Consider the following 55,581-nt stretch of genomic DNA (forward strand, 5'->3'; position numbering starts at 1 on the left):
CCTTGTTGTGCTTGAGGTTGTGCAGCAAGGCGTTGGGCACCACGTCGGCCTCGGCGGTCAGGAACACCGCCACACCGGCCACCCGCACGGGCGGCTCGACGAACACGGCGTCCAGAAAACCCCGCAGCTCCAGCGCGTCGGCGTGCTGCGCCTCGGACATCAGGCCGCGACCCCGCTTCCAGGTGATCATGAGCATGAACACGGCACCGCCAATGGCCAGCGGGAACCAGCCGCCCTCGAACAGCTTGAGCATGTTCGAGCTGAAGAAGGCCAGGTCGACCACGAAGAACAGGCCGGTGGCGCCGATGCACAGCCACAGCGGGTACTTCCAGCCAAAGCGGATGACGAAGAAGGTCAGCGTGGTGGTGATGAGCATGTCCAGCGTGACGGCGATGCCGTACGCCGAGGCCAGGTTGCTCGACGACTTGAACATCACCACCGCCAGCACGATGGCGGTGAACAGGGCCCAGTTCACGAACGGGATGTAGATCTGGCCGGTGTCACGCACGCTGGTGTGGCGCAGGTTCAGGCGCGGCAGGTAGCCCAGCTGGATGGCCTGCTTGGTGACGCTGAACGCGCCCGAGATCAGCGCCTGCGACGCGATCACCGTGGCCATGGTGGCCAGCGCCACCAGCGGCACCAACGCCCAGGTGGGCGCCATGCGAAAGAACGGGTTGCTCACCGCAGTAGGGTCGGCCAGCAGCAAGGCGCCTTGACCGAAGTAATTCAGCGTGAGGCAGGGCATGACGACCGAGAACCAGGCCAGGCGGATCGGCTTCTTGCCGAAATGGCCCATGTCGGCGTACAGCGCCTCGGCGCCGGTCACGCACAGCACCACCGCGCCCAGGATGATGAAAGTGGTGCCCGGTTGCTGCCACATGAAACGCAGCGCATGGTGCGGGCTGAGCGCCGCCAGGATTTCGGGGTGGGTCACGATGTGCGAGACGCCCAGCACCGCCACCGAGACAAACCACACCAGCGTGATGGGCCCGAAGAAGCGACCGATGCCACCGGTGCCGCGCTTTTGCACGGCGAACAGCACCAGCAGCACCACCAGCGTCAGCGGGATCACGTACCTGTGCAGCGCGGGCGAGATCACCGTCAGACCCTCGACCGCCGACAGCACCGAAATGGCCGGTGTGATGACGCCGTCGCCATAGAACAGCGAGGTGCCGAAGATGCCGATCACCATGAGCGCGCGCCGCACCCGGGGCTTGTCGTTGACCGCATTGGCCGCCAGCGCCAGCATGGCGATCAGCCCGCCCTCGCCCGCGTTGTCGGCGCGCAGCACCAGCACCACGTACTTGAGCGAGACGATGGTCGTCAGCGTCCAGAAGATGATCGACAGGACGCCATAGACGTTGGCGTGCGTGAAGGGAACGTGGCCGGATCCAAAGATCTCTTTGACGGCGTACAGCACGCTGGTGCCGATGTCGCCGTAGACCACACCGATGGCGCCCAGCGTGAGGGCGGCCAGCGAAGAGGGAGCTCGGGAGTTCAAAACCGATGCCCCGCCATCCGATTCAGATCGACCCGGCGCAGGGCGTGTATTCAGGAACGCGCGATTCTGCGCCGGGGCGTCGCGACGCACCACCGGGCAAGGTCTCTAGGCCGTGCATTGCCCTCGGGAATCGTGAATTTTGTTGCGCCGCAGCAACCACAACCCCGCGTCAATCGAGGTTTTCGGCTTCGGGGTCGGTCGCTTCGAGCTCGTAGCTGGCCGCGAGCATGGCCAGTCGGCCGATGACGCCGTACATGTAGAAGCGGTTGGGCACGCTGGCCCCCGGTTTGGCGCCGGGCTGGGGCAGTTGCGCGCTCTGCTCGAACGCCAGCGGCACGAAGCTGGAGCCCGGTGCGTTGAGGTTCTCGTCGACGCTGCGGTCGGCGTGCACGCGGTAGAAGCCGCCCACCACATAGCGGTCCATCATGTAGACCACCGGCTCGGCCACGGCGCTGTTGATGCGCTCGTTGGTGAGCACGCCCTCCTGGATGATCACCTCCGACACCGCCTGCCCTGCCTGCACCGTCGCCATGTGGGCCTTGGCCTTGGGTGTGAGTTTGTCCAGGTCCTTGACGTCGCGCACGGTCATGATGCCCATGCCGCCCGTGCCGTTGTCGGCCTTGATGACCACGAACGGCTTTTCGTTGATGCCGTATTCCTTGTACTTGCGCCGCACTTTGGTCAGCAGCGCGTCGGTGTTGCTGCGCAGGCATTCCATGCCTTCGTCGGCGTTGAAGTCGACATGGCCGCACTGGCTGAACATGGGGTTGATCAGCCACGGGTCCATGCCCAGCAGCTTGCCGAAGCGTTTGGACACCTCCTCGTAGGCCTTGAAGTGCGTGCTCTTGCGCCGCGTGGGCCAGCCGGCGTGCAGCGGCGGCAGCAGGTACTGCTCGTGCAGGTCTTCGAGAATGCCCGGCACACCGGCCGAGAGGTCGTTGTTGAGCAGGATGGTGCAGGGGTCGAAGTTCTTGAGACCGAGCCGGCGGCGGCTGCGCTGCAGCGGCTCCAGCACCACGTGGCTGCCATCGGGCAGGTCGATGGTGGTGGGCTCGGTCACCTCGTTGGACAGCGAGCCCAGACGCACGTTGAGACCGGCCATGTAGAAGATCTTCTGCAGCGTGGCCAGGTTGCTCAGGTAGAACGTGTCGCGCACGTTCTCGGGCACCAGCAGCAGGTTCTTGGCCTCGGGGCAGATCTTCTCGATCGCCGCCATGGCCGCCTGCACCGCCAGCGGCATCATCTCGGGCGTAAGGTGGTTCCAGCCGCCGGGGTAGAGGTTGGTGTCCACCGGCGCCAGCTTGAAGCCGGCGTTGCGCACATCCACCGAGCTGTAGAACGGCGGCGTGTGCTCCATCCACTCCAGGCGGAACCAGCGCTCGATCACCGGCGTGGATTCGAGGATGCGCTGCTCGAGCTCGTTGATCGGGCCGGTCAGGGCGGTGACGAGGTGGGGGACCATGGCGAAGCGGTGGCGGTGTCGCGGAGGACGGCCAGTGTAATTGGGGCGGATGTCAGCGGTTGCAAGCCCCCATCCGGCAGATCAATCGGCGCTGCGGGCAACCCGGGTTGACAGCGCCGCGCCCAACCGGGCGAAGGCACGCCGATACGCGCCTCGGCGGCGTTCGCCAACCTGCGCCACCGCCAGCGTCAGCAGCAGCGTGCCGGCCAGCACGCCCGCATTGCCCAGCCAGCCGGCCCGGTGCACACCCAGGGCCTGCGCAAAGACCAGCGCCGGGAAATGCATCAGGTAGAAGCTGAAGCTGTGGTCCGCCAGCCAGCGGATGACCCGCGTCAGCCCCTCAGGCCAGGTCCAGCGCAGGTGGGCGCAGCCGGTGAGCACCATGGCGAACAGCAGCGCCACCGCGTAGTCCGGGAACACGTGCACCGTGGAGCCGCCATCGAACGGCCACCCGCTGGCCTCACTGACCCAGGCATAGGCTGCGCGCGAGAGTCCATCCAACGCGTTGCGCCATCCGGTCACCAGCAGCAGCGCGTAGCCGCCCGCGCCCGCCAGCACCCACCCCGCTGCGGCAACGGGGCCGATCCGCCAGGTGGTCACCCGACGGCTGAGCAGCACCCCCAGCCACCACAGCGGCAGCAACATGAGCATCCAGGGCCCCATGGCCACCAGCAGCACGGCCACGCCCAGCCAGCGCCAGGCGCCACGGGCAAACATGCACACGCCAAAGAGCAGGTAGTACCAGACCTCGTAGGCCAGCGACCAGTAGGGCAGCACGGTGAAAGGCTGGGTCACACCGAGCCAGCCCTCGCCCAGGAACAGCCAGTGCCGTACGAACTGGCGCCATGCCCCGTCGTATTTCCAGAGGTAGTCCGCGTAGGGCGCCGCCGACAGCTGCTGGCCCAGCAGGTCCAGCGCGAGGGCCACCACCAGGGCGGGCAGCGCAACCGAGTAAACGCGCGACAGACGCGCCAGGGCGTAGTCGCCCGCGCTGGCGTGGCGATCACGGGTGGTGGCAGCAATCACGAAGCCGGACAACACGAAGAAGGCAATCACCGCGTCGTCGGCCGACCGCCACCAGGTCAGCGACAGCGCCGATGGCGTCACCTCCAGCAGCACGGCGTGCCCCACGTACACCATGAAAGCAGCGATCACGCGCGCCAGGTCGAGCCAGGTCGACAGACCCGGCGCAATTGCGGCCGTGCGCGGGGCCACAGCGACTCCCGCGCGTGCGTCTGCGCGATGGGCGTCGTTCATCCGAGCGCCTCCGTCGTCTGACCCCGGCACACGGCCGCCAGCTTGTGCCCGTCCGGGTCGCGCACATAGGCGGCGTAAAAGTCGGGGTTGTATTGCAGGCGCAGCCCAGGCTCGCCCTCGCTGCTTCCGCCATGGGTCAGGGCCGCGGCGTGGAAGTCGCGCACCTGCTGCCAGCTGCCGGCCTTGAATGCCACCATGCTGCCGTTGGCGACGCCAGCGGGCTGACCATCGAACGGCTGGCACAACCACAGCGCCACCTCGACGCGGCCTTCATCTCGGTACGCGCCCCAGCCGATCCAGCCCTCGTCTTCTTCGCCCGGCGTGTGGCAGCGCTGGTGACCCAGCGCGCCCATCACCGCATCGTAGAAGCGCGCCGCGCGAGCAAGATCGTGGGTGCCGAGCGTGACGTAGGTGAACACCCGCTGCTCCGCCGTCAGTGCGCGCCCTTGAGGGCCGTCACCTCGATCTCGATGCGCATGCGCGGGTCGGCCAGGCCGGCAGAGATCATCATCGCGGCGGGACGCACCTCGCCAAAGTAGCGCTTGAGCACCGGCCAGGTCTTGGGGAATTCGCCGCCGTCGGGCAGCACGTAGGTCACCCGCACCACGTCGCGCAGGCTGGCCCCGGCCTGCGCCAGCGCGGCGGTAATGTTGCGAAAGCACTGGTCGGTCTGCGTTTCGATGTCGGGCGCGATGCTCATGTCGCTGTAATCGAAGCCGGTGGTGCCCGAGACGAACACCCAGTCGCCCTGCACCACGGCGCGCGAGTAGCCCATCTCTGCCTCGAAGGTCGAACCCGAGCTGATCAAGGTGCGCGCCATCTCAAACCCCCAGGTACAGCAACACCAGGCCCAGCAAGGCCGGCACCGTCTGGATGAACAGGATGCGCCGGTTGGCGGTGGCGGCGCCGTACAGGCCGGCCACCAGCACGCACAGCAGGAAGAACACCTTGAAGGCGCCACCGGCGGCGTCGCCCTGGATCAGCCCCCAGAACAGGCCCGCGGCCAGGAAGCCGTTGTACAGGCCCTGATTGGCCGCAAGCACCTTGGTCTGCGCCGCCTGCTCGGGTGTGAGATTGAAGGCCTTCATGCCCTTGGGCGTGTCCCACAGGAACATCTCGAGCACCAGGATGTAGACGTGCAGCAAGGCGATCAGCAGCACAACGAGGTTGGCAAAGGACAGGGTCACGAGAGTCTCCATCGGGCAAGGAGCCCGATCATCACATCACCGACTGCCCCAGCGCCAGCCCGACGCCAAGCAGCCCCACAGCCGCCGCGCCGAGCGCGGTGCGCACGTGGTTCCAGCGCAGCCAGTCGCGCACATAGGCGGGCCAGGCCTCGGCGGCCTCGGCGGGCGAGCGGCGCGCCAGCTGGTTGTTCAAGGGCACGTTGAAGACGATGGTCACGCCCCAGGGCCCGACGAGGTAGACGATGGCGCCGGCCAGCAGCCAAGCCGAATCGGCGCCCACCCCATGCCAGACCGCCAGCAGCGCCAGGGCCAGGCACAGCAGCGCAGTGCCCAGAAAGGGCAGCATGAAGAGCGGGCGGATGATCAGCACGTTGATGCGCTGCATGACCGCCATGCCGGCGGCCGGCGGCAGCTCCTGCAGGGCGCGCATCACCACCAACGAGAACGCAAACAGCAGGCCCGTGACCAGGCCCGCGCCCACCAGGGTGAGCACCACAACGGCATCGAGCAGCGACAACATGGGCCGATCATGCCGCGAGGAGCGGCATGGGCCAGTTACTCAGGTGACGTGCGCGAGTGCCGCGCGAACCCGTTGCTGCAGAACGGGCACCAGATCGGCCTCGAACCAGGGATGGCGTGCCAGCCAGCGGTTGTTGGTGGGGCTGGGATGGGGCAACACCAGGGTGCTGTCGATGCCGATGGCCTGTTGGCGCACGGCGTCCGTCAGCCGGGTCTCGCCCGGCAGGTGCCAGGCCAGCGCGTAGCGCCCGATGACCAGCGTCAGGCGCAGCTTGGTCAGGCCGCCCAGCAAGGCCTGGCGCCAGCGCGGCGCGCACTCGGGGCGGGGCGGGGCATCGCCCGAACGCGCAGCGCCGGGGTAACAGAAGCCCATGGGCAGGATGGCCACCTGCGCCGGGTCGTAGAAGGTGGGGTCGGACAACCCCAGCCAGCGCCGCAGGCGATCGCCACTGGCGTCGTCGAACGGCACGCCAGTGTCATGAACCCGCCGCCCCGGCGCCTGCGCTGCGATCAGCAGTCGCGCCGAGGGGTGCCACTGCAGCACCGGGCGCGGACCCAGTGGCAAGTGCGCAGCGCACAAGGTGCAGGCCCGCACCTCGGTGAGCAGTTGATGCACGCCAGCCGTCACGGCGCCAGCCGGGCACCCGCGGCCACCAGCAGCTCGCGCAGTACCGAGCGGTGGCAATGCGATTCGTCTTCGCAATAGCAGCCCACCGAAAAATCGCTCTGGTGCGACAAGGCCGCCAGCAGACCGATGCTGTGGCTGGCCTCGGGCCGTGCCATCTCGGCGCGGTAATGCCGCACGAACGCGGCCCAGTCGGCGGGCGTGGCGGCCTGCTGGCCCAGCTTCATGGTCTCCAGGCTCGGCGCCAGATTGGGAAACCACACGTCGTACCAGTTCTGGCGCGCGAATTCGCTTTTGGGCACGCCGCGGGGTGGGCGGCGAACGGTGCCGATGCGCAAGCCTTCGTTGGCGAGTCGGTCGGTGCCCAGACGAACCACGCGAACCACCATGGCCAATCTCCTTGTTGAATCAGGACGACAGCGCGCGCCGCTGCTCGCGGCCGATCACCTGCGGTGCCACCAGCGGCGCCAGCGTGCCCGGCCGAAAGAACGGGCTCTCGCGGTAGCGCCCACTCAGCCGCTCGGGCACCACGTTGCGCAGGATCTTGAACATGGCGCGCGCCAGGGCGAGCGGCGAGCGCGGTACCGGCCCGCGGGCGCCCTGGGTGTTGACCGCCACCACGTCGGCGCCGAAGCTGGCCGCCATCGCTGCGTCATCACCGGGCAGGCAGCGGCGCAACAAACCGACATAGGGCAGGCGCGGGTCGCGCGGTGTGTTGCCGATGGGTGTGTGGCAGCAGGCGGTGTACCAGCGCAGCAGGCCGCGCTCGCTCAAGGACATGCAGCGCAGCTGATCAAGGCCAGCGGTGAACACCACATATCGCGGGCGCGTGGCCACCACTTCGGTGCCGCCCAGCGCGTCCAGTGTGTCGGCCGGATCACCCAGAAAGCGGGCGAAGGCCTGGCAGTCGCGGCAGTAGCACACGGCGCGGCCCGCGCTGCGCGTGGCCTCCACCCGGCCTTGCACCGCCCCACACGCGCAGCGCAGCGGGTGGTTCATGGCGGTGTCAGCCGCGCACCTCGCCCTCGCCCAGCACCACGTACTTGAGCGAGGTCAGGCCTTCGACGCCCACCGGGCCGCGGGCGTGGAACTTGTCGGTGCTGATGCCGATTTCAGCGCCCAGCCCGTACTCGAAGCCATCGGCGAAACGCGTGCTGGTGTTGACCATCACGCTGGCCGAGTCGACCTCGCGCAGAAAGCGCTGGGCGTGCACGTGGTTGGTGGTGAGGATGGCGTCGGTGTGGTGGCTGCTGTAGCGGTTGATGTGGGCGATGGCTTCGTCCACCCCGTTCACCAGCCGCACGCTGACGATGGGCGCGAGGTATTCCTCGTACCAGTCCTGTTCGCTGGCATCGACCAGCTTCGCACCGGCCACACTGCTCAGCAGCGCCTTGCTCTCGCCGCACACGCGCATCTCGACGCCCTTGGCCGCGAACACGGCACCGATTTTCGGCAGGAAGTCGGCCGCCACACCGCGCGCCACCAGCAGGCTCTCGGTGGCGTTGCAGGGGCTGTACTTCTGGGTCTTGGCGTTGTCGGTCACCTTGACCGCCAGCGCGATGTCGCAGGGGTCGTCCACATAGGTGTGGCAGTTGCCGTCCAGGTGCTTGATGACGGGCACCTTGGCCTCGGCGCTGATGCGTTCGATCAGGCCCTTGCCGCCACGCGGAATGATGACGTCCACGTACTGGGGCATGGCGATGAGCTGGCCCACGGCGGCGCGGTCGGTGGTGGGCACCAGCTGCACCGCGTCGGCGGGCAGGCCGGCGTCGGTGAGGGCGCGCTGCACCAGCGCCGCCAGCGCGCGGTTGGATTCGATGGCCTCGGAGCCGCCGCGCAGGATGGCGGCGTTGCCGCTCTTGATGGCCAGCGACGCGGCCTCGATGGTCACGTTGGGTCGGCTCTCGTAGATCATGCCGAACACGCCGATGGGCACACGCATCTGCCCCACGCGGATGCCGCTGGGCATCTGCTTCATGCCCGAGATCTCGCCAATGATGTCGGCCATGGCGGCCAGCTGCTCGCAGCCCTGGGCGCAGGTCTCGATCACTTTGGGCGTGAGCTTGAGGCGATCCACCATGGGCTCGGCCAGGCCGTTGGTGCGCGCACGCTCAAGGTCTTTGGCGTTCTCCACCTGCAACGGCTGCACCTGCTCGCGCAACAGCGCTGCCAGGCGGCGCAGCGCCTGTTGCTTGGTCGCCGCCGAGGCCTTGGCCATCAGCCGCGACGCCGCCAGGGCCTGCTGCCCCAGGGTGTGCATGAGTTCGGTGGTGTTGGTCGCGTTCATGGGGCGGGATTGTCTCACCGGGGGTGGTTTTGCGCGCTGGCGCGGCCCGGTACCCTGGGTCGCCAGGCGGGCGGATCAGGGCGCCACGCCGAGGTGGCGGCGCATGAACGCCACCACCTTCTGCCGAACCTCGGCCACGGCGCGCGGCCGGTCAAAGCCGGGCGGGTCGCCGATGAGGGCCTTGAGTTCGTCCGAGGGCAGCGGGGGCAAGGGGTCCAGCAGCGCGCCATGCCCACCCTTGGGCAGATCCAGCAGCAGCTCGCAGCGCGGCGCGCAGGCCGCCAGCACGGCATCGCCGTGGTAGCGCGGCACCAGCCAGCGGTCGCGCCCGGCGGTGATGATGCCCAGCGCGGTGCGCGGCTGCGCCAGCGAGGCGGGGTCGAAATCCACCGCGAAGGGCACGCCGGCCACCACCGCGGTGATGCGCTTGTCTTCGTGCTGGTACCAGCTCGTGTCGTCGAGCTTGAAGCGGTTGACGGTTTGCACCACCCACATCTTGATGCCGTCGAAACTGCCGCCGCTCAGCGACGTGGCCGGGCCCGCGCAGGCGTGGTAGTCGGCCTGCAGGTGCTGCAGGCAGTGTTCTTTCAGCCGCGCAGGTGACCAGCGGCCGCCGGCCAGCGTGAGCGCGGTGTGACCGCCCGCCGACATGCCGAACATGCCCACGCGGTTGACGTCGAAACGGCCCCGGAAGCGGGGCTCGGCCTGCAACCGGTCGATGGCGGCCGAGACCTCGGCGGGTCGGCGACGCCAGCTCGGCGGCCCGGGGTCGCTGCTGTCGTTGGCGTTGTCGCGCAGGTGCTCGGGCACGGCGACCACGAACCCCGCCGCCACCAGTGCCCGGGCCAGGCCGGTGTGCACCCAGGGCGAGGCCGGCGAGCCGTGCGAGATCACCACCAGGCGGCCCACGCCCGGTGCCGGCGCGGCGTCCATCGCCGCCTCGAAGCGAAAGCTGCCGCGCTCGATCGTGGCCTCGGTGGCCGCCGCCGGGTAGAACACCACGACCGGGCCGGAGGTCGCATCGGCCGGCAGTTCGGCCATGCCCATCGCGGCCTGTGCGCCGAGCGAGATCGCCCAGGCCGCCAGCGCCACCGTGATTCGCCAAATCCAAGCCATCGCAACCTCCGCAAGACCCTGCTGGGAAGGCCGTCATTGTGGGCCGATGTGTGGGTCGGAAGGGGCTCGCGTGATTTAATGCCTGGTCAATAGTTGCCTAGGCAGTTAAATTAGCACCCATGAAATCCCCCCCCTCTGCGACCCCGGACCGCGCCGGACCGCCGCCCAGTTTCTACCGACCCGATGACTATCGCCCCGAGAACTCGATCGGGCGCCTGGTGCGCAGCCTGCTCGTGCTGATGTCCACCGAGGTCGAGCGCGGCATGGCCCCGCTGGGCCTGACCGACGCCCAGTGGCTGCCGCTGTTCAAGCTGCACCGCGCTCAGGCCTCGACCTCCAGCGAAGTGGCGCGTGAGTGCCGCATCGACGCCGGCGCCACGACCCGCCTGCTCGACCGGCTGGCCGAGAAGGGCTTTGTGCAGCGCAACCGCTCGGCCGAGGACCGCCGCGTCGTGAACCTCGAACTCACCCCCGAAGGCGCCGCCACGGCCGAGCAGATTCCCGCCGTGCTGTGCCAGGTCCAGAACGAACTGCTGCGCGGCTTCACGCAAGACGAGGTCGACACCTTGAAGGCCTTGCTGGAGCGCATGCTGGACAACGGCCAGGCCCTGCAGGACGCAGCGCAGGCCATTCCCCAAGATTTGAAGGAGGGCGCATGAGCCCATCACCCACCCCCCGTCGCGGTCTGCTCGCACCGCTGGCCGCTGCAATGCTGCTCGCCGGCTGCGCCAGCATGCAAGGCGTCGCCCCGTCCACCGCGCAGCTGCGCGATGCCCCCTCGCTCGGCCTGAACGCCGCCGACCCCGCCCAACGCGCTGCCGAGGTGGCGCCGCTGGCCCCGAACTGGTGGCACGCGCTGGGCGATCAACAGCTCGACCGCCTGGTTGAGCAAGCGCTGGCCGGCAACCCCAACCTGCGCATCGCCCAGGCCCGCGTGGCCAAGGCCATGGCCGCGGTGGATGGCGTGGACAGCAGCAGCGGCCCGCAGCTCAATGGCGCCTTCGACGCCACGCACCAGCGCTTCACCGCCAAGGGCATGATCCCCGCCCCGCTGGCCGGCAGCGTGCAGGACACCGCCACGCTGCAGCTCAACGGCTCGTGGGAGATCGATTTCTTCGGCCGCCACCGCGCGGCCCTCGACGCCGCCCTGGGCACCGCGCAAGCCGCGCAGGCCGAGGTCGCGGCAGCGCGCACCCTGTTGTCGACCAACGTGGTGCGCACCTACCTGCAGATTGCACGCCTGAACGAGCAGGCCGCCCTGGCCCGGCGTGCATTGACGCAGCGAGAAGCCATGCTTGACCTGGTGCAGCAGCGCGTGCGCGCCGGTCTCGACGGCAACCTCGAACTGCGCCAGAGCGAAGGCGCCGTGCCCGATGCGCGCCAGCAGATCGAAGCGGTCAACGAGCAGCTGCAGCTGGCGCGCAACGCCATGGCCGCACTGATCGGCCAGCCCGCCAAGGACCCGCTGACGCAAGCCCCGCAACTGGCAACGCTGCAGCCGCTGCGCGCGGCCGAGGCCATCCCCGTCGATCTGCTCGGGCGCCGCGCCGACATTGCCGCCGCGCGCTGGCGCGTCGAGGCCGCGCAGGGCGACGTGGCCAATGCGCGCGCGCAGTTCTATCCCAACATCAACCTCGTGGCCTACGTCGGCCTGTCCAGCATAGGGCTCGACGAGCTGTTCACCAGCGGTGCACGCCAATGGGGCGTGGGCCCGGCGGTGCGCCTGCCGATCTTCGACGGCGGCCGCCTGCGCGCCAACCTGCGCGGCAGGAACGCCGACCTCGACGCCGCCATCGACAGCTACAACGCGGCGGTGATCGAAGCCGTGCACGAGGTGGCCGACCAGCTCACCTCGTCGCGTTCGGTGGCCCTGCAGCGCACGCAACAGCAAGACAGCCTGCGCTCGGCCGAAGCCGCCTACGACATCGCCGAGCAGCGCTACCGCGCCGGCCTGTCCAGCCACCTGCAATTGCTGTCGGCCGAATCGGCCGTGCTCGCGCAGCGTCGCCTCGACGTGGACCTGCGCACCCGCGCCCTGCTGACCCAGGTCAACCTGGCGCAGGCCCTGGGCGGCGGCTGGCAGCCAGAAGCGAAGGTCGCGCTGAGCAGCCCGAACACCCACGCGCCCAGCGCACGCCCCTGAACCGCGCCCCTGTATCGAATACCCCGAAAGACGCACCATGAGCTCCACCGAACAAGCCACCCCCAACGCCCCCGCCGGCAACCCCCGCCGCAAAAAGGCCCTGCTCACCATCGCCAGCGTGGTGGTGATCGGCGCTGTCGCCGCGGGCGCCTACGAATGGTTCGTTGCCAGCCACTACGAAAGCACCGACAACGCCTACGTGCAGGGCAACATCGTGCAGATCACGCCGCAGATCGGCGGCACGGTGCAGGCCATCCTGGCCGACGAGACCGACTTCGTGAAAGCCGGCCAGCCGCTGGTCAGGCTCGACCCGGCCGACGCGCAGCTCGCGCTCGAGCAGGCCAAGGCCCAGCTCGCGCAGACCGTGCGCCAGGTGCGCAAGCTCTACGCCGACAACGGCACCTTCAACGCCCAGATCGCCGCCCGCCAGGCCGACGTGACCAAGGCCCGCAACGAAGTGGCCCGCACCAGCGACGACCTGGCGCGCCGCCAGTCCCTCTCGGGCGGCGCCGTGTCCAAAGAGGAGCTGCAGCACGCCGAGGCACAGGCCACCGCCGCGCGCAGTGTGCTGAGCGCCGCGGACGCGGCACTGGCCGCCGCCCGCGAGCAGGCCGCCAGCAACCGCGCCATGACCGAAGGCACCTCGGTGGAAGACCACCCGCTGGTGCTGACCGCCGCCGCCAAGGTGCGCGAGGCCTGGCTGGCCACCCAGCGCCTGACGCTGCCCGCCCCCGTCGACGGCCACGTGGCCAAGCGCACGGTGCAGCTGGGCCAGCGCGTGGCCGCGGGCACGCCGCTGATGGCCATCGTGCCGCTGCAACAGGTGTGGGTGGACGCAAACTTCAAGGAAGTCCAGTTGCGCAACATCCGTCTGGGCCAGCCCGCCGAACTCACGGCCGACGCCTACGGCAAGAAAGTGCGCTACACCGGCCAGGTGGTGGGCATGGGCGTGGGCACGGGCGCGTCATTTGCGTTGCTGCCGGCGCAAAACGCCACCGGCAACTGGATCAAGGTGGTGCAACGCGTGCCCGTGCGCATCGCGCTCGACCCCGGCCAGCTGGAAGCGCACCCGCTGCGCGTGGGCCTGTCGATGGAAGCCATCGTCGACGTGAGCCACCAGGACGGCAAGTCGCTTGCCGACGCACCCGCCTCGGTAGCCGCCAGCACCGACGCCTTCGACACCGCGGGCTCGGACGCCGAGGCCGTCGTCGATCGCATCATCGAAGCCAACCTGGGCCGCCCGGTGCTGGCCCACGTCGCCCGCAAGCCCAACTGACCATGTCGCAAGCCAACACGCCGGCCGGCGTGCACGCTCCCATTGAAGGCTCGGCGCGCCTGTGGGGCACGCTGGCCATCTCCGCCGCGACGTTCATGAACGTGCTCGACACGTCCATTGCCAACGTCTCGCTGCCCGCCATCGCGGGCGACCTGGGCGTCAGCCCCAACCAGGGCACCTGGGTCATCACCAGCTTCGCGGTGGCCAACGCCATCGCGGTGCCGCTCACCGGCTGGCTCACGCAACGCCTGGGGCAGGTGCGCCTGTTCGTCACCAGCGTGCTGCTGTTCGTGCTGGCCTCGCTGCTGTGCGGCCTGGCGCCCAACATGCCCACGCTGATCGGCTTTCGGGTGCTGCAGGGCTTTGTGGCCGGGCCAATGATTCCGCTGTCGCAGGCCCTGCTGCTGCAGAGCTATCCGCGCGAGCAGGCCGGGCGCGCCATGGCCGCCTGGGCCATGACCACGCTGGTGGCGCCGGTGATGGGCCCGCTGCTGGGCGGCTGGATCACCGACAACATCTCGTGGCCGTGGATCTTCTACATCAACGTTCCGGTGGGCCTGCTGGCGGCCTTCTTCATCTGGCGCATCTACCACCGACGCGAAAGCGTGGTGCGCAAGCTGCCGATCGATCGCATCGGTCTGGCGCTGCTCATCATCTGGATCGCGGCGCTGCAGGTGATGCTCGACCTTGGCAAGGAGTACGGCTGGTTCGAGTCGCCACTGATCGTGGGCCTGGCCCTGACCGCGGTGATCGGCTTCGCCTTCTTCATCGCCTGGGAGCTGACCGACGATCACCCGGTGGTGGACCTTCGGCTGTTCAAAGGGCGCAACTTCTGGGCCGGCACGCTGGCGGTGTCGGTGGCCTACGGCCTGTTCTTCGGCAACGTGGTGCTGCTGCCGCTGTGGCTGCAGCAGTTCATGGGCTACACCGCCACCGACGCCGGCATGGTGACGGCGCCCGTGGGGCTGCTGGCCATCGTGCTCTCTCCCTACGTGGGCCGCACCATCGCCAACGTTGACGCGCGGCGCTACGTGACCTTCTCGTTCGGCGTGTTCGCGGTGGTGATGCTGATGCGCTCGCACTTCTCGACGCAGGCGGACTTCACCACCATCCTCATCCCGACCATCATCCAGGGCGTGGCGGTGGCCTTCTTCTTCGTGCCGCTCAACACCATCACGCTCTCGGGCCTCACGCCCGACCGCATCCCCGCCGCGGCCGGCCTGTCCAACTTCATGCGCATCTCGTTCGGTGCGGTGGGCACCTCGGTGGCCACCACCGTCTGGGAGAACCGCGCCACCATGCACCACGCCCACCTGGCCGAGGCCGTGAACGCCGGCAGCCCGGCGGCGCAAGCCACGATCAACGCCATGGTGCAAGGCGGCATGAGTCAACAGCAGGCGCTGGGCGCAATCGACCGCATGCTGCAGCAGCAGGCGTTCACGCTCGCGGTCAACGACATCTTCTGGCTGTCGTCGGTGCTGTTCATCGCGCTGATTCCGCTGGTGTGGCTCACGCGTGTGCCCAAACGCACCGGCCCCACGTCGGCGGCCGCGGCCGAGGCGGCGGCAGGCGCGCACTGAGCGCAGGGCCAGTCCGACTCAGGGAGCCATCAGCGTGGGCGCAGGCCTGGGGTGGCGCTTGCCATTGAGCATTTGCCCGACCCAGCCATGCCGCACGAACAGTGCGTAACTGCCAAGGCAAACCACCGTGGTGAGCGCAATGTTGCTGGCGATCTTGAGCAGGGGCGGCAGGGGCATGTGGTACAGCCACGCACCCAGCAGGATCGTGACCGGGTAGTGCACCAGGTAGACCCAGTAGGCGCTGTCGGCCAGGTAGCCCAACACCGGGCGTCGCACAGCGCCGAATCGCAGCGCCACGCCCATGGCCGCAAAACTCCACAGCCAGGCGATGCAGGTGTAGAGGTACGAGGCCAACAGCGGTGCGCCACCGCTGGATGTCACGGCAATCGTGGCGATGAGGCACCCCAGCCCTCCCACAGCAAAGTGCACCCATCGGCGATGGAACAGCGCAAAGAAGTGCGTCTGCTGCCCATGAAGCACGAGCCCGAACACGAAGAAGCAACCGTAAAAGAGCCACTCGTTCCAAGGCGGCAAAAAGGCATTGGAAGGCTGCAGCATGGCGCGCGGGTAGCCTGCACTGGCGAGCAGCAAAGGCAGTGCAAGCACCAGAAACCCCCACGGCTGACGCGCCAGCCAGGTCAGCAGATCAGCAAACGGGCTCACCCATCGCCGAGGCACGCGCCACACGGCCGCCGTGAGCAGGCACAGCCACAGCAGCATCCAGAGAAACCACAAATGCACCGTGCTCGGCATCGCGAGCAATGAGCGCGTGCCGGCCATCGACGCGTCGAGCACCCAGGCGTCCGTCTGCATGCGGTTGAGAAACAACACCGATGCCCAACCGGACAGAGGCCAGAGCACCGGCCAGAACACCACGAAAGGCAGGCCCAGGCGCAGCAGGCGATGGCGGGTCAGCCCGGCCGGCCCCCGCGAGCGCGCCAGCAGCGCCGCGAAGAAGCCGCCCACGATGAAGAACGCCGGCATCCGGAACGCATGGATGGCGCCGACGACCAGGTCGGCCGTGACCGTGCTTCGGTCGTCGTGCCAGGCGTTCGGCATGGGTTGCGTAGCGTAGAGCGCGGCCACATGCAGCACGATGCCCAGCCACATCATTACCGCGCGCAGGTTGTCCATGGCATGCAGGCGCACGCCACCGTCGGCGGATGTCGGTTGTTGCCCCATGAGCGCGGCACCTTAGCAGCGCCGGCGCCGTGGCGCCAGCCCCGGGCAGGCACGGGCGGGCGGGCGCGGGCCGGGGCGATGGTGCGTCAGCGCAAGGGAATGGCGGTGGCGCGGTCCACCGCGACGGCGGTCACCGCGTTCTGCGGCGAGCCTTCGATCAGCCGGTCCGAGTAGGTGAGGTAGACCAGCGCGTGGCGCTGGGTGTCGACCATGCGCACGATGCGCAGCCGCTTGAACACCAGGCTGATGCGCTCGCTGAAGATCTCCTCCTGCGCCTTGATGGGCTTCGCAAACCCGATCGGCCCGACCTGGCGGCAGGCAATCGAGGCTTCGGCCTTGTCCTCGGCCAGCCCCAGCGCACCCGAGATGCCGCCGGTGCGCGCACGCGACAGGAAGCAGGTGACGCCGCTCACCCCCGGGTCGTCGTAAGCCTCGACCACGATCTTGTGGTTGGGGCCGATGAGCTTGAACACGGTGCTGACCTCGCCGATCTCTTCGGCGTGCAGGTGGCCGGCCAGCAACAGGGACAGCGCGACGGGAAGCAAGCGGATGGTGGGCATGGTCAAGGGTCTCGTGAAGGAATGCAGCGCCACACCATACGCGCTGCGATCAACGCGGGCATGACATCGGTCAATCAACCACCGCCGCACCACTGCTGCTCGCACGGCACCCCGTCGCCATCGCCGTCCATCTGCGCTCCGGGACAGCGCCGCAGAAAGTAGGTCGCCTCGGCGCACGACGTCATCTGGTTGCATTGCGTGCGTCCGTCGCACTGAAACCGTTCGGTGGGCACGGGCGAGGTTTGAACGCTGTCCGATGTGGGCAGCGGCGCAGCCCGCAATGCCTGCGCCTGTTGCCAGGCCCGAACCTGCGCCAGCCCGAACGCCACGGCGAGCAGCAACACCACCCAGCCCATCCAGCGGGAGAGCCAGGATTGGCGTGGTGGCACACGGCGCAGCGGGCGCGGCGGAGAGCGCCGCGCTCGGGGCTCAGCGTCGGGCGTGGCCTGCCCCGGTCGACGCACCCGCACAGCGCGCGGGCGGCCGTCCTTGCCGGACTCGATCTCGAACAGCAGCGCCTCGCCCACCAGCGGGCGAGGGCCCTCGCGCGGCATGGCGCGCACGTGCACGAACACATCAGGCGAGCCGTCGCCCGGCCGGATGAAACCGAACCCACGGTCGTCGTGCCAGACCTTCAAGGTGCCGGATTGCGGCATGAGAACCCCCTGCGTGCGCCGCCCGCGGCCAACCGCCGGTCAAGCGTCATGTTTTCTTGAGTGCGCCAGGCCCGATGTCGCCGCGTGGGGCGACAGACTGCGCGCCGCCGGATCGTCGGCGGCTTTCATTCCTGCGTCAACGCGCCATCACCACCCGCATGTACTTCCACACCGTCCTCGTTCTGCCCGGCGCGCGCCAGCGCTACATGTGCAACCTCTCCGAAGAGGAGGCACACGCCCAGGTCATCCTGCCCTTTCTCAACGACGGTATCGTCAAGTACCGCCGGGCCGGCAAGACCACACCGCACCAGGTGGTCGACCTGCGCATCTACAAGACCAAGGAGCAGTGGAACCATCGCCAGGCCAGGTTCGAAGAGTTCGTCGCCAAGAAGAACAACGTGGCCAAGGCGGTGCTCGCACGCGCCGCCAAGCGCGCACCCAAGGTGCAACACCGCGTGTTCGTGGTCATGCCCATTCAGGGCGAGCGCTACGGCACCATGAACGAGCAGCGCATCCACGACGAGTTCAACCGCCGCTTCGTGGCGCTGGAGAACACCCTCGGCAAGCACCAATGCGTCGCCATCCGCATCGACAAGGAAGTACCGCTGGACGATCTGGTGCGGCGCATCAAGACCGAGATCGCCCGCGCGCAGTTCGTGGTCGCCGATCTCACCGACGAGCGCCCGTCGTGCTACTTCGAGGCGGGTTACGCCGAGGCGCTGGGCAAGCCCATCGTCTACTTCGCCAGCAAAGAGAGCGTGGTCACGCCGGGGCAGAAGACCCGCATCCACTTCGACGTGCACATGAACGTCAACCTCTTCTCCAACCACAAGGAGCTGCAGGAGAAGCTGGACCTGGCCATCGGCAAGAACCGGGGCCTGTTGTTCGCCCCGCGCGAAGGCAACGCGGCGGCCACGGCCACGGCCAAGGCCTGACGCACCCCGGGACGGCGGGCGTGCCAGGACGGTGCTCGGGCCCGCCCGATGCGGCTACCCTCGGCAGGGCCGACCGCCCGCTTCGTCTGTCCATGCCGCTCCCACCTTTCGCGCCCCTGGCGCTCACCTTGATCTGTCTGGCCTGCGTCGTCGCCCAGATCGCCTTCGACCGCAGCACATGGGCCTTTGCGCCTGCTGCGCGCGGCGTGGCCAAGCTGGGCGCCAGCAGCGCCTTCGTGGCGGTGGCCGTTGTACTGGGCGCAGCGCACTCGCCCTACGGCCGGCTGGTGCTGGCGGCGCTGGCCCTGGGCTGGGTGGGTGATGCCTTGCTGCTGTCGCGGCGCAAGCCGGTGTTTCTGGCCGGCCTGGTGGCCTTCCTCATCGCGCACGGGCTCTATGCCGCCGCTTTTGCCAGTGGCCCGCTGGACGAGACGGCCCTGGCGGTGGCGAGCTTGCTGTCGGTGGCAGCCGGTGCGGGGTTTTTGCGCTGGGTGCGGCCGCACCTGCCGCGCGCCCTCACCTGGCCGGTGCGTGCCTATGTGGCGGTGATCCTGCTGATGTGCGTTGCCGCGGCAGGCCACACGGTCGCCACCGGCCGAGGTGTGGTGCTGCTGGGCGCGCTGCTGTTTGCCGTCTCCGACGTGGCGGTGGCGCGCGACCGCTTCGTCGAACGCACACACGCCAACCACCTCTGGGGCTGGCCGACCTACTTTGCCGCGCAACTGCTGCTGGCCTGGTCGGTGGTTGGCATGGGGTAGTCGCGCAGGCCCGCGTCGCCGATGATGCGCGGGTCCCAACACCCACGCACCCCATGCCGACGCCATCGCCATCGCCATCGCCATCGCCATCGAAACGACCCGCACCGCTGCGCCGCGCCGCGCGCGCCCTTTGGCTGATGGTGATGACAGCTTGCGGCGCGGGCACCGCACTGGCCGAGCAGATCGTCGGCGCGCGCTATGCCGAACCCACCCCCCGCTACGGTCACTTCGCGCTCGGACCGCCCCACGAGTACGCCAGCCTGGTGGCCCGCACCAACACCGGTCGCGAACTGTCGCTGACGCTGCCACCCGAGGCCGTGTTTGAAGACCTCGCGCCGCGCCTCGTGCAATTGAGCGCTGGCACGGCAACGGTGCTGCTCACCATCGTCAGCACGCAAGGCAAGGGCTCGTCGCTGGCCGTGATCGGGCTGAACGACACAGGCACCCCTGATGCGCGCCCAGTTGAGCTCAAGCTGCTCGCGGCGTCTGCGCCCATCGGCACGCCCAACCGCTGGCTCAACCCGGTGGGCGTGGCCGACCTCGATGGCGACGGCCAGGCTGAGATCGCCGCCGTCACCACACCCCACATCGGCGGCGTGCTGCGGGTGTACCGGCGGAACGGCGCGCAGCTGGTCGAGATTGCCTCGCTGCCCGGCTTCTCCAACCACGTCTATGGCTCGCCGGAACTGGGCCTGTCGGGTGTGGCCCGCATTGGCGAACGCAACGTGCTGCTGGTGCCCGATGCGCGCCGCGCCAGCGTGCGCGCCATGGCCTTGCGCGACGGCCAGTTGATCGAAACAGGCAGCTGCCCATTGCCGACACCCATCAGCGGGCCGGATGCGTTGCGTTGGTGCGAGGATCGACTGGGCGCTGGCGAGAAGAAATAGCCGCTCGCTCTCACGGCCACACACGCACAACGCCTGCGTGGCAACGTGCCGGCGGGCACACCAAGCATTCGAGGAGAGACCCCCCGATGGACAAACTGGCATTCATGCGGGCGTACTGCCGGATCGTGGAACGCGGCAGCTTTGCCAAGGCCGCGGAAGACCTGCAGGTGTCGCCCGGCCTGTTGAGCCGTGACCTGAAGCAGTTCGAAGACGCGCTCGGTTGCATGCTGCTGGCCCGCACCACACGCAGCATGTCCCTGACCACGCAGGGTCGTGTGTACTACGAGGAAGCGCGGCGCATCCTCGCCGACGTCGAGCGCTCTGAAGACGCCGTGCGCATGGCCGCGGGCCAGGTGCGTGGGCGGCTGACCATCAATGCGCCGCATTCGTTTGGCGTGACGGTGCTGGCCCCGCTGCTGCCGGCGTTCATCGACAAGCACCCCGAGGTCGAACTCACGCTGAGCTTTGACGACCGGGTGGTCGACATGATCGAGGGCGGCTACGACCTGAGCATCCGCATCCGGTCCGCTCTGCCCGACTCGGGGCTGGTTGCCCGCCACATTGCCTCGTTGGGGCAGGCCCTGTTCGCGGCACCGGCCTACCTGGCGCAACACGGCACACCACACACCCCGGCGGATCTCGCGGCCCATCGCGCCGTGGGCTATCTGCACGCGGACGACACCACGGCCTGGGCATTGCAGAGCCCGCAGGAAACGGTGACCGCGCCGCACCACGCGCGGCTGCAGGTGGGCAGCAGCCTGGTGCTGCGCGACCTGTTGATCGCCGGCCACGGCATTGGCGCACTGCCGGCGTTTCTCTCGGACCCCGCCGAACGCGATGGACGCCTGGTGCGGGTGCTGGCCGACCACCCGCTGCCGAGCCGCCATGTGTATGCGGTCACCGCCTCGCGCCGCGGCACCGACGCGAAGACGCTGGCCTTCATCGACCACTTGCAGACCACGCTGGCGGGCGACCACGGCGATTCTTGAGCGCGCGTAAAGACTGACTGCACGCCGGGCGTCTGTTTCCCGGCGGCCTGCGTCGGCATTCTCGGTGGCCTTCCTGTCGCAAGACTTCAACGAAAGGCCCCCATGACCCGCGTTCTTGTTCTTTATTACTCCAGCTACGGCCATGTGCGCACGATGGCCCAGGCCGTAGCCGACGGCGCCAGCCGCGTGCCCGGCGTGCAGGTTGATGTTCGCCGCGTGCCCGAGACGGTGCCCCTGTCGGTGCGCGAGCGCGCCGGCTTTGTGCCCGACGACACGGCAGAAATGGCGGTGCAGGACCTGCCGCAATACGACGCCATCATCCTGGGCACGCCCACCCACTTCGGCACCATGGCCGGCGCGGTCAAGCAGTTCATCGACCAGGCCGGCGGGCTGTGGGCGCGCAACGCACTGGCGGGCAAGGTGGGCGCGGTGTTCACCTCCACCGGCAGCCAGCATGGTGGCCATGAGATGACGGTGTTGTCCACCCACATCCCGCTGCTGCACTTCGGCATGGTGATCGTGGGCATGCCCTACACCTTCAGCGGCCAGACGCGCCACGACGAGATCGCGGGCGGCTCGCCCTATGGCGCCGGCACCATTGCCGGTGCGGACGGTTCGCGCCGCCCCACGGCCAACGACCTGGCCGGTGCGCGGTTTCAGGGTGAGCACGTGGCGCGGGTGGCGGCCGCGCTGGTTGCAGCGCCGCATGAAACGCCGAATGAAGCGCCGCAAGAGTCACAGCAAGCGGAGCTGGTGTGATGACCCACATGCCCCCCCTCACGCTGGACTTCTTTCACGACGTGGTCTGCGGCTGGTGCTTCAACCTGTCGCCGCGTTTGCGTCAGCTGGCCGATGAATTCGGCCTCGACGTGCGCCACCACACCTTCGTGCTGCAAGACAGCCCCGAACGCATGGTCGACGCGTGCGGTTCGCACGCCATGGCCAGAGACACCATCCTCTCGCACTGGGCGGCCTGCGCCGCGGCCAGCGACACGCCGCAAGGTTTCAACATCGAGGCGATGCGGGCGGCCCCCTTCAACTACCCCCACGGCCTGCCCGCCGCGCTGGCCTGCCAGGCGGCCCAGCAACTGGGCGGGCAAGCGGGCGGGCAACTTGGCCATTGGCGTTTGTTCGACGCACTGCAGACCGCGCATCTTTCGCAGGCCCGCAACGTGGCCGACCCCGAGGTGCTGCTGGACGTGGCCGCCGCGGCCGGCTTCGATCGTGCCGACTTCGCGCAAACCATGCGCAGCGACCAAACGCTGCGCGCCGTGCAAGCCGACCGCGCCCTGGCACAGGGTCTGGGCATCCGGTCGGTGCCGACCGTGATCGTGCGCGAGACGGGTGCGCGCCTGCACAACGGCCCCCTGGCCCACCTGCGCCAGCAGTTGCAGGCACAGGTCGCTGAGGCGAAAGCAGCGGAGGCACAGCCATGAAGCGGACCACCGACCTGTTGCTGACCGCGCTGGCGCCCGCCGTGTGGGGCAGCACCTACTTTGTGGCCACCGAGTGGTTGCCACATAGGCACCCGATGACGCTGGCCCTTCTGCGCGCGCTGCCTGCGGGCTTGTTGCTGCTGCTGATCGTGCGGCAACTGCCCGCACGCGAACGCCTGGTGCAGGTGCTCGCCCTGGGCGCGCTCAACTTCGCCGTGTTCTGGACGCTGCTGTTCGTGGCCGCCCAACGCCTGCCGGGCGGTGTGGCGGCCACGCTCGGCTCGGCACAGGCGCTGCTCGTCATCTTTCTGGCGCGCGGCCTGCTGGGCACCCCCGTGCGCGCTGCATCCGTGGCGGCGGCCATCGCCGGGGCACTGGGCGTGGCCTTGCTGGTGCTGGGCCCCACCGCCCGGCTCGACCCCCTGGGGCTGCTCGCCGGCATTGGCAGCGCGGCGGCCATGGCGGCCGGCACGGTGCTGAGCCGCAAGTGGCAGGCCGGGGTGGCCCCACTGACCTTCACCGCCTGGCAACTGACCGCGGGCGGCCTGCTGCTGCTGCCAATGGCGCTGCTGTCGGAGCCGCCACTGCCGCCCCTGCAGGCCGCGCATGTCGGCGGCCTGGTCTACCTGGGCCTGGTGGGCGCCGCGCTGACCTACTTTCTGTGGTTCCGCGGCCTGGCGCGCCTCGGGCCCGCCACCGTGTCACTGCTGGCGCTGCTGAGCCCCGTCACCGCGGTGGGCATTGGGTGGCTGGCGCTGGGGCAGACCTTGTCGCCCGTTCAACAGGTGGGGGTGCTGGTGGTGCTGGGGTCGGTGGCCTGGGGGCAAAGCGTGGCGGCGCGGCCGACGGGCCCGACCCTGCACCGCCTCACCGGTGCACGTGGCGCTTAGATCGTGCAGTGATTGAGCAACGCGGATCGGGGCGAAACGGGGAGGAGAGGGGCGGCGCCGTTGATCAAGGCCGCCCACACCCCGGGTTCCCCCGATGCAACGCGCCACCGCAACCACCCAAGATGCGCGCATGCGAACCCGAGCCCTGACCGCACTGCTGGTGTTCGTCACCCTGGGCGGCGCATCCGCGTCAACGCCCTGGGAAGTGCCCGCCTGCACCGCACCCACCCTCATTGCCCACGGCGGTGGACTCAACGCCTGCGGCTGCCACTTCAACCGCAAGACGGGGGAATGCCATTGCCACCAGGGGCGGGGGTGTGGGTGCGCTTGTCAGCCGGCGGGGTGTGGGTGACGGGTTTGCAGCGGTTGCTGCTGGTCGATCTGCGACCCTGAATGTGCGCCCTGCGCCACGTTGTGTCGTTCGTCCACCTGGCGACTAGATCGACTGCTTGCCGGTGCCTCGGTCAAGGCTAGACTGCCGCAATCGGCCAGCAGCAGACGTTCGCCATGTAACGCCATGACGCAAGGATCAGCGTTGCATACCAGCCTAATAGCCAGTTGGTCAGGACGAAGAATGCGAAACATCGAGAAGGCGGCGATATGAACGATCAATACACGAAGCATCGATGGAAGTTCCTTTTGTTCGGATCGATAACTGGCGTGCTGATGGGAATATCCTCGCCAACTGGAGCCGAGCCCAGCAACCTGGTTTTCGACCTCATCGGTGGTTTGATCCTTTGGTACATCCTTTGGCGGCTATGGGCTTGGAGCAAGAGACGTGCAGACCGGAGTGAAAACGGCAGCAGGAAAAATGCATCGTGAATCAAAAGAAAAAATCTCGTCGGTATCGCTTCGCTCTCATCGGTCTCTTCTTCCCAGCTTTGGGCATGGCTCAAGAGGGGCCGTGTGCGCCCGCGCTGCAGGAGGCCTGTCGCACTGCTCAAAAGCTTGCCGTCGCGATTCAGAAGCAGCTGCCTATGAAAGCGAGCCCCCAGGCCTCACTTGAAATGGCGGTCGCTGAGAAACATGTCCTCGTGGTGTCCGGAAGGTTTTCCTTCGATGCTGAAGCCGCAAAGAAGTACTTCATGCAGAGCGGAGTCACCCTTGATCAGTTCCAAGATCGCTACTCGCAATCAGTGAAGCCAAGCTTGTGCCGACCAGGCTCCGAAACCTACCAGTTCGTTCGGATGGGCGGTGTTGTGGAGTACCGCTACGCCTACAGCAACAACGATCCGTTCATGAAATTCGGCGTCGTTCGATGTGATTGACAGGCGAGTTGCAGGTTCAAGAGCTATCGTTTCTGTACCCGTCGCGCCTGCGCCTTGACCGTCTGCTAGTCGCAGGCTCGGCTACTTCCGCTTCGGGCCCGGTCCAGCCTCAGCTAGCATGACGCTTTCGGCCAGGAGCGCACAGCTGCTGGTGCTCGACCCACTCCAATGTCAAACGAGTTTCTCGTCGCCCGTATCGAGTTTGCCGCGTCACAATGCCGCGCCCAGAAGCTAGCAGCGAGAGAGCTGGCGGAGACGCTGAGGGGAAATGGACGCGCACTTGAAGCTATGCCATACGCCTTGATTAAGGAGATGGAGTGCATCGCGCTGGACCTCGACATTGCCGCATGGACTGATGAAGACGGCTTCCTCCTGCCTGATCTCACGGTAGTACTCGAGAAATTGGAAGCCTGGCTTAAGCAGGTACCCAGGACTGCTTAGTTGCTCAACCCGATGCCCGCTTCGGGCCCGAAGCAGTCGTCAGTCAGCCGCTGGCGATCTGAGCTTGGCGATGGTCGGGTCAGACCTACCTGCTTGGACCGAAATCACTGCTCCCGCACTTGGCGCACACGCTGTGTCGGGTCGCCAAGCGCATGTTTGAGTAGATTGCTGACGGGGCGGCCAACAAAAGAAAGGCGAACGCAAATACGCCCAACGTTCCAACAAGCAAAATGCCCAAAATGCCGCCCAGACCTGCGATAGCCCATAGAACCAGCTCGACAAGCAAAGAGCCCTGGGTGTGCAGCACAGTCTTCCCATCGTGCCCGCACGAGTTGCAACGCTTGCGACGAGGCAGAAGCGACTTGCCCTGATGTGAATTTGTCAGCGCCTTTATGAGCAACAGGGAAAAAACAACCGCAGAGACGAGTGGCCAGATGGCTCGAAGAAACTCACCCATGAGTTGGACTTCCCGTCGTTGGCCTCGACAGAGTCCAGTCGCTCAACGTATCCCTCGCTCCCGATTTCATTGAACCTCCCCTTGCTTATGTCCGCTTCTGGCCGCTAACGGCCCACAACAATCAAACCCGCGCGGTGCAGCTCCCAAGTCTCCGGACCGTCCCCGGCCCTCACTTGGATGCTCACACCAGACTCAAAGCGCAGGTTGAGTTCGTTCTCTGGGAGGTCCGTTGCCGCAGTTGCGCGCTGGCCTATAAGGCCCACGAGGCGGTCGCAGAAGCCCGAACTTGCTCGTTCAAGCTGTTCGTCTTTCGAGACGACGCTAATGGTCCCATAAAGGGAGAGAGTCAGACCGTGAAAGACCAGCTGGATGTAGTCGTGAACGAAGACTACCTGAGTCAAAGCTTCACTTGGTTCGAGTTCAATCATGAGTTCGTCAAGTTCTGCATCTGGCCGAATACCGACGCTATTGAAAATACAACCGTGTGGCAACTGCGACGAGGACGAGTGCCCAGAAGTACTTCCAGCGTTTCACATAGCCAAGCGGGAATGAAAAGAGACGACCAAATTTGCCGAGGGGCCTGCCAACTTCTATGTCGCCCACGAGTCCGACAAACACTCCAAAGGCAGCAAGAAGTACAGCAATAATTTGGTTGGCAGTCATACGCTTGATGTCCGCTTCTGGCCGATGACCGCCATGCTAGCTGAGGTCGAACTAGGCCCTTGACGGACATCAAGAACTTCAGACTGGTACGGCTGGTGAGCGTCAGCTCTTGCCTGCGGCTAGCCATCGACTTGAAGCTGACTTGGCTTGCCGTTCTCAAAGGTGCAGGTGAACAGGTGGCCACCACGGTCCTTGAGGCATTCGAACGAAAGATCCCAAGGGAGCAGTTCGTTGCCTTCGAGTGGCACTGTCATGCTCGTAAACGCGAAACCTTCGCGCCAGTTCGCTGGGAATGGCTCGCGCACCCACTTCTCGTACTCGGGAACAAGGAGCCCGCATGCTCTTTGAAACGCCAGATCTTGGTTCTCTGCATACTTCTTGAAGAACTCGGCTTGTACATGGCTCGGTTCTTGTTCGTCCGTTGTCTCGATTGCAACCGTGAATGGCTTGCCATGAACTTCAGTCTCGACCTCCCAGTACGAGCGATGCTTGGCCGCCATAAGCAGGGCTTCGCCGAACACCGGATGTTCAATTCGACGAGGGGGTTTTCCAAACAGCACCCGAGACAACAAGCCCATGCTCTGACGCCTAACGTTTGAGCTGAGGCGAGAGCACCGGAGTGGCGCTTGGCACGCTGGACGGATGATGGACCGGACCGGGAAGCGGGCCAAGTGCCATGTAGGTGCGAGTCGGCTCCAGCGTAGGGTTAGGCCGCATTGGGTTTGCACGGGACCGCGAAGTCCACGTGGTAGTGCTCATCGTGACGAACCCAAGGCTTGCCCTTCATGAAGGGCAGATTCTCCTTGAGGTAAGCACCGCGCTTCGTGTCAAGCAAGCGGGGAAGATACTGGGAGTCGAAGATCACCAGCGCCAACTTGGAGCCCAAGGCCTTGGCAGCGACATCGAGTTGATAGAGGTGTTCAGCCAGTGCCTCAAAGTCAATTTTGTATTCGCCGTACTTGGCGTCCTGGTCGAATTCCACGTCGTACCCCAGCTTGTCCGTGAGGTTTGTGGGCAAAGGAACGGACTGACCTCTGCCATTCCGCACAGGGACAAAGAAGTCAACCGACAGACCGTTCTGATGGGTTCGGTGAGGTCTGAACCGACCGCCAGAGGGCCAGCCGGTTTCGCCGTACACATAGCGAGTGTTCGGGCTGGCAGTAGCAAGCGCCCTGTAGCTCACCTCCATGATGGCAGCGACCTTGGAGTGAACGTGAGTACGCCCGGCAGTGGCAGCGAGCGTGCTGTAAGTGGAGAAGTTGGGGCCATCGAGAGGAAGCTTGACGCTGCCTTCGATGCGCCCGCTACTCACTGTGCCGTAGCACTGACTCTCTGCGGCCGCGGCTTGGAGCGGCAACAGGATTGCAGCGAAGGCGAGGATGCGGCGGTTCAAATGCGGTCTAACGTTTGAGCTGAGGGGTCGGTGCCGGCGGGTCGCCTTGGCCGCATGGCGGATGATAGACAGCGAGCGCCTCGCGGCCAAGGCGCCCCGCCGGGGACAGTACCTCTCGATCGAAGGGATAGGCCGCACTCGCGGTGCAAGCACGAGACGACGGGCACAGATAGCATGACCAGTTCGTGGCTGATGCCCTGCGGGGGAGAACATCAGTAGACGACGCTGTGGTAGCGCGGACGTTAGCGCAGCGGCTGGACTCGCTTGGCGCCGCAGAGCCCGCGTTGCCTGTCACTTTAGATGCTTGTAGACGAAGGGAGACACGGCGAATGCTGTTGCCGCCATGGCGACTGTCCCAGTATGAGTGAACCACCAGTCCAAGAAACCGAATCCGAGAAGCGGCATGGTTAGCACGGCGGCAAGCACGAAAAGCGCGAATGCAACCGCATAGCTTGCAAACAGCCACTTGGCGTGCCACAGCAGCCACTTGGTTCGTTGAAGCACCGGCGGCAAGCGACCGAGGGACGCGGGGATAGGTGGTGGCGGCATGTGCGGCCTGCGAGAGGCATTGGGTTAGCGGCATTCGCATTCGCTGAAGGAGTCATAGAGCGGATTGCGGTCCTTTGACGACGGCGGACCCTTGTAGAGAAGCATTCCGGCCTTGCCTGCAATGGTGCACTTCTGTTCGCATTCTTGTGCCTGGGTTGGGCGAAGGCTAACCAAGTAGACCACCAGCAGCGACACCGCCATGAAAGCCGCGAAGCCAATCGTCACAGCAACGAGGCGCCGAACATTGATGGACAGTTTCATGTGCGGCCTAACCGACCTGCCCCCTGTAGACGTACCAATGAGCAGCGGAAGTCCGCGGCGAAGGTTAATCGATGGTGTTGGGGGCCGATGGGAATTGAGCTGCATCGCCATGCCCGGCGATGCAGTTCCGGCGAAGGTGCTGGTGGCATGCGACCCAGGCTGCCGGCCTGACCTCGCAGTCCGTGCGCCAGCAGCCACGGCCACTCTGGCCCCTGGGTGCAGGGCCTGGAACCAGCACTCGTTCAAGTGCGCTCGTCGCGGAACTTGCCATTGAAGCTCTCGATGTAGCCACGTTCTGCATGGACCGTGCGATGAGATGGCGGATACCGTGTGCCTGCGCCCGCGCGCCATGAACGCTCGGCTGGTGAACCTGGCCCGTTGCTCGGTGCCAACGATCCTGTGGATACCCACGAAACAGCGCAGCGCGGTCCAGCACGCGCGTGACGTACTACCCGAGATGCCGAAGTCCACCGCGATCTCCACGCTCTCGTGGCTGAAGTCATCCGCCCACCGTGAAAATTAACCGTCGCCCGCCCGCGAGGCTGTGCCGCTCGCGTCCGGCGTGCCCACACCTGCTGGACCGTGCGTGCCGTTGCAGCGGCACGCGCTCATTGACGGGCCGCTTGTTTTTCTTGCGTCGGCGCACGGCCGTTGGCTTGCCGGTACAGGGCGGTACACGCGCTTGTGATTGACGCCAGAAACTGCGGACGCAACAGGTCATGGATGCGCCGATAGCCAAAGCGGCGGCGCACGTGCGCGACCCCACGATCTTCTCGCAGATCCAGCGTGGCCTGGTCGGGCTGCGGTGGATGGCGGTAGTTGTCGCGGGAGAGCCCCACAAGACGGCACGCGCGGCGCTCGGACAAATGGTGTTCGCTCACCATGCCGCACCGCTCGCGCCGCTCCTGTGGGGCTAGCGCTTACCCCCCAGAACGCGCCCTCTGAGCGCGTGCATGTCCGTGTGTGCTCGGCCAGCAGCCGCTTGAGCTGGCGTTCTCCGATTCGAGCTCGCGCAGCGCTGCGCTTCAGAGACCTGCATGCCGCCGAACCTTGGCGCGCCACTCTGTAGAAGGTGGCATCGCTGAAGCCGCCGTTGCGGCACAGCTCCTGATCGGCATGCCGGCCTCGGCCTGCCGCAGGAACCCGATGATCTGTTCCTCGCTGAATCTGCTCTTCTTCATGTCCGTCATTCTCCTGGTGGTTGACGCAATCTCACGAACTTCAGAATGGTACGGCTGGCGGGGCAGGTCATAACGTTTGACGTGAGCCGGCTCTTAGAGCGATAGCTCTTGGACGTCCCCGATGGAAGGCGCCGCACCTTGCACTTGTGACTGTAAACACAGAGCTCACTTTGATTCCTTTTTTGCGACCGCTTCCCTTAGGAGGCGAGGGGGCTTCAACGCGTGCTTTGAGCGTTTTGAGAGAGGTCACCTCACGAACCTTGTTCACACCCGGTTAGCATGACGCATTCGGCCAGAGGTGACGTCAATGCGGAGGGAGCATGCGAATCATCGCGCCAGGTTCTAGGCGCGGTTGCGTGCGTGCAGCCGCTGGTCCTTCTGGCTCTCGATGTTGCCGGTCGTGTTGGGAGGTGGTCCACTAGGCGGGATTGGGAGAGTGGTGGCGTAGTAGTGGGTCAGCTTGACGGTCGTCATCCCAGAGCCATTACCCGCCTCTACGCGCTTGAAAAACGGGCGAACTGCTCAACTGTTGGGGGACTGGAGCAATGCTTGGTGCCGCGCCTATCGGGTTCTTCTGGCCTAGAAACTTTCGCCCGCTATTCCGCCGGCAACAACTGGCATGGAACCTATGTGAACACCTACGAAGACGGCATTCCCACTCAGTATGCGTGGTCTACTACTTTGAGAGCTTGGGCGTATTTGCCCTTCACGGCCTTGTGGGCGCTGGCGTTCTACCTAATTTGGCGTAGTTCAGCCTCCGCCACTGATGCCGCTACGGGACCATCACTGCCTCAGTTAGCATGGCGCCATCGGCCAGATGCGGACGTTGGAGATAAGACCTGAAGACGGCGCTGCCTAGCAAGAAACTTTGCTCTTTCTCCTCCCTGTCCTGCCGCTAGCATTTCTTGGCGCAAGAGAAACTCTTCTACCAATTATTTTTCCCGGCGACTGGGTGTTTCTAAGAAATGATCGCCAATGCTCCATATCGTTGATGTCTCAGCACGATGGGAGGAGCGTGCCAGGAGAGACGGGATTAAAAAGCCTCTGGTTCATTACAGAGACAACACCTCCATGATGTTGATCGCTCGAACCGTATATGGTGGCGCTTTCACTTCTCTATTGGACGGTTGTCCGTGCGAGACGAATCTGACCGAGCCATTCCACGAGAATGCCTGCTTGCTGAAAGTCTTCTCGCCGCACGCTTATTTACTCGGTCAACGAGCAAGGTGAACTTCAATCGTCGCCTCCCAGTGTGTGAGCCTGCGCGCTGACCGGCTTCCCGTCAGCCTCGGGGATGGGCGTCGCGCCCCGCTTGTCCTGACTGAAAAAGAACCTTAGCGAACTTCCGCTTTGGGCCCTGAGCGGACAGTCAGTGGCCCTGCAGAAAAACCGATGACGGGCTATCCCATGCGCTGAATCAAGTCAGCGATAGCTACCTGACCGCGTTCCTCCGCAAACGCCTTGGCGTCCGCGCTGCAATGAACCGCCTGTATGTTGCAGAGTGTCTATGCCTTGCTGCAGGAGGAACTCCACAACAGACGCGCTGCCCACCGAAAACGCTCAAACAACGGATTTTCTGGCTCGCTAACGTCGCGCACAGAGCCGCACGCCAAGTGAATCCTGACCGCTCTAAGTGCCCCGCCGAAGTTGCCAACTTCAAGGCGGTGCCCTCTCGAATGTTCCTCCTCGTTGATTGACATCGAGGCCAGCTCTACGAGGTACTTAGTACGTCAACGTGCCCGTAGTTTGCGGCAACATGAAGCCAGTCATCCCAACGGCGTCATTTGCTGTATGACTTCCGGATTGGCACTAACGAGGTCCAACGAAGCAGCTTCACGTTCCTGCTTGATTGCATCTCGAACTGCGCACTTGGGTTTTTTGGATGCACGTCACCGTGTTTGAGAAGGTCCGCTCCTGGCCGATTGCGGAAGTCTAGCCATGGCGTCGATACGAGCAATAGGCCGACGTTGGAAGCCACGTGCTGAACGACAGGTACGTGGCACAGATCGCACATTCGAGTCGCCAACCCACGCGACCGCCCCCAGTCTGAAGTCGCCATTCCCCACACCGCTTTCCCCACACGTCAAAACCAAAGGCCCTGGAAGCGCACACCTCCAGGGCCTTCGTCCTCCCCTCCCCCTCACCCCCTCCAGGGCTCTCCTCAGAACGGATAGTGCCGCGGCGTGGTCTGCACGGTGATCCAGCGCAGCTCGGTGAACTCCGCGATGCCGGCCTTGCCGCCAAAGCGGCCGATGCCCGAACCCTTCACGCCACCAAACGGCATTTGCGCTTCGTCGTGTACGGTGGGTCCGTTGACGTGGCAGATGCCGCTGTCGATCTTGCGGGCGACGTTGAAGGCGCGGGCGATGTCCTTGCCGAAGACGGATGAGCTCAGGCCGTATTCGTTGTCGTTGGCGCAAGCGATGGCTTCTTCGACGTTCTTCACGCGCACGATGCACTTGACGGGGCCGAAGGTCTCTTCGCGGTAGATGCGCATCTCGGGCGTGACGTGGTCGAGCACGGTGGCAGGCATCAGGGTGTCGGTGCTCTTGCCGCCGCAGACCAGCTTGGCGCCTTTGGCCAGCGCGTCGTCGATCAGCTCGTTGCAGAAGTTGACGGTGTTCATGCCGATGACGGAGCCGAGCACCACGGGCTCGGGTTTGCGCGGGTCGCCCACGGGCAGGTTCTTCGCCTTGTCGCCGAACTTCTTCACAAACTCGTCGGCCACCTTGTTGTCGACGATGAGGCGTTCGGTGCTCATGCAGATCTGGCCGCTGTTGGCAAAGCAGCCAAAGGCGGCGCCGTTGACGGCGTCGTCGATATCGGCGTCGTCGAGGATGACCATGGGCGCCTTGCCACCCAGCTCCAGCACAACGGGCTTGAGGTACCTGGCGCAGGTCATGGCGATGATCTTGCCGACCTTGGTGCTGCCGGTGAAGTTGACGCGCCGCACCGCCGGGTGGGCCACCACGGCCTCGACCACGGCGCCGGCGTCGGCCGGGGCGTTGGTGATGTAGTTCACCACGCCGGCAGGGAAGCCCGCGTCCTGAAACGATTCGACGATGAGCTGGTGGGTGCGCGGGCAGTTCTCGCTGCCTTTGAACACCACGGTGTTGCCGCAGGCCAGCGGCACGCAGATGGCGCGCACGCCCAGGATGATGGGCGCGTTCCACGGCGCAATGCCCAGCACCACGCCTGCGGGCTGGCGCACGCCCATGGCCAGGCTGCCTGGGATGTCAGACGGGATCACCTCGCCCGAGATCTGCGTGGTGAGCGCTGCGGCCTCGCGGATCATGCCGGCGGCCAGGAAGCAGTTGAAGCCGGCCCACATCGCCGTGCCGCCGGTTTCGGCGGCCACGGCTTCGATGAACTGCGGCGTCTTGGCTTCGAGCGCGTCGGCGGCTTTGAGCAACAGCGCGCGGCGTTCGCCGGGGCCGGTTTCGCTCCAGGTCTTGAAGGCTTCGGCCGCGGCTTCAACGGCCATCACGGCGTCGGCCGGGCTGGCGGCGGGCGCACGCGTGGCGACGCTGCCGTCCAGCGGGTTGCGGCGCTCGAAGGTAGCGCCCTTCTCGGCCGTCACCTTGAGGCCGTTGATGAGCATGGACATGTCGGACATGGGGGTCTCCTTGGTCTGTCTGAATTCAGGCGGTGGCCACGGCCTTGCGCCGCTGCACCGCGTCGGGGGCGTTGGTGGTGCCGGTGGCCGGGTCCTTGTCGGCACCGAGGTAGGCCTCGCGGATGACGGTGGAGCGCGCCAGCAACTTCGCGGGCCCGCTGGCCACGATCACGCCGCGCTCGAGCACGTAGCCGCGGTCGGCCACGGCGAGCGCCTTCTTCACGTTCTGCTCCACCATCAGCACGGTGGTGCCTTCGTCGGCGATGCGGCGCGCGATGCCGAGCAGTTCGTCCACCATCTTGGGCGCCAGGCCGAGCGAGGGTTCGTCGAGCATGAGCAGGCGCGGCGCGCACATCATGGCGCGGGCCACGGCCACCATCTGCTGCTCGCCACCGCTCATGGTGCCGGCCAGCTGGGTGGCGCGCTCGCGCAGTTTGGGAAAGTGCTCGAAGGCCTGTTCGATGCGGCGCGCACGCTCGGCCTTGGGCACCAGCCAGCCGCCCAGCTCCAGGTTCTCGGTCACCGTCATCTGCGGGAACAGCTGGCGCCCTTCGGCCACCAGCGCCACGCCGTTCTGCACGATCTCGTGGGTCTTCTCGGGCAGCTCTTCGCCGTTGAGCAGCACCGTGCCCTGGCGAGCAATGAGGCCGTTGAGTGCCTTGAGCAGCGTGGTCTTGCCGGCGCCGTTGGGGCCCAGCACCACGGTGAGGCCGGGGCGCGCTTCGAGCGTGAGGTCGCGCAGCACCAGGAAGGCGCCGTAGCCGGCGCTCAGGCCCTGCACCTTGAGGTGTGCCTGCGTGCCGCCGCCCAGGCGGAAGGGGGTGTCGCGGTACCACATCATGCGGTGGCCTCCGCTTCGCTGTTCTCGCTCATCTCGTCGCCCAGGTAGGCCTCGATCACCTCGGGGTTGCGGATCACGGTGCGCGGCACGTCGTCGGCAATCTTGCGGCCCTGGTGCAGCACGATCACGCGCTCCACGTGGCGCAGCAGCGTGCTCACGGCGTGCTCGATCCACACCACGGTGAGGTCGAGCTCGTCGCGCAGGCGGCGGATCAGGCGCGCCATGTCTTCCACTTCGTTTTCCGTCAGGCCGGCGGCCACTTCGTCCAGCAGCAGCAGCTTGGGGCGCGTGGCCAGCGCCATGCCGATCTCCAGCAGGCGCTGTTGCGAGGGCGTGATGGCCGCGGCCGGCAGGTCGGCCTGCGCACTCAGGCCGATGAGCGCGAGGATGCTGTCGGCCGAGCGCAGCACCCAGGGCACACCCACCTCGTCGCCCCACAGGATGTACTCGCGGCGGCGCTTGCCCGCGAACTTGAGGCCGAAGGCGATGTTGTCGCGCACGAGCATGTCGCCAAAGGTGCGGGGCGTCTGGAACGTGCGCGCCAGCCCGTTGGCCGCGAAACGGTGCGGCGCCTTGCCCACCAGGCTGCGGCCACGCAGATCGAGCCGCCCGCTGGTGGGCTTGGTGACGCCGGAGATGGCGTTGAAGAAGGTGGTCTTGCCGGCGCCGTTGGGGCCGATGATGCCGACCAGCTCACCGGGCATGAATGTGGCACTGACGTTGTCGACGGCGACCAGACCGCCGAAGCGCACGGTGATGTCTCTGGCTTCGAGCAGCGGCGTCTTGCTATCAGTAGACATGGCGCGCCTCCCGCTGCTTCTTCTCGCGCTGCTTGCGACGCTCGGTCTCGCCACTGAGGTCGTCCTTCGTCTCCTGCCACCAGGCCTTCAGGTCGCACCACCAGCCCCTGAAGGTGTCGCCGCGCACCGAGGCGAGGCCGCCCGGCAGGTACAGCACCGACAGGATGAGCAGCAGGCCCAGCGACATCATGTACACCTGCGGCACCTGCAGGCGCAGTGTCTCGGCCAGCACGCTGAACACGATGGCGGCGATCAGCGGGCCCCACAGCGTCATGGCGCCGCCGATGAGCGCGATCAGTACGGTTTGAAAACCGATGAAGGGGTTGAACACGGTGTGCGGGTCGATGTAGGTCCAGCGCACGCTCATGGCCGCGCCCACCGCACCGGCAATGGCCGCGGTGAGCGCAAAGCCCGCCGTCTTGACCAGCCGCGTGTTCACACCCAGCGTCTGCGCGCGCTGCTCGTCGCCACCAATGCCCTGCATGGCCAGGCCGAAGCGGGTGCGGCGGATCCAGATCGACAGCGCCACCGCCACCACCGCCAGCAGCAGCACGGTGAAGTAGATGGTGTCGCGCTCGGGCACCACCATGAGCACGCGGCCCACGGTGCCGGTGACGCTCTTCTCGAAGTAGCTGATGGCGTGGCGGATCAACTCCGTCATGCCAAAGGTGAGTACCGCGAAGTAGGTACCGCGCAGGTGCAGCACCGCCAGGCCCATGACGATGGCGACCACCGCGGCAATGCCTGCACCGGCTGCGATGGCCACCGGCCAGCTCAGCGATTCGAGGCCGATGGCGCTGGTGTACGCGCCAATGCCGAAGAAGGCCGAGGTGGCCAGCGAGAGGTAGCGCGTGGTACCGCAGAACAGTGCCCAGCTCGACGAGAGGGCGATGTACATCAGGCAGGTGAGCGCCATGGAGACGATGAAGTCGCTGGCGAAGCCGGGCAGCGCGACGGCCCAGCCGGTAAGGCCGAACAGCACGAGCAGGTCGCGGATGAGGAACTGTCTGGAGGTCATGCTTTTCTGGTCTTGCGCGCGAACAGCCCTTCGGGACGCAACAACAGCACGCCGATGAACACGATGTAGCTCAGCAAGGCCTTGAGCGAGGGGTTGGTGAAGTGCATGCCGATGGCTTCAATGACACCGAGCAGCAGGCCACCTGCCAGCGCGCCGCCCATGCTGCCGAAGCCGCCCAGCGTGATGACGATGAGCGCGGTGACGGTGTAGGGCTCGCCCATGGACGGGCTGATGGTGTAGGCCATGGACAGCAGACAACCCGCCACACCCGACAGGCCCAGGCCGATGCCGAACATCAGCGGGTGCAGGCGCTTGGTGTCGATGCCCACCAGCTGCGCGCCCACCGGCGACTGCATCAGCGCACGCACGCCCTTGCCCAGCAAGGTGGTGCGCAGCAGCACGATGAGCGCGCCGGCAAACAGCAGCGCCAGGCCGAACACCAGCAGCTTGTTGATGGCGAACTGCGCCTGCCCGCCCGGCAGCGGAATGGCCAGCGGCTGCGTGAGGAAGTCGTAGCCGCGCAGATCGCCGCCCCAGATCCAGCTGATGGCGTTCTGCACCAGAAACATCAGGCCGAAAGCCACCATCAGCCCGCGCGCCTCGAACACGTCGAGATTGGGCGAGGTGGCGGTCAGCCGCCGAAAGCACAGCCAGTGCACCGCCACGCCCATGGCGAACAGCAGACCGAACGAGACCGGGATCATCCACAGCGGCGACAGGCCGACGTTGGCCGCCACCGCCCAGGTGATGAAGGCGCCCACCATGAGGAACTCGCCGTGCGCGATGTTGAGGATGCGCATGAGCCCGTACTGCAGGTTCAGGCCCAGCGCCACCAGCGCATAAATGCCCCCGGTGATGAGACCGGAGGCAATGAGTTCAAGCCAGGCAGAGAAAGACATGCAACGAGCGGGAAGGGTCTGTCATGAATGCCCCCTTGAGGGGGCTGAGGATTGCGGCTCCGGGCCCGCCTGCGCGGGCCCGGACAGACCGAAGAGGCATTGACTCCGGCAATGCCGCGGCCTGCAAGGCACGCGCCGCAGGCGCGGCGCGGGGGTGGTCCTTATTTCCACGAAGGCTTCGAAGGGTTCAGAGCAGCGGTGGCCACCTGCTTGGGCCACACCACTTCGAACTCGCCGTTCTGCCACTGGCCCACGGTGCCCGGCGTGCCCACGTTCTCGCTGCCATCGAACTTGATGTCGCCAATGATGGTCTTGTGGGTGGTGTTGGCCACGTAGTCGCGAATGGCCTTGCGGTCCAGGCCGACCTGCTTGCAGGCGTTGGTGAGGATCTCCAGACCGGCCCAGCAGGCGCCGCTGGCCCAGCGATCGGGTTCCTTCTTGTGCATGGCGACGTGGGCGTCGAAGTAGGCCTTGGCGCCGGCGCTGGTCTTGCTGTTCCACGAGCCCATGCCCATCACGCCCTCGGCGCCGGCCGGCGTCATGACGTTCTTGTAGAGCGGGAAGGCAGTGCCCACCGAGGCGTAGAAGAACTTCGGGTTGAAGCCGATCTCTTTGCTTTGGCGGCTGGCGAGGATGGTGTCGGGCGGGTACGAGAACGCAACGAAGGCGTCGGGGTTCTTGTCCTTCATGGAGCGCAGCACCGGCGAGAGGTCTTTCACGCCGCCGGGGTAGCTCTTGTCCTCGACCATGTTGATGCCGGTGCCTTGCAGGGCCACCTTGAATGCGGCGTAGTTCTCCAGGCCGAAGAGGTCATCGACGTAGACCACCGCCACGCTCTTGGCGCCGTTGGCCTTGAGCATGTCGACCAGCGCGTCGCACATGGCCTTGGGTTGCTGCAGCAACAGGAAGAAGTACGGCAGCTTGAGCTCGACCAGGCGCTTGGACAGCGCGGTGGGTGCGAGGAAGGGGTACTGGAAGCGATTGGCCAGCGGCGCGACCGCGAAGTTGGCGTTGGAGCCCCAGGGCGGCAGCACCAGGTCGACCTTGTCGCTGCCCATGAGTTTTTCGTAGGTGCGCACCACGGTCTCGACGTCGCTGCGGTCGTCGCTGCCGATGAGCTCGATCTTGCGGCGCGTGCCCTTCACGTCCAGGCCACCCGCGGCGTTCTGCTGCTCGGCCCACAGCAGGTAGTTGGGCTCCTGGCTGGTCTGCGCGCCGCCGGTCCACGGGCCGGTGCGGGCTTGCGTGTAGCCGATGCGCACGGGCGCACTCTGGGCCATGAGTTGCGGGGCCACCGCCATCGCGCCCACGGCGGCGGCGGTTTGCTGGATCATCACGCGGCGATTGGTCTGTGCCATGGCTTGTCTCCTGGTGTTGGTGGTGTCCTGCGGACGCCGGCATCGTAGGAAAACGGTGCCCGCGCCGCTATGCCGTCGAGGAACTGCCCGCTTGTCCATTCGCGCATCGCGCTGCGGGTTTACCCGCAAAACCGACCCGACACAGGGGCACCGCATGCCCCGGACAATGGACGCCCCTGCAGCGACGGAGACACCGCATGAGCGCCCCCCATCCCATGAGCACCGACATCGTGGCGCCCGCCGAGCGCGCCGCGATCTGGCGCGAGTGGGTGTGGACGCACTTCGGCGGGCTCGACTCCGACCTGTACGGCGACACCGAATTCGACGGCCACATGAGCGCCTCGCAAGCGGGCGACGTGGTGCTCACGAGGCTGGAGGCCAACCGCCACCGCGTGATCAAGAGCGACCGCCAGGCCCGCGCCAACGAGCGGGCGTACCTCAAGATCGTGGCGCCCTGGCGCGGCAGTGCGGGCGTGCACCAGGCCGGTCGCGAGGCCTGGGTGCGCCCGGGCGGCTGGGCCATCTACGACACCACCGACCACTACGCCGTGTCCAACCCCGAGCGGGTGGAGCACCTGATCGTGATGCTGCCCAAGGCGCAACTGGCCGAACGTGGGCTGGCGCTGGAGCCGCTGATGGCGCGCCACGTGGGCGGCGTGACGGGCATTGCGCGCGTGGCCCTGGAGACCATGCGCACCACCTACCAGGAGCTGCCCGGCATGAGCGAAGCCGCCGCGCGCGGCGCGGGCGAACTCATCGTCGAGCTGGTGCGGCTGTCGCTGCTGGAGCTGTCTGGCAAGGAGAACGGTCGCACGCAGGTCGAGGCCTTTCGCGACCGCATCCGCGTGCACATCGGTCGCCACCTGCGTGACCCCGATCTCTCGCTCGATCACATCGCCAACGCGATGAACTGCAGCAAGCGCCACCTGCACAAGGCCTTCAGCGCCGAGGACGACACGCTGGCCAGCTACATCCAGCGCCAACGCATCGAGGCCTGCATGCGCGAACTGGCCGACCCGATGGGGCAGAGCCGCACCATCACCGAGATCGCGTTCTCCTGGGGCTTCAACAACACGGCGCATTTCAGCCGTGTGTTCCGTGAGCACGCAGGCGAGACACCGTCGGCGTTTCGTGAGCGCTCAAAGCAGCATCGCGCCACCTGAGGCCGGCTGGCAAGCGGGCAACCACGCGACGCCCGTCAGGCAATCGTGATACCCCCGCGAGATCAATCCATTCGTCGCCGCTAGGCTGCGCTTCGCGCCAGTGGCGCGTGTCGCGCAAGACGCTGCCGGCACACGAAGTCGGGGTTGTCTTGAAGGTCAGGTTCCAGTCGTTGCGCGCGCTCAAGTGGTCGAGGGTGGTCAACACCCTGGGTGCGCGCGCCCCGCGGCACGCGCTCTGGGCCCTGTGGTTCGTCGCGGCCTTGGTGGCGGCTGTGGTCTGGGTCAGCGGGTCGGCAGCGGCACGGCCGCCGACCGCCGACACCTTGCCCCTGATACTGAGCTACCTCGACGAGGGCGGCGTCGGTTGGTGGCCAGGGCAGCCCGAGCCGTCGCCCGGGTTTGCGCCCATCGCGGATCGGGTGGCCGGCACCAACTTCGGCACCCGCCGGGGCGTCTTGTGGTTTCGTGCGCAATGGCGCACCGACCTGCGGTCCTCGGGCGAATGGTGGTTGACGGTGGACAACCCTCACCTGGAACACCTTACGGTGCTGCTCGTCGACGACGAAGGTCGCAGCACACGGTGGGAAGGCGGCACCCGAGCACCTCGCGCCTCCGATGCAAGGCATGGGCATGGCCTTCACGCGGCGCCGCTGTGGTTGCGGGCCGATCGCGGGTACACGCTCTACGTGCGTGTCGAGTCCGAAGGTGTGTTTCACGTACCGATCGCCTTGCAGCGTCCGGACGCTGTGCGCGATCTGCAAGACCGCCAGATGTTGTGGCAGTGCCTCTATGCGGGCCTCGCGCTGGGCCTCGGTCTGTACAACCTGATGTTTATGCTCGGCCTGGGCGAGCGCATGTACGGGTACTACGGCGGCTTCACCTTGAGCCTGATGGTGGCGCAGCTGGCCGACACAGGCCTGGGCGTGCGGTTTCTGTGGCCAGGACTGGTCGGTCACGACACGTTCATCCACAACGTCGCGATCGTCGTCACCGTGTGGCTGGCCATTGCCTTCGCGCGCGCCTTTCTGCGCACGCGCAAGGGCATGCCGCGAATCGACGCCTGGCTGAGCGCGACCGCCGCTGTCTGGCTGGCCCTGATGGCCGCCTTGCCGTGGGTGGACCTGGTCAGCGCGGGCTATCTGCTCGCCCCTACCGGTCTGCTCACCGTGGCCTTGTTGAGCACGGCCGCTGCCATCGCACTGCGGCGCGGTCGTCCAGGCGCACGGCATTTCGTGCTCGCCTGGGTGGCGCTGCTGATCGCCGGGGCACTGTTTGCGCTGTCGCGCCTGGGGCTGCTGCCCTATCACCCGCTGATCGCACATGCCCTCATGCCGGGCTCCGCCATCGAACTGGTGTTGCTGTCGCTGGCGATGGCCGATCGCATGCGGCAGGAGCGTGAACGCCGGGCGCAGGCAGAGGTGGCGCGGCTGGTCGAAGGCGAGCAGCGGCGACTGGCGCAGCTCGCGCTCAAAGACAAGAACCGGTTGCTCGGCGCGGTGATCCACGACCTGCGCCAGCCCTTCTACGCCATCGGCATGGCGACGCAAAGCCTGCAGCGTCACGCGCTTGCGCCGGCCATGCGTGGGCCCATGACGCAAATGCAGGCGGCACTGCAGTCGGTCGACGCGCTGCTGCGCTCGCTGTCCATGGCCGCGCGGCTGGACCATCTGCAATCGCAGAGCCAGATGAACGACGTGGCCATGCAGGACATCATCGAAAGGCTGGACACCATCTACGCGCCGATGGCCCGTGAGCGCGGCCTGGCCTGGCGTGCCACCCCGTTCGTGGGGCAGGTGCATTCCGATCCCCAGGTGCTCGAACGCATGCTGGGCAACCTGATCGACAACGCCTTGCGCTACACCCGGCGTGGCGGCGTGATGCTGACCGCGCGCCGACGCGAGACCGGTTTGTTGCTGCAGGTCTGGGACACCGGCGCCGGCATCACCCCCGACGAGCTGGTGCACCTGTTCGAGGCATACCGGCGTGGCAGCGCCGCGCGCGACAACGACCAGGGCATGGGGCTAGGCCTGTCCATCGTGCAGCGCGGCGCCAGGCAACTCGGCATCCACCTGAGCGTGCGCTCGGTGCCGAACCGCGGTTCGTGTTTCAGCCTGCTGGTGCCCTGGGTGAGCGATGCCTTCGGCGCCAGGGCCGAGGCGTCCCAGGACATGCGAACTAGGGCCTGACCGCGCAGGCGCGTGCCACCTTCATGGCCAGCTGGTGCAGCGCCTGCCAGGGGTCGGCGGGCCAGTCGGGCGACTTCAGGCCCTTGACGATGCCGTCCACCGTGTGCGCATCGTCGAGCCAGCGTGCGAGCTGCGCGGTGCCCAGCATGGGCAGGGCGCGCTCCACCAGCTTCTCCTTCATGCCCCAGACGCGGTTCTCGCGCAGCGCCATGGGCAAGGGGCGGCCAGCGTCCATGGCGGTGCGCACCCGGTTGAGGGTGCGGATGTCTTCGGCCAGCGCCCAGTGCACCAGCACCGGCGCTTCGCCTTCGGCCTGCAGGCCGTCGAGCATGCGCTGCACCCGCGCGATCTGCCCGCCCAGCACGGCCTCGGCCAGTTTGAAGGCGTCAAAGCGCGCCACGTTGAGCACGGCCGACTCCACTTGGTCAAAGCCCAGCTCGCCGGCCGGGTAGAGCAGCGCGAGTTTCTGGATCTCCTGATGGGCGGCCAGCAGGTTGCCCTCCACCCGGTCGGCAAAGAACGCCAGCGTGCGCTGCCCTTCCTCGCCGGCAACCACGCGCTGGCCTTGCGCCTGAAGTCGCTGGGCGATCCACTGCGGCAGCGCGCGCCGATCGACCGGATCGACCTTGACCGTGACACCGTGCCCGTCGAGCGCCGCGAACCAGGCGCTCTTTTGCGTGGCCATGTCCAGGCGCGGCAACACCACCAGGGTGAGCGTGCTGTCGTTGCCGTCGGCGGCTTCAGCCAGTTGCTGCAGCGCGGCCGAGCCGTCCTTGCCTGGCTTGCCCGAGGGCACACGCACCTCGACCAGCTGGCGGTCGGCAAACAGGCTCAGCGAGGCGCCACTGGCGATCACGGAAGACCAGTCGGCGTGGGCACCGGCCATGGTGTGCACGGTGCGCTCGGTGTAGCCCTGCTCTCGCGCCGCGGCACGGATGGCGTCGCCAGCTTCCTGGATCAACAGCGGTTCGTCGCCGTGCAGCGTGTACAGGCTGCGCAGGCCTTTGCGAAGCTGGGCATCGAGCTGATTGGCCGCGACCTGCATGGGACGAAACCTGGGGCCTCAGACCTTGTCGACCGCGGCCAGGCGACGCACCACCTGCTGCACGATGTCGTTCGTCATGTCGCGGTAGAGCAATTGCTCTTCGGCGTCCTTGGCCAGCACCTGCGTTTCGTTGAAGCTGAGGTCGCGCTCGAGCAGCAGTTCGGTGTCGTCGATGAGGACGCGGTCGTCGCGGCTCATGAGGTTGAACTGGAAGCGCGCACGCAGCTGCAGTTCGCGCACCTGGCCTGCGGCCGTCTGCCCCACCACCACACGTTCGCGCTGATCGAGCAGCACACGCATCACGACCGGCGCCGTGGCGGCTGCCGCGTCGGCCGAGGTCAGCACCCGCACGCCGTACTGTCGCAGCTCGCGCCGCAGGGCCACCGACACGGTCGAGTTGTCGCTGCCGAGCAAACGCACGGCGTCGAACGCGAACTTCGGCGCCTGTCGCAACTGGAACCCGCAGCCGGACAGCGCCGCAGCGCCGATTAAGGTGAGCGTGTGGCGCCGGCGCATGCTCAGACCACCACGTTGACCAGGCGACCGGGCACCACCACCACCTTCTTGGGTGCGGCGCCAGCGGCCTGTTTGATGAAGGCCTCGCTGGCCAGGGCCGCAGCCTCGATGGCGGCCTTGTCGGCACTGGCCGGCACGGTGACGCTGCCGCGCAGCTTGCCGTTGATCTGCAGCACCAGCTCAATCTCGTCGCGCTGCAGTGCGCCTTCGTCGACTTGCGGCCAGGGGGCGTCCAGCAGGCCGGCCTTTTGCGCGTCGTAGCCCAGCTCGCGCCACAAGGCGTCGGTGATGTGCGGCGTGGCCGGGTACAGGCAGCGCAGCAGGATGCCGAAACCCTCGGCGGCCGCTGCCTGGTCGGCCTCGCCCTCGGGCGCAAAGCTCTCGAGCGCGTTGAGCATCTTCATGGCGCCCGAGACCACCGTGTTGTATTGCATGCGCTGGTAGTCGTACTCGACCTGCTTGAGCACGGTGTGGATCTCCAGGCGCAGCGCCTTGGCCACCTTGGACAGGCTGACTGAGGCCACATCAAGGCCCTGCAGACCCGACACACCCGCCTGCGACAACTTGTGTCCATAGGCCCACACGCGGCGCAGGAAGCGGTAGCTGCCTTCCACCGCGGCGTCGTTCCACTCCAGCGTGGCCTCGGGTGGCGCGGTGAACATGGTGTACAGGCGCGCGGTGTCGGCGCCGTACTTCTCGATCAGCTCCTGCGGGTCGACACCGTTGTTCTTGGACTTGGACATGGTGCCCACGCCCTCGTAGTCGATAGCCGTGCCCGCGGGCAGATCGCCCACCGCGTGCTTCAACTTTGCGCCGGTGATCTTGCCGCCTTCGTCGAAGGTGTTCTCCACGTCGTGCGGCCAGAAGTATTCCTTGCCACCCTTCTCATTGCGCCGGCTGTAGATGTGGTTGAGCACCATGCCCTGCGTGAGCAGGTGGGTAAAGGGCTCGTCGATGGTGACCAGGCCGAGGTCGCGCATGACCTTGGTCCAGAAGCGCGCGTACAGCAGGTGCAGGATGGCGTGCTCGATGCCCCCGATGTACTGGTCCATGCCGCTGCCACCGGTGGCGAGCTTCTGGTCGCGCATCCAGTAGGCGGTGCCATCGGCCACCATCGCGTCGGCGTTGGTGGGGTCGCAGTAGCGCATGAAGTACCAGGACGAATCCACGAAAGTGTCCATGGTGTCCGTCTCGCGCCGCGCTTTGGCGCCGCACACCGGACACACCACGCCGGCGTGAAAGCCTTCGTGGTGGTTGAGTGGGTTGCCGCTGCCGTCCGGCACGCAGTCCTCGGGCAGCACCACCGGCAGGTCTTTCTCGGGCACCGGCACCGCGCCGTGCTCGGGGCAATGGATGATGGGAATCGGTGTGCCCCAGTAGCGCTGGCGGCTGATGCCCCAGTCGCGCAAACGCCAGGTGGTCTTCTTCTCGCCCAGGCCCTTGGCGGCCAGCGCTTCAGCGACCTGGTTGACCGCGTCCGCGTACCCCAGGCCGTCGATGAAACCGCTGTTGACGCACACGCCGCGCTGCTTGTCGCCGTAACACTCGGCCCAGGCGTCGGTGCTGAAGGTCTCGCCTTCAATGGCAACCACCTGTTTGATCTCGAGGCCGTACTTCTTCGCGAACGCAAAGTCGCGTTCGTCGTGCGCGGGCACGCCCATGACGGCGCCGTCGCCGTAGCCCATGAGCACGTAATTGCCGACCCACACCGGCACCGCTGCACCGGTGATGGGGTGCGTGACGGTAAGGCCGGTGGGAAGACCCTTCTTCTCCTGCGTGGCAAGCTCGGCCTCGGTGGTGCCGCCCGTCTTGCACTCTTCAATGAAGGCGGCGAGCTTGGCGTCGCCGGCCGCAGCATGCGTGGCCAGTGGGTGCTCGGGCGCCACGGCGCAGAAGGTCACACCCATGATGGTGTCGGCGCGCGTGGTGAACACGTAGAGCTGGCCGTCGCCGATCAATGCGCCATCGGCCCCTTTGATCTGGTGCGGGAAGGCGAAGCGCAGGCCCTCGCTCTTGCCGATCCAGTTCTCCTGCATCAGGCGCACCTTGTCGGGCCAGCCGCTGAGCGTGGCCTTGGGGTTGCCGATCTGCACGTGGTCGAGCAGCTCGCCCGCATAGGCGGTGATGTTGAGGTAGTAGCCCGGGATCTCGCGCTTTTCGACCAGCGCGCCGGTGCGCCAGCCGCGGCCGTCGATGACCTGCTCGTTGGCCAGCACGGTCTGGTCCACCGGGTCCCAGTTGACGACCTGGGTCTTGCGGTAGGCAATGCCCTTCTCAAGCATCTTGAGGAACAGCCACTGGTTCCACTTGTAATAGTCGGGCGAGCAGGTGGCGACTTCGCGGCTCCAGTCGATGGCCAGGCCCATGGCCTGCATCTGCCGCTTCATGTAGGCGATGTTGTCGTAGGTCCACTTGGCGGGCGGCACCTTGTTCTTGATCGCCGCGTTCTCGGCCGGCAGGCCGAAGGCGTCCCAGCCCATGGGCATGAGGACGTTGTGGCCCTTCATGCGCAGCTGGCGCGTGAGCATGTCGTTGATGGTGTAGTTGCGCACGTGCCCCATGTGCAGCTTGCCGCTGGGGTAGGGCAGCATGGAGCAGGCGTAGAACTTGGGCTTGCTCCGGTCTTCGGTGACTCGGTAGGCGTCGGCGGCGGTCCACAGGGATTGCGTGCTGCGCTCGACGTCTTGGGGGGCGTACTTGTCTTGCATGGGGCGGTGCCCGAAGGGCTGGCGGGGCCAACGGCGGCGCCGCGGCGGGAGCCGGGATTTTAGGTGGTGGCGTTGGGCGCTGCCGAGCGGGGCAGCACCAGCGTGGCGACCAGACCACCGTGCGCGGCGTTGTCGAGCAGCAGTTGCCCGCCGTGGGCGCGCGCCATGCGCTCGGCAATGGCCAGCCCCAGCCCGGTGCCGGGCGCGCCGGTGCGCGAGGCCCCGGCGCGCTGAAAAGGCTGGCGCAGCCGCTCACGCTCGGCGGGCGCAATGCCCGTGCCGTGGTCTTCAACGCTGAGGCGCAGCGCCTGCGCATCGGCGCTGGTGCGCAGCACCACGGGCGCCGCCCCATGCCGGTGGGCGTTGGCGATCAGGTTGTCCAGCGCGCGGCGCAGCGCCAGCGGGCGCAGGGGCAGGCGCGGCAGCTCGCCGGCCTCGAAGTCCACCGGCAGGCCCTGCGCGGCGCTGGCCTCGGCCGCCGCGCGGGCCAGGGCGTTGGCATCGCTGTCGGGCACCAGCGGGTCCAGCGCCTGCGCATCGCCGGCCCGCGCGAAGTCGAGGAACTGCCCGACCAGCGCGTCCATGGTTTCGATGTGACGCACCATGCCCTCGGCCAGGGCCGGCTCCAGGCGGTCGCCGGCGATGTCCACCGACAGCCGCAGCTTGGTCAGCGGCGTGCGCAGGTCGTGAGAGATACCGGCCAGCATGACGGCGCGCTGCTGGTCCTGGCGGGCCAGGTCATCGCTCATCTGGTTGAAGCTGGCGCTGACCGTGGCGATCTCGCTGGGCCCGTCTTCGGGCAGGCGCGGCGCGGGCTCGCCACGCCCCAGGGCGCGCGCGGCGGCCACCAACGCCACCAGGGGCCGGTTGATGCGGCGCTGAATGAACCAGGCGCCGAGCGCCGCGATCAGCCCGGCAGCCAGCGAGGCCGCGATCCAGGCGCCCGAAAACTCGCGCGCGGTGAACAGGTTGGGCACCGACACCCAGTGCTCGTGGCCGTCGACGATCAAGCGCAAGGCCAGCGGCGAGCCGTCTTCACTGCGCCAGACCAGCGAGGTGCCGTCCTGCGCCAGCCGGGTAGACACCTCGCGGATGAAGCGGCGCTGCACCGGCGCCAGCACACGCGGCCAGCGCGTCGGGTCCTGCGTGCGCTCCTGCGCAATGCGCCGGTTGAACGCGGCCACGAAGGCATCGCGCTCGGCCGGGGGCAGCGCCCGCAGGCCGTCGCGCAAGGCGCTTACCTGCCCGGCCGCGATGTCGGCCGTGCGCTCCAGGCGGGGCTTGAGCAGCAGCTGCGTCACCAGCAAGGCCCCCACCACCTGCCCCAGCACCACCAGGGCCACGATGAGCAGCAGGTTGCGTCCGAACAGGCTGGCCGGCCAGGCCTTCACGGCGCCTCTCCGCCGGGCACGAACACATAGCCCACCCCCCACACCGTGCGCAGGTAGCGGGGCTTGCCCGGTTCGGGCTCGATCAGCTTGCGCAGCCGCATGACCTGCACGTCGACGCTGCGGTCGGTCACGTCGTGGTCGCGCCCGTGGGCCAGCTCGATCAGGCGGTCGCGCCCCAGCGGGCGGTTGGGGTGGGCACACAGGGCGCGCAGCAGGGCGAATTCGCTGCTGGACAGGGCAAGCTCCTCGTCGCCGCGGGTCAGGCGCTGCGCCCCCAGGTGCAGCACGAAGGGACCAAAGCGCACCTCGGCGTCCTCGGGCACCCCGCCCACGTGGGCGCCCAGCAATTGCTGGCGCCGCACCTGGGCCTGGATGCGCGCCAGCAGCTCGCGCGGATTGAAGGGTTTGGGCAGGTAGTCGTCGGCGCCCATCTCCAGACCGATGATGCGGTCCACCGGGTCGCCACGCGCTGTGAGCATGACGATGGGAATGGTCTCGCCCTGGGCGCGCAGACGGCGACAGGCGGCGAGACCGTCCTCGCCCGGCATCATCACATCCAGCACCAGCACGTCGAAGCGCTCGCGGGCCAGCAGCTTCTCCAGCGCGCTGGTGTCGGGCAGCGCGCGCACCTGCAGGCCCTGGTCCTGCAGGTAGCGTTGCAGCAAGGCGCGCAGCTCGGCCTCGTCATCGACGACGAGCACACGGACGGGGGAGGCGGTGCCGACGGCTGGCATGGCGGCATCGTAGCGGGGGCGGGCCACCGGACGCCCTCGGTCATCCTGACCGAATCCATGACAAACCATGACAAGCCCCCCATTCGGCACATGCCTGGTCACAACCCGGCCCCTGGCCGTCACGCCTGGCTGACATCGCGGCGCGACAGTGGTGCCATCGCTGCGGCGATGCCTTCATCCACCCACCTGGAGCCTGCCATGTCACCCACCTTGAATCTGAAGACCGCCACCCTGCTGATCGGCCTTGGCCTGTTCGGTGCCAGCGCCGCCCACGCCGACGGCAAGCTGCGCCTGATGCGCAACAACGCCGACGGCGGTGCGGGCACCACCGTCATCAAGAAACGCAGCGGCGAGCTGGGCACCGCCGCTCGCGCACGCACCTGGCAATCGGACGGCCAGGGCAATGCCGGCACCGTCGGCGGCAGCGCCATCGCCGGCCCCAATGGCGGCCGCGCGGCGCGCCTGGGTGGCACCACCGTCAACGCCGATGGCTCGGCCAGCCACCAAAGCGGCGTGCGCGCTGTCGGGCCCGAGGGCAGCACGCTGCAAAGCCAGGGCAGTGCCACCCGGGACGCCGACGGCAACGTGACGCAGTCGCGCAGCACCGCCGCCACCAACGCCAACACCGGCAATTCGGTGCAAAGCGCCAGCAGCTACGACAGCGTCAACGGCCGCACCCGCACCACCACCTGCTACGACGCCAGCGGCGCCGTGATGGCCTGCCCGAGCCGTTGATGCAACGCGAGACCATGACCATGAACCGATCACATATCTGTTTTGTGGCCCTGAGTGCCAGCCTGTTCGCCTTCGGCGCCCAGGCCCAGGACACCAGCCGCGCCGAGCGCATGCGTGCCGAGCTGGACCAGCGATTTGCCGCCGCCGACAAGAATGGCGATGGCCGCTTGAGCGCCGACGAAGCGAAACAGGGCATGCCGTTCGTGCACCGCCAGTTCGCCAAAATCGACAGCGCGGGTGAAGGCTCGGTGAGCAAGGCGCAGATTGCGGCCTACGTGCAGGCCATGGCCGCCGAGCGCGGCAAGTCCAGGCCCTAGCCCGACGAAAGCTACGAGCAGCGTACCGGCTCAGCGCAGGCCAAGCACGTCGAACATGTCGTACAGCCCGCTGGTGCGCCCCGCCAGATAGCGCACCGCGCGCAGGCTGCCCTGGGCGTAGGTGGCGCGGCTGCTCGACTTGTGGCTGATCTCGATGCGCTCGCCGATGCCGGCGAACAGCACGGTGTGGTCGCCCACGATGTCGCCACCGCGGATGGTGGCAAACCCGATGCTGGACGGGTCGCGCTCGCCGGTGACGCCTTCGCGCGCATACACCGCGCAGTCCTTGAGGTCGCGCCCCAGCGCCTCGGCGATCACCTCACCCATCTTGAGCGCCGTGCCGCTGGGCGCGTCCACCTTGTGGCGATGGTGCGCCTCGATGATCTCGATGTCGTAACCGGTGGACAGGGCCTTGGCCGCCATCTCGAGCAGCTTGAGCGTGACGTTGACGCCCACGCTCATGTTGGGCGCCATCATGATGGCGATGCGCTGCGAAGCGTCGGCGATCTCGGCCTTCTGGGCCTCGCTGAAACCGGTGGTACCGATCACCAGGTTGACGCCCTGTGCCACGCAAGCGGCCAGGTGCGCCATGGTGCCCTCGGGGCGTGTGAAGTCGATCAGGCAATGGTTGCCGTGCAGACCGGCCGCGATGTCGCTGGTGATGGCCACCCCAGTGGGCTGACCAGCGTAGGCGCCAGCGTCCTGCCCCAGTGCCGGGCTGGAGGCCAGGTCCAGCGCACCACCGAGTTCGCAATCGCCGCTGGCGCGCACGGCGTCGATCAGCATGCGGCCCATGCGCCCGCTGGCGCCTGCAATGCAGACGCGGTGGAGGGGTGCAGCGCTCATCGGGTCGTGCCGCCGTCCAGGGGCGGGAAGTTGGTGGTGGCGGGCGCCACAGCGGCGCTGTTGGGCACCGGGGGCTTCTGCGGCTTGTTGCGTTCGGCAAATGCCTTGAGCTGCTCTTCGGAGGCCTCCAGCGGGGGCACCTTGCCCGGCGCGCGCTTGCTGTCCAGTGTGGCCACGAACTCGGCCTCGGTCGGCAACTCGTCGGCCTCATGGCGCACGAGCACCCCGTCCTTGAAGAACACCGAGACCCGGCGGCGCTGCGCCTCCTGGCCCTGGCGCTGCAGGGTGAAGACGTAGTCCCAGCGGTCGGCATGGAACACGCTGGTCAGCAGGGGCGAGCCGAGAATGTCGCGCACCTGCTCGCGCGCCATGCCGGGTTTGAGCGCCTCGACCTGCTCGCGGGTGACCACGTTGCCCTGGAGCACGTCCACCTTGTAAGGGGTCAGCATGCCGCACCCCGACAGGGCCGTCAGCAGGGCGAGGATGGACAACAGGCGATGGGCTGGACGAAACATGGGACACCCTGAACGGTGCATGGGCATTGGCCCTGATGCGAGCGGCACTGAGCCGGTGATAATCGGTCGGCCATTGTAGTGAGCCCGAACGCACCACCATGTCCTCCAATCTCGAAGAGCTCAAGAGCACCGGCCTGAAGGCCACCCTGCCGCGCCTGAAGATCCTCGAGGTCTTTCACAACGCGAAGCAGCGCCACATGACCGCCGAGGACGTGTTTCGCGTGCTGCTGGAGGACCGCAGCGACATCGGCCTGGCCACTGTCTACCGCGTGCTGATGCAGTTCGAGCAGGCCGGCTTGCTTACCCGCAGCAATTTCGAGTCGGGCAAGGCGGTCTACGAACTCAACGAAGGCCAGCACCACGACCACCTGGTCTGTCTGGACTGCGGTCGCGTCGAGGAGTTCTTCGATCCGGAGATCGAGCGTCGCCAGCAGATGGTGGCCAAGGCGCGCGGCTTTGCGCTGCAGGAGCACGCCTTGTCGCTGTACGCCAACTGCACCAAGAACGACTGCCCGCACCGCATCGACAAGCCCGGCAGCAGATAAGCAAGATCCGCCGCCGGGTGGTGAACCCCGCAGCGGCGGAGCGTGGGGGCCGGAACGATCCGCCGCCGGGCCGCCCCAAGGCGGATCAGCCCCCTCGGGGGGCAGCGACCCGCGCAGCGGCGGAGCGTGGGGGTCTTATTCCCCGCGCGACATGGCAGCGCGGTGGCGCAGCACAAACTCCTGGTAGGTGTCGATGCCACGCAGCTGCAGGATGGTGTTGCGCACCGCGGCCTCGACCAGCACGGCAATGTTGCGACCCGCCACCACCTGGATGACCGCCTTGCGCACCGGCACACCCAGCACGTCCTGATAGAGCGGCTCGTAGGGCATGCGCTCGTAGTCGCGCTCCATGGTCTCGCGGCGCACCAGGTGCACGATGAGCTGCAGCCGCATCTTGCGGCGCACCGCCGTCTCGCCAAAGATGGCCTTGATGTCGAGCAGGCCGATACCGCGCACCTCCAGCAGGTTCTGCAGCAGCTCGGGGCAGCGACCTTCGATGCTGGTCTGGTTGATGCGATAAAGGTCGACCGCGTCGTCGGCCACCAGACCGTGGCCACGCGAAATCAATTCAAGCCCGAGTTCGCTCTTGCCCAACCCCGACTCGCCGGTGATCAACACCCCCATGCCCAGGATGTCCATGAACACACCGTGCATGGTGGCGCGGTCGGCGAAATGCCGCGACAGGTAGGCGCGCAGCACGTCGATGACGAAGGCTGCCGATTCCTTCGTCGAGAACATGGGAATCTGCGCCCGCTCGCACATGGCGAGCAGTTCGTCGGGCGCCGTCTGGCCATCGGCCACCACCAGCACGGGCGGCTCCAGCGTCACGATGCGCGACACGCGGCGCTTGTTGTCGTCGCTGCTCGGGCTGGTGAGGTACGCCACCTCGCGCTCGCCGATGACCTGCAGCCGGTAGGGATGGATGTAGTTGAGGTAGCCGACCAGGTCGGCGCCGGAGCGGGCGGCGCGAATGGCCACCTCGTCGAAGCGGCGCTCGGACGCGCCCAGACCGGCGATCCACTGCCATCTCAGCGCATCCCGGTGGTCCTCAAAGAGGACGTCGGCGCTGACGACGGTAGGTTTCAAAGGCGGCGGGGATCAGGCAGCGGCGTGCGCCGACTGCCAGTTCGAGATGAGCGCGTGCAGCGCCTCTGACTCGCTGGAGCCCTTCATCTGCTCGCGCAAGGCGCTGTCGCTGAGCAGCTCGGCGATCTCGGAGAGTATTTCCAGGTGCTTCTGTGTGGCCGCTTCGGGCACCAGCAGGAAGATCATCAACTGGACCGGCTGCTCATCCGGCGCATCGAAACCGATGGGGTTGGCCAGCTGAAACACCGCGGCCAGGGGCTGCTTCAGACCCTTGATGCGACCATGGGGAATGGCCACCCCGTGTCCCAGTCCGGTGGAGCCCAGGCGTTCGCGCGCAAACAGGCTGTCGGTGATCAGTGCCCGATTCAGCCCATGCAGGGTTTCAAACAAAAGACCTGCTTCTTCAAACGCGCGCTTTTTGCTCGTGGCGTCAACACTGACGAGCACTTGCGCGGCGGGCAGGATGGCAGAAAGACGGTTCATGTCGGCCCTTTCGGACCGCGCATTATGCGCTTGCACTTTCCTACGGCTAGATGAGAGAGACAAAAAAGCCGCTTGACAACTCAAGCGGCTTGTTGCAGCGCAGCAGGCTTCAAAGCCGCATGCGGCAAGGGCCTGTGACTTCTGTCACATCAGACGTTTCGCAGTGTCGTGATGGTGGTCCTGTGTCTTGGTCTTGTAGCGCAACACCTGGCGATCGAGCTTGTCGGCGAGGTCATCGACGGCGGCGTACAGATCGGCGTGGGCACTTTCGGCAAACAGGTCTCGGCCTTTCACATGAATGTTGCATTCCGCGCGCTGGCGCAAGTCTTTCTCCTTGAGGTTGTCGACCGTCAGCAGCACTTTGATGTCCACCACCTGATCGAAATGTCGGGAGATGCGTTCGAGCTTGCTGGTGACGTAGCCGCGCAGGGCGGGCGTGACCTCGAGGTGGTGACCACTGATCGTCAGGTTCATGTATGAGCCTCCATTTGCTCCGGGTTGACACAGGTCACCAGGTGGCTGGCCACCCGGCGACCACGGGATGGCTTGAAGGCACTATGCCCATGAACCCCACGCCGCGCAAGGCGCAAACGTCAGATTTCGTGACTTCTTGACCGGCGTCAGGCCCGCTGCACACCAGCGGCACTGTGCAGCTTGAGGCGGCGGGCGATACCGATGCTGACGAAGCTGGCGATCACTCCTACCAAGCCGGCAATCCAGTAGTGCTCGACATGACCGGCCGCATCGCGCGCGATGATCATGCCGCCTACCAACGACGCAAGCCCCATGGCGGCCGACTGCACCGAGGCGTTGAGCACCATGAACGTGCCGCGCAGCCTGGGCAATGCGGCTGACGTGATGATCGCCATGCCGGGGATCATCCGACCCGACATCAGCGCAAAGAACGCGGTAGAGACAATGAGCACCAACGGCAAAGGCGCTGGCGGCAGCAGGGTCGTGGCCATCAGCGGCAGGGACACCGCAGCGGCCAGGCGCGAGAAGGTCTGCACCTTGCCCAGACGGTCTGTCATCCGTCCGAACCAGCGCGCGGTCAACAAGGTCACGGCGCCGCCCACGAGGTAGAGCAAGGGGATGTCCTGATCGCTCAGGCCCACGTTGGTCTGCATATAGATCGTGATGAAGGGGATCACCGTGAAGCCGGTGAACATCATCACCGCCGACAAGGCAAACGCCCGCCAGTGGTTGCGCTCGACCAGCACCTCGCCAATGCCGCGCCAGATCGCCGGACGACCTTCCTGCAGGTGATGGCGAAGCGCGGGCAGCGTGAGCCACGCGCCCAGACAAAACAGCGCACACAGGCCGGCAATGGCAAAGAAAGTGGCGTGCCAGCCCAGCCAGCCCGCCAGCCAGAGCCCCATGGGCACACCGGCCACCGTGGAGACCGAGAACGCCGACATGACGATGCCCATGGCGCGACCGCGTCGCTCGAACGGGACAACGTCGGCCACGATGGTTTGTGCCAGCGCCGACAACACACCGCCAAACACGCCCGCCGCCACGCGCGCCGCCATCAGCACCGCGTAGCTGCCAGCCAAACCGCACGCCAGTGTGGCGAGCGCGAACAGGCCGTACAGCCACAACAACAAGCTGCGGCGATCGAAGCGGTCGACGTAAGTGGCCGCCAGCAGCCCCGACACACCCGCCGAGAGGGTGTAGGCCGACACCAGCAGACCGAACTGCGCGTCCGTGATGCCGAACAGCCGCGTGAACTGCGGCCCGAGGGGCATCATGATCATGAAGTCCAGGATGTGGGTGAACTGCACCCCGGCGATGGTGAGCAGCAGCCAGCGCTCGCGTGAGCGACTCAAGGCGGCGGCGGAGTGGTCGGCAGGGGTGTTCATGGCGCGCGGTGGACAGCAAGCCCGCGAGTGTCGCCGCAATGCAGAATTCGCGCCTGCGCTGCCCTATCCTTCGCCCATGGCTGCTTCACCGGACTCGGATGATCGCCTGCGTCGCGAGCAGGTGCGCCTGCTCGCAGGCAACGTGCCGGCGCTGGTGACCGGCACGCTGGTGCTCGCGGCGGGCACCAGCGGCCTGCTCTGGATCAACCAGCAGTCACCCACCTGGATCCTGATCTGGCTGGCCGCCATGGTCGTGCTGTGCCTGTTTCGACTCGCCATGGCGAAGTGCTTTGCGCGACTGGACCGGGCCAACAACTGGCCCACCGGGCGGTGGGCGCGCTGGTTCGTGTGGGTCTCGTGTGTCGCCGGGCTGCTGTGGGGGTCACTGGCATGGGCCTTCTTCACCCCCGATCAGCCGCTGAACCTGGCCACGGTGGCTATCGTATTGATGAGCATTACCTCAAGCGCCACGCAATCCCTGGCGCCGTCGTTTGCCGCACATCTGGCATTTGCTCTGCCTTGCGTGCTGCCCTTTGAGTTGCACTGCATGCTGAGCGAAGGCCTCCCGCTGACCTTGCTCGGCGGTCTGGCTTGCTGGTTTCTCCTGATGGCCGAGGTGTTTGCTCGCCGCGTCGCCATGGCCATCGAAGACGCCCTTCGGCTGCGATTCGACAACGAGTCGCTGGTCGCGCAGCTCACGGCCGAGAACCTGCGGACCGAACAGGCCAATCAGAGCAAGACCCGTTTTCTTGCCGCCGCCAGCCATGACTTGCGTCAGCCAATCCACGCCATGGCGCTGTTCGTGCCTGCCCTCAAGGCCATGTCCCAACGACGCCAGATGGAGCCCACGGCGGTAGGCATCGTCGCGGATCGCATGCAAGGCGCCATCGACACGATGACGCAGTTGCTCAACCGGCTGCTGGACGTTTCGCGGCTCGATGCAGGGGCCATGCGCCCGGCGCTACAACCCGTGGCGCTGGCACCGTTGATGCGCAAGGTGTGCGACGAAGTGACCCATCAGGCCAACGTCAAGGGCCTGAGCGTGCGCTGTCAGGCTAGTGATCTGTGCGTTCACACCGACCCCGCGATCCTGCACACCATCCTGAGCAATCTGGCGGCCAACGCTGTTCGCTACACACAACGTGGTGGCATTCTGCTGGCCGCCCGCCGGCGCGGATCGCAAGTGCTTTTGCAGGTCTGGGACACCGGTGCCGGCATTGCGGCGGCCGACCTGCCGCGCGTGACCGAGGAGTTCTTCCAGGTAGAAAGCCAGGCGCGCGACGCCAGCCAGTCACGCGGCTTTGGTCTGGGTCTGGCCATCGTGCGCCGGTCGACCGAATTGCTCGGTAGTTCGCTGCAGTGCCGCTCTCAATTGGGTCGCGGCTCGGTGTTTGGTTTGACCTTACCCGAGGCCCAGACGCCGATCGAGGCGGGGAAAGAAGCCTCCGTCACGGCCCC

60 protein-coding genes (2 of these 60 cut by a window edge) are annotated in these 55,581 nt (G+C 66.9%); 21 read left to right on the forward strand and 39 right to left on the reverse strand.

Features of this window, described 5'->3' with window-relative positions; translation table 11 throughout:
• From KF871_RS00330 to KF871_RS00385, 12 genes are all read right to left on the reverse strand, one after another.
• On the reverse strand, positions 1-1,501 hold the 5' portion of the coding sequence (locus KF871_RS00330; RefSeq protein ID WP_291136599.1) for a potassium transporter Kup. The gene continues 371 nt to the left of window position 1, outside the view; 1,501 of the gene's 1,872 nt are visible here — the first part of the coding sequence; its start codon is at positions 1,499-1,501; its stop codon lies beyond the left edge, outside the window.
• Positions 1,502-1,670: 169 nt separating this feature from the next.
• The gene (gshA, locus tag KF871_RS00335; protein ID WP_291136602.1) at positions 1,671-2,963 is read right to left on the reverse strand and encodes a glutamate--cysteine ligase; all 1,293 of its coding nucleotides are present in this window, start codon (positions 2,961-2,963) and stop codon (positions 1,671-1,673) included.
• Between the two features lie 81 nt (positions 2,964-3,044).
• The gene (locus tag KF871_RS00340; protein ID WP_291136605.1) at positions 3,045-4,220 is read right to left on the reverse strand and encodes an acyltransferase; all 1,176 of its coding nucleotides are present in this window, start codon (positions 4,218-4,220) and stop codon (positions 3,045-3,047) included.
• Positions 4,217-4,639 carry a VOC family protein gene (locus KF871_RS00345; protein WP_291136608.1) on the reverse strand — a complete coding sequence of 141 codons (423 nt, stop codon included), beginning with the start codon at positions 4,637-4,639 and terminating at the stop codon, positions 4,217-4,219. Before KF871_RS00345 ends, KF871_RS00340 begins: the two co-directional genes overlap by 4 nt.
• Before the next feature lie 14 nt (positions 4,640-4,653).
• Positions 4,654-5,040: a RidA family protein gene (locus KF871_RS00350; RefSeq protein ID WP_291136611.1), complete on the reverse strand. Its 387-nt coding sequence runs from the start codon at positions 5,038-5,040 to the stop codon at positions 4,654-4,656.
• 1 nt (position 5,041) lies between these two features.
• Entirely contained in the window at positions 5,042-5,401 is a 360-nt protein-coding gene (locus KF871_RS00355; RefSeq protein ID WP_291137376.1) for a DUF1304 domain-containing protein, read from the reverse strand.
• 37 nt (positions 5,402-5,438) lie between these two features.
• A complete protein-coding gene (locus KF871_RS00360) occupies positions 5,439-5,927 on the reverse strand; it encodes an anthrone oxygenase family protein (RefSeq protein WP_291136614.1) in 489 nt (162 codons plus the stop codon).
• A gap of 39 nt (positions 5,928-5,966) precedes the next feature.
• Positions 5,967-6,542, reverse strand: coding sequence for a uracil-DNA glycosylase family protein (locus tag KF871_RS00365; protein WP_291136617.1), 576 nt, complete (start codon positions 6,540-6,542; stop codon positions 5,967-5,969).
• Positions 6,543-6,550: 8 nt separating this feature from the next.
• Entirely contained in the window at positions 6,551-6,940 is a 390-nt protein-coding gene (locus tag KF871_RS00370; RefSeq protein ID WP_291136621.1) for a DUF488 domain-containing protein, read from the reverse strand.
• A gap of 19 nt (positions 6,941-6,959) precedes the next feature.
• Positions 6,960-7,550, reverse strand: a complete 591-nt coding sequence (locus KF871_RS00375) for a DUF6151 family protein (protein ID WP_291136624.1) — start codon at positions 7,548-7,550, stop codon at positions 6,960-6,962.
• Positions 7,551-7,557: 7 nt separating this feature from the next.
• Positions 7,558-8,838 (reverse strand): glutamate-5-semialdehyde dehydrogenase, encoded by a 1,281-nt coding sequence (locus KF871_RS00380; RefSeq protein WP_291136627.1) that lies wholly within the window; start codon positions 8,836-8,838, stop codon positions 7,558-7,560.
• Positions 8,839-8,913: 75 nt separating this feature from the next.
• A complete protein-coding gene (locus tag KF871_RS00385) occupies positions 8,914-9,954 on the reverse strand; it encodes a dienelactone hydrolase (protein ID WP_291136630.1) in 1,041 nt (346 codons plus the stop codon).
• A 119-nt stretch (positions 9,955-10,073) separates the two neighbouring features.
• Between KF871_RS00385 and KF871_RS00390 the strand changes: the two genes are divergently transcribed.
• The 4 genes from KF871_RS00390 to KF871_RS00405 are packed head-to-tail and all read left to right on the forward strand — an operon-like array spanning position 10,074 to position 14,953.
• A complete protein-coding gene (locus tag KF871_RS00390) occupies positions 10,074-10,613 on the forward strand; it encodes a MarR family winged helix-turn-helix transcriptional regulator (RefSeq protein ID WP_291136633.1) in 540 nt (179 codons plus the stop codon).
• Positions 10,610-12,097: an efflux transporter outer membrane subunit gene (locus KF871_RS00395; RefSeq protein WP_291136636.1), complete on the forward strand. Its 1,488-nt coding sequence runs from the start codon at positions 10,610-10,612 to the stop codon at positions 12,095-12,097. Before KF871_RS00390 ends, KF871_RS00395 begins: the two co-directional genes overlap by 4 nt.
• Before the next feature lie 37 nt (positions 12,098-12,134).
• Positions 12,135-13,373 carry an efflux RND transporter periplasmic adaptor subunit gene (locus KF871_RS00400; protein WP_291136639.1) on the forward strand — a complete coding sequence of 413 codons (1,239 nt, stop codon included), beginning with the start codon at positions 12,135-12,137 and terminating at the stop codon, positions 13,371-13,373.
• Between the two features lie 2 nt (positions 13,374-13,375).
• A complete protein-coding gene (locus tag KF871_RS00405; protein ID WP_291136642.1) occupies positions 13,376-14,953 on the forward strand; it encodes a DHA2 family efflux MFS transporter permease subunit in 1,578 nt (525 codons plus the stop codon).
• Positions 14,954-14,971: 18 nt separating this feature from the next.
• Here the strand turns inward: KF871_RS00405 and KF871_RS00410 are convergent, their stop codons facing one another.
• The 3 genes from KF871_RS00410 to KF871_RS00420 form a co-directional block, all read right to left on the reverse strand.
• Positions 14,972-16,135, reverse strand: a complete 1,164-nt coding sequence (locus tag KF871_RS00410) for an acyltransferase family protein (RefSeq protein WP_291136645.1) — start codon at positions 16,133-16,135, stop codon at positions 14,972-14,974.
• An 86-nt stretch (positions 16,136-16,221) separates the two neighbouring features.
• Positions 16,222-16,695, reverse strand: coding sequence for a CreA family protein (locus tag KF871_RS00415; protein WP_291136647.1), 474 nt, complete (start codon positions 16,693-16,695; stop codon positions 16,222-16,224).
• Between the two features lie 74 nt (positions 16,696-16,769).
• Complete coding sequence (locus KF871_RS00420; protein ID WP_291136651.1) at positions 16,770-17,351, reverse strand: cold shock domain-containing protein; 582 nt, start codon at positions 17,349-17,351, stop codon at positions 16,770-16,772.
• Between the two features lie 158 nt (positions 17,352-17,509).
• On the opposite strand from KF871_RS00420, the gene KF871_RS00425 reads away from it, so the two are divergent.
• From KF871_RS00425 to KF871_RS00470, 11 genes are all read left to right on the forward strand, one after another.
• Entirely contained in the window at positions 17,510-18,286 is a 777-nt protein-coding gene (locus KF871_RS00425; RefSeq protein WP_291136653.1) for a hypothetical protein, read from the forward strand.
• Between the two features lie 92 nt (positions 18,287-18,378).
• Complete coding sequence (locus tag KF871_RS00430) at positions 18,379-19,044, forward strand: lysoplasmalogenase (RefSeq protein ID WP_291136656.1); 666 nt, start codon at positions 18,379-18,381, stop codon at positions 19,042-19,044.
• A gap of 53 nt (positions 19,045-19,097) precedes the next feature.
• Entirely contained in the window at positions 19,098-19,931 is an 834-nt protein-coding gene (locus KF871_RS00435; protein WP_291136659.1) for a hypothetical protein, read from the forward strand.
• An 86-nt stretch (positions 19,932-20,017) separates the two neighbouring features.
• On the forward strand, positions 20,018-20,920 hold the full coding sequence (locus KF871_RS00440) for a LysR family transcriptional regulator (RefSeq protein WP_291136662.1): 903 nt from the start codon (positions 20,018-20,020) through the stop codon (positions 20,918-20,920).
• A 102-nt stretch (positions 20,921-21,022) separates the two neighbouring features.
• Positions 21,023-21,679: an NAD(P)H:quinone oxidoreductase gene (gene wrbA / locus KF871_RS00445; protein ID WP_291136665.1), complete on the forward strand. Its 657-nt coding sequence runs from the start codon at positions 21,023-21,025 to the stop codon at positions 21,677-21,679.
• Complete coding sequence (locus KF871_RS00450; protein WP_291136668.1) at positions 21,679-22,356, forward strand: DsbA family protein; 678 nt, start codon at positions 21,679-21,681, stop codon at positions 22,354-22,356. Before wrbA ends, KF871_RS00450 begins: the two co-directional genes overlap by 1 nt.
• Positions 22,353-23,246, forward strand: a complete 894-nt coding sequence (locus KF871_RS00455) for an EamA family transporter (protein WP_291136671.1) — start codon at positions 22,353-22,355, stop codon at positions 23,244-23,246. The genes KF871_RS00450 and KF871_RS00455 overlap by 4 nt, the downstream gene beginning before the upstream one ends.
• Positions 23,247-23,376: 130 nt before the next feature.
• Positions 23,377-23,598, forward strand: a complete 222-nt coding sequence (locus KF871_RS18725) for a YHYH domain-containing protein (RefSeq protein ID WP_367171968.1) — start codon at positions 23,377-23,379, stop codon at positions 23,596-23,598.
• A gap of 248 nt (positions 23,599-23,846) precedes the next feature.
• Positions 23,847-24,068 carry a hypothetical protein gene (locus KF871_RS00460; protein ID WP_291136674.1) on the forward strand — a complete coding sequence of 74 codons (222 nt, stop codon included), beginning with the start codon at positions 23,847-23,849 and terminating at the stop codon, positions 24,066-24,068.
• A complete protein-coding gene (locus KF871_RS00465) occupies positions 24,065-24,514 on the forward strand; it encodes a hypothetical protein (protein ID WP_291136677.1) in 450 nt (149 codons plus the stop codon). Before KF871_RS00460 ends, KF871_RS00465 begins: the two co-directional genes overlap by 4 nt.
• A 168-nt stretch (positions 24,515-24,682) precedes the next feature.
• The gene (locus KF871_RS00470) at positions 24,683-24,955 is read left to right on the forward strand and encodes a hypothetical protein (protein WP_291136680.1); all 273 of its coding nucleotides are present in this window, start codon (positions 24,683-24,685) and stop codon (positions 24,953-24,955) included.
• Positions 24,956-25,516: 561 nt separating this feature from the next.
• Here KF871_RS00470 and KF871_RS00475 read toward each other — a convergent pair.
• The 13 genes from KF871_RS00475 to KF871_RS00535 form a co-directional block, all read right to left on the reverse strand.
• Complete coding sequence (locus KF871_RS00475; RefSeq protein WP_291136683.1) at positions 25,517-25,840, reverse strand: hypothetical protein; 324 nt, start codon at positions 25,838-25,840, stop codon at positions 25,517-25,519.
• A gap of 37 nt (positions 25,841-25,877) precedes the next feature.
• Positions 25,878-26,075, reverse strand: coding sequence for a hypothetical protein (locus KF871_RS00480; protein ID WP_291136686.1), 198 nt, complete (start codon positions 26,073-26,075; stop codon positions 25,878-25,880).
• A gap of 119 nt (positions 26,076-26,194) precedes the next feature.
• Positions 26,195-26,653 (reverse strand): hypothetical protein, encoded by a 459-nt coding sequence (locus tag KF871_RS00485; protein WP_291136689.1) that lies wholly within the window; start codon positions 26,651-26,653, stop codon positions 26,195-26,197.
• 128 nt (positions 26,654-26,781) lie between these two features.
• Complete coding sequence (locus KF871_RS00490) at positions 26,782-27,468, reverse strand: penicillin-insensitive murein endopeptidase (protein WP_291136692.1); 687 nt, start codon at positions 27,466-27,468, stop codon at positions 26,782-26,784.
• A 573-nt stretch (positions 27,469-28,041) separates the two neighbouring features.
• Entirely contained in the window at positions 28,042-28,278 is a 237-nt protein-coding gene (locus tag KF871_RS00495; RefSeq protein WP_291136695.1) for a hypothetical protein, read from the reverse strand.
• A gap of 608 nt (positions 28,279-28,886) precedes the next feature.
• Positions 28,887-29,162: a hypothetical protein gene (locus tag KF871_RS00500; RefSeq protein ID WP_291136698.1), complete on the reverse strand. Its 276-nt coding sequence runs from the start codon at positions 29,160-29,162 to the stop codon at positions 28,887-28,889.
• 141 nt (positions 29,163-29,303) lie between these two features.
• Positions 29,304-29,459 carry a hypothetical protein gene (locus tag KF871_RS00505; RefSeq protein WP_291136701.1) on the reverse strand — a complete coding sequence of 52 codons (156 nt, stop codon included), beginning with the start codon at positions 29,457-29,459 and terminating at the stop codon, positions 29,304-29,306.
• A 2,161-nt stretch (positions 29,460-31,620) separates the two neighbouring features.
• Positions 31,621-33,075 (reverse strand): aldehyde dehydrogenase, encoded by a 1,455-nt coding sequence (locus KF871_RS00510; RefSeq protein WP_291136704.1) that lies wholly within the window; start codon positions 33,073-33,075, stop codon positions 31,621-31,623.
• Between the two features lie 25 nt (positions 33,076-33,100).
• Positions 33,101-33,916, reverse strand: coding sequence for an ABC transporter ATP-binding protein (locus tag KF871_RS00515; RefSeq protein WP_291136707.1), 816 nt, complete (start codon positions 33,914-33,916; stop codon positions 33,101-33,103).
• Entirely contained in the window at positions 33,913-34,716 is an 804-nt protein-coding gene (locus KF871_RS00520; RefSeq protein WP_291136710.1) for an ABC transporter ATP-binding protein, read from the reverse strand. The genes KF871_RS00515 and KF871_RS00520 overlap by 4 nt, the downstream gene beginning before the upstream one ends.
• On the reverse strand, positions 34,706-35,734 hold the full coding sequence (locus KF871_RS00525) for a branched-chain amino acid ABC transporter permease (RefSeq protein WP_291136712.1): 1,029 nt from the start codon (positions 35,732-35,734) through the stop codon (positions 34,706-34,708). Before KF871_RS00525 ends, KF871_RS00520 begins: the two co-directional genes overlap by 11 nt.
• Positions 35,731-36,633, reverse strand: a complete 903-nt coding sequence (locus KF871_RS00530; protein ID WP_291136714.1) for a branched-chain amino acid ABC transporter permease — start codon at positions 36,631-36,633, stop codon at positions 35,731-35,733. The genes KF871_RS00525 and KF871_RS00530 overlap by 4 nt, the downstream gene beginning before the upstream one ends.
• 161 nt (positions 36,634-36,794) lie before the next feature.
• Positions 36,795-37,991, reverse strand: a complete 1,197-nt coding sequence (locus tag KF871_RS00535; RefSeq protein ID WP_291136715.1) for an amino acid ABC transporter substrate-binding protein — start codon at positions 37,989-37,991, stop codon at positions 36,795-36,797.
• A gap of 197 nt (positions 37,992-38,188) precedes the next feature.
• On the opposite strand from KF871_RS00535, the gene KF871_RS00540 reads away from it, so the two are divergent.
• Entirely contained in the window at positions 38,189-39,154 is a 966-nt protein-coding gene (locus KF871_RS00540; protein ID WP_291136717.1) for a helix-turn-helix domain-containing protein, read from the forward strand.
• Between the two features lie 149 nt (positions 39,155-39,303).
• Positions 39,304-41,340, forward strand: coding sequence for a sensor histidine kinase (locus tag KF871_RS00545; RefSeq protein WP_291136719.1), 2,037 nt, complete (start codon positions 39,304-39,306; stop codon positions 41,338-41,340).
• Here KF871_RS00545 and holA read toward each other — a convergent pair.
• Genes holA through ompR form a run of 5 tightly spaced genes read right to left on the reverse strand, consistent with a single transcriptional unit; the run spans position 41,330 to position 47,734 of the window.
• The gene (gene holA, locus KF871_RS00550; protein WP_291136721.1) at positions 41,330-42,385 is read right to left on the reverse strand and encodes a DNA polymerase III subunit delta; all 1,056 of its coding nucleotides are present in this window, start codon (positions 42,383-42,385) and stop codon (positions 41,330-41,332) included. The genes KF871_RS00545 and holA overlap by 11 nt on opposite strands.
• Positions 42,386-42,403: 18 nt before the next feature.
• Positions 42,404-42,901 carry an LPS assembly lipoprotein LptE gene (lptE, locus tag KF871_RS00555; protein ID WP_291136723.1) on the reverse strand — a complete coding sequence of 166 codons (498 nt, stop codon included), beginning with the start codon at positions 42,899-42,901 and terminating at the stop codon, positions 42,404-42,406.
• A gap of 2 nt (positions 42,902-42,903) precedes the next feature.
• Complete coding sequence (gene leuS, locus KF871_RS00560) at positions 42,904-45,609, reverse strand: leucine--tRNA ligase (RefSeq protein ID WP_291136725.1); 2,706 nt, start codon at positions 45,607-45,609, stop codon at positions 42,904-42,906.
• A gap of 59 nt (positions 45,610-45,668) precedes the next feature.
• Complete coding sequence (locus tag KF871_RS00565; RefSeq protein ID WP_291136727.1) at positions 45,669-47,000, reverse strand: ATP-binding protein; 1,332 nt, start codon at positions 46,998-47,000, stop codon at positions 45,669-45,671.
• A complete protein-coding gene (gene ompR, locus KF871_RS00570; RefSeq protein WP_291136729.1) occupies positions 46,997-47,734 on the reverse strand; it encodes a two-component system response regulator OmpR in 738 nt (245 codons plus the stop codon). Before ompR ends, KF871_RS00565 begins: the two co-directional genes overlap by 4 nt.
• A 198-nt stretch (positions 47,735-47,932) precedes the next feature.
• Here ompR and KF871_RS00575 point away from each other — a divergent pair, with 198 nt between their 5' ends.
• The gene (locus tag KF871_RS00575) at positions 47,933-48,469 is read left to right on the forward strand and encodes a hypothetical protein (RefSeq protein ID WP_291136731.1); all 537 of its coding nucleotides are present in this window, start codon (positions 47,933-47,935) and stop codon (positions 48,467-48,469) included.
• 20 nt (positions 48,470-48,489) lie between these two features.
• On the forward strand, positions 48,490-48,786 hold the full coding sequence (locus KF871_RS00580) for a calcium-binding protein (RefSeq protein WP_291136734.1): 297 nt from the start codon (positions 48,490-48,492) through the stop codon (positions 48,784-48,786).
• A gap of 30 nt (positions 48,787-48,816) precedes the next feature.
• Here the strand turns inward: KF871_RS00580 and dapB are convergent, their stop codons facing one another.
• Together dapB and KF871_RS00590 are read right to left on the reverse strand one after the other, a co-directional pair.
• Positions 48,817-49,632: a 4-hydroxy-tetrahydrodipicolinate reductase gene (gene dapB / locus KF871_RS00585; protein ID WP_291136737.1), complete on the reverse strand. Its 816-nt coding sequence runs from the start codon at positions 49,630-49,632 to the stop codon at positions 48,817-48,819.
• The gene (locus KF871_RS00590; protein WP_291136739.1) at positions 49,629-50,147 is read right to left on the reverse strand and encodes an outer membrane protein assembly factor BamE; all 519 of its coding nucleotides are present in this window, start codon (positions 50,145-50,147) and stop codon (positions 49,629-49,631) included. The genes dapB and KF871_RS00590 overlap by 4 nt, the downstream gene beginning before the upstream one ends.
• A gap of 98 nt (positions 50,148-50,245) precedes the next feature.
• Between KF871_RS00590 and fur the strand changes: the two genes are divergently transcribed.
• A complete protein-coding gene (gene fur / locus KF871_RS00595) occupies positions 50,246-50,692 on the forward strand; it encodes a ferric iron uptake transcriptional regulator (protein ID WP_291136742.1) in 447 nt (148 codons plus the stop codon).
• A 135-nt stretch (positions 50,693-50,827) separates the two neighbouring features.
• On the opposite strand, the gene hprK is transcribed toward fur, so the two are convergent.
• The 4 genes from hprK to KF871_RS00615 form a co-directional block, all read right to left on the reverse strand.
• Positions 50,828-51,778 carry an HPr(Ser) kinase/phosphatase gene (gene hprK, locus KF871_RS00600; RefSeq protein WP_291136745.1) on the reverse strand — a complete coding sequence of 317 codons (951 nt, stop codon included), beginning with the start codon at positions 51,776-51,778 and terminating at the stop codon, positions 50,828-50,830.
• Positions 51,779-51,790: 12 nt separating this feature from the next.
• Complete coding sequence (locus tag KF871_RS00605) at positions 51,791-52,261, reverse strand: PTS sugar transporter subunit IIA (protein ID WP_291136748.1); 471 nt, start codon at positions 52,259-52,261, stop codon at positions 51,791-51,793.
• 144 nt (positions 52,262-52,405) lie between these two features.
• Positions 52,406-52,735, reverse strand: coding sequence for a ribosome-associated translation inhibitor RaiA (gene raiA, locus KF871_RS00610; protein WP_291136752.1), 330 nt, complete (start codon positions 52,733-52,735; stop codon positions 52,406-52,408).
• A gap of 146 nt (positions 52,736-52,881) precedes the next feature.
• A complete protein-coding gene (locus KF871_RS00615) occupies positions 52,882-54,123 on the reverse strand; it encodes an MFS transporter (protein WP_291136755.1) in 1,242 nt (413 codons plus the stop codon).
• Between the two features lie 76 nt (positions 54,124-54,199).
• Here KF871_RS00615 and KF871_RS00620 point away from each other — a divergent pair, with 76 nt between their 5' ends.
• Positions 54,200-55,581, forward strand: the 5' portion of a protein-coding gene (locus KF871_RS00620) for a hybrid sensor histidine kinase/response regulator (RefSeq protein ID WP_291136758.1). It continues 427 nt past the right edge of the window; only the first 1,382 of its 1,809 coding nucleotides appear in the window; the start codon lies at positions 54,200-54,202; its stop codon lies beyond the right edge, outside the window.

Source organism: Hydrogenophaga sp., from assembly GCF_019635465.1.
Classification (GTDB): domain Bacteria; phylum Pseudomonadota; class Gammaproteobacteria; order Burkholderiales; family Burkholderiaceae_C; genus Hydrogenophaga.

Bases quoted from the DNA above. Each gene is read 5' to 3' on its own strand.
- gshA (WP_291136602.1), bottom strand. From the start codon at position 2,963: ATGGTCCCCCACCTCGTCACCGCCCTGACCGGCCCGATCAACGAGCTC.
- KF871_RS00340 (WP_291136605.1), bottom strand. From the start codon at position 4,220: ATGAACGACGCCCATCGCGCAGACGCACGCGCGGGAGTCGCTGTGGCC.
- KF871_RS00350 (WP_291136611.1), bottom strand. From the start codon at position 5,040: ATGGCGCGCACCTTGATCAGCTCGGGTTCGACCTTCGAGGCAGAGATG.
- KF871_RS00360 (WP_291136614.1), bottom strand. From the start codon at position 5,927: ATGTTGTCGCTGCTCGATGCCGTTGTGGTGCTCACCCTGGTGGGCGCG.
- KF871_RS00370 (WP_291136621.1), bottom strand. From the start codon at position 6,940: ATGGTGGTTCGCGTGGTTCGTCTGGGCACCGACCGACTCGCCAACGAA.
- KF871_RS00375 (WP_291136624.1), bottom strand. From the start codon at position 7,550: ATGAACCACCCGCTGCGCTGCGCGTGTGGGGCGGTGCAAGGCCGGGTG.
- KF871_RS00380 (WP_291136627.1), bottom strand. From the start codon at position 8,838: ATGAACGCGACCAACACCACCGAACTCATGCACACCCTGGGGCAGCAG.
- KF871_RS00385 (WP_291136630.1), bottom strand. From the start codon at position 9,954: ATGGCTTGGATTTGGCGAATCACGGTGGCGCTGGCGGCCTGGGCGATC.
- KF871_RS00390 (WP_291136633.1), top strand. From the start codon at position 10,074: ATGAAATCCCCCCCCTCTGCGACCCCGGACCGCGCCGGACCGCCGCCC.
- KF871_RS00395 (WP_291136636.1), top strand. From the start codon at position 10,610: ATGAGCCCATCACCCACCCCCCGTCGCGGTCTGCTCGCACCGCTGGCC.
- KF871_RS00400 (WP_291136639.1), top strand. From the start codon at position 12,135: ATGAGCTCCACCGAACAAGCCACCCCCAACGCCCCCGCCGGCAACCCC.
- KF871_RS00405 (WP_291136642.1), top strand. From the start codon at position 13,376: ATGTCGCAAGCCAACACGCCGGCCGGCGTGCACGCTCCCATTGAAGGC.
- KF871_RS00410 (WP_291136645.1), bottom strand. From the start codon at position 16,135: ATGGGGCAACAACCGACATCCGCCGACGGTGGCGTGCGCCTGCATGCC.
- KF871_RS00415 (WP_291136647.1), bottom strand. From the start codon at position 16,695: ATGCCCACCATCCGCTTGCTTCCCGTCGCGCTGTCCCTGTTGCTGGCC.
- KF871_RS00420 (WP_291136651.1), bottom strand. From the start codon at position 17,351: ATGCCGCAATCCGGCACCTTGAAGGTCTGGCACGACGACCGTGGGTTC.
- KF871_RS00425 (WP_291136653.1), top strand. From the start codon at position 17,510: ATGTACTTCCACACCGTCCTCGTTCTGCCCGGCGCGCGCCAGCGCTAC.
- KF871_RS00430 (WP_291136656.1), top strand. From the start codon at position 18,379: ATGCCGCTCCCACCTTTCGCGCCCCTGGCGCTCACCTTGATCTGTCTG.
- KF871_RS00435 (WP_291136659.1), top strand. From the start codon at position 19,098: ATGCCGACGCCATCGCCATCGCCATCGCCATCGCCATCGAAACGACCC.
- KF871_RS00440 (WP_291136662.1), top strand. From the start codon at position 20,018: ATGGACAAACTGGCATTCATGCGGGCGTACTGCCGGATCGTGGAACGC.
- wrbA (WP_291136665.1), top strand. From the start codon at position 21,023: ATGACCCGCGTTCTTGTTCTTTATTACTCCAGCTACGGCCATGTGCGC.
- KF871_RS00450 (WP_291136668.1), top strand. From the start codon at position 21,679: ATGACCCACATGCCCCCCCTCACGCTGGACTTCTTTCACGACGTGGTC.
- KF871_RS00455 (WP_291136671.1), top strand. From the start codon at position 22,353: ATGAAGCGGACCACCGACCTGTTGCTGACCGCGCTGGCGCCCGCCGTG.
- KF871_RS18725 (WP_367171968.1), top strand. From the start codon at position 23,377: ATGCGAACCCGAGCCCTGACCGCACTGCTGGTGTTCGTCACCCTGGGC.
- KF871_RS00460 (WP_291136674.1), top strand. From the start codon at position 23,847: ATGAACGATCAATACACGAAGCATCGATGGAAGTTCCTTTTGTTCGGA.
- KF871_RS00470 (WP_291136680.1), top strand. From the start codon at position 24,683: ATGTCAAACGAGTTTCTCGTCGCCCGTATCGAGTTTGCCGCGTCACAA.
- KF871_RS00475 (WP_291136683.1), bottom strand. From the start codon at position 25,840: ATGATTGAACTCGAACCAAGTGAAGCTTTGACTCAGGTAGTCTTCGTT.
- KF871_RS00480 (WP_291136686.1), bottom strand. From the start codon at position 26,075: ATGACTGCCAACCAAATTATTGCTGTACTTCTTGCTGCCTTTGGAGTG.
- KF871_RS00485 (WP_291136689.1), bottom strand. From the start codon at position 26,653: ATGGGCTTGTTGTCTCGGGTGCTGTTTGGAAAACCCCCTCGTCGAATT.
- KF871_RS00495 (WP_291136695.1), bottom strand. From the start codon at position 28,278: ATGAAACTGTCCATCAATGTTCGGCGCCTCGTTGCTGTGACGATTGGC.
- KF871_RS00500 (WP_291136698.1), bottom strand. From the start codon at position 29,162: ATGGTGAGCGAACACCATTTGTCCGAGCGCCGCGCGTGCCGTCTTGTG.
- KF871_RS00505 (WP_291136701.1), bottom strand. From the start codon at position 29,459: ATGAAGAAGAGCAGATTCAGCGAGGAACAGATCATCGGGTTCCTGCGG.
- KF871_RS00510 (WP_291136704.1), bottom strand. From the start codon at position 33,075: ATGTCCGACATGTCCATGCTCATCAACGGCCTCAAGGTGACGGCCGAG.
- KF871_RS00515 (WP_291136707.1), bottom strand. From the start codon at position 33,916: ATGATGTGGTACCGCGACACCCCCTTCCGCCTGGGCGGCGGCACGCAG.
- KF871_RS00520 (WP_291136710.1), bottom strand. From the start codon at position 34,716: ATGTCTACTGATAGCAAGACGCCGCTGCTCGAAGCCAGAGACATCACC.
- KF871_RS00525 (WP_291136712.1), bottom strand. From the start codon at position 35,734: ATGACCTCCAGACAGTTCCTCATCCGCGACCTGCTCGTGCTGTTCGGC.
- KF871_RS00530 (WP_291136714.1), bottom strand. From the start codon at position 36,633: ATGTCTTTCTCTGCCTGGCTTGAACTCATTGCCTCCGGTCTCATCACC.
- KF871_RS00535 (WP_291136715.1), bottom strand. From the start codon at position 37,991: ATGGCACAGACCAATCGCCGCGTGATGATCCAGCAAACCGCCGCCGCC.
- KF871_RS00540 (WP_291136717.1), top strand. From the start codon at position 38,189: ATGAGCGCCCCCCATCCCATGAGCACCGACATCGTGGCGCCCGCCGAG.
- holA (WP_291136721.1), bottom strand. From the start codon at position 42,385: ATGCAGGTCGCGGCCAATCAGCTCGATGCCCAGCTTCGCAAAGGCCTG.
- lptE (WP_291136723.1), bottom strand. From the start codon at position 42,901: ATGCGCCGGCGCCACACGCTCACCTTAATCGGCGCTGCGGCGCTGTCC.
- leuS (WP_291136725.1), bottom strand. From the start codon at position 45,609: ATGCAAGACAAGTACGCCCCCCAAGACGTCGAGCGCAGCACGCAATCC.
- ompR (WP_291136729.1), bottom strand. From the start codon at position 47,734: ATGCCAGCCGTCGGCACCGCCTCCCCCGTCCGTGTGCTCGTCGTCGAT.
- KF871_RS00575 (WP_291136731.1), top strand. From the start codon at position 47,933: ATGTCACCCACCTTGAATCTGAAGACCGCCACCCTGCTGATCGGCCTT.
- KF871_RS00580 (WP_291136734.1), top strand. From the start codon at position 48,490: ATGAACCGATCACATATCTGTTTTGTGGCCCTGAGTGCCAGCCTGTTC.
- dapB (WP_291136737.1), bottom strand. From the start codon at position 49,632: ATGAGCGCTGCACCCCTCCACCGCGTCTGCATTGCAGGCGCCAGCGGG.
- KF871_RS00590 (WP_291136739.1), bottom strand. From the start codon at position 50,147: ATGTTTCGTCCAGCCCATCGCCTGTTGTCCATCCTCGCCCTGCTGACG.
- fur (WP_291136742.1), top strand. From the start codon at position 50,246: ATGTCCTCCAATCTCGAAGAGCTCAAGAGCACCGGCCTGAAGGCCACC.
- KF871_RS00605 (WP_291136748.1), bottom strand. From the start codon at position 52,261: ATGAACCGTCTTTCTGCCATCCTGCCCGCCGCGCAAGTGCTCGTCAGT.
- raiA (WP_291136752.1), bottom strand. From the start codon at position 52,735: ATGAACCTGACGATCAGTGGTCACCACCTCGAGGTCACGCCCGCCCTG.
- KF871_RS00615 (WP_291136755.1), bottom strand. From the start codon at position 54,123: ATGAACACCCCTGCCGACCACTCCGCCGCCGCCTTGAGTCGCTCACGC.